This window comes from Agromyces albus, assembly GCF_004134825.1.
In the GTDB taxonomy this organism is placed as follows: domain Bacteria; phylum Actinomycetota; class Actinomycetes; order Actinomycetales; family Microbacteriaceae; genus Agromyces; species Agromyces albus.
Genome location: NZ_SDPN01000028.1, coordinates 1 through 50,416, shown reverse-complemented (window position 1 = coordinate 50,416; position 50,416 = coordinate 1). Strand labels below are relative to the sequence as shown.

51 protein-coding genes are annotated in these 50,416 nt (G+C 69.7%); 15 read left to right on the top strand and 36 right to left on the bottom strand.

All coding sequences use genetic code 11. The annotated features are described in order from the left end of the window. Positions 1–123: 123 nt before the first annotated feature. The 12 genes from murC to ESP51_RS14010 all read right to left on the bottom strand — a co-directional run bounded on the left by murC (position 124) and on the right by ESP51_RS14010 (position 14,149). Positions 124–1,524 (bottom strand): UDP-N-acetylmuramate--L-alanine ligase, encoded by a 1,401-nt coding sequence (gene murC, locus ESP51_RS14065; protein ID WP_129521526.1) that lies wholly within the window; start codon positions 1,522–1,524, stop codon positions 124–126. 91 nt (positions 1,525–1,615) lie between these two features. Next, positions 1,616–2,716 carry a UDP-N-acetylglucosamine--N-acetylmuramyl-(pentapeptide) pyrophosphoryl-undecaprenol N-acetylglucosamine transferase gene (locus ESP51_RS14060; RefSeq protein ID WP_129521525.1) on the bottom strand — a complete coding sequence of 367 codons (1,101 nt, stop codon included), beginning with the start codon at positions 2,714–2,716 and terminating at the stop codon, positions 1,616–1,618. After that, positions 2,713–3,963, bottom strand: a complete 1,251-nt coding sequence (gene ftsW, locus ESP51_RS14055) for a putative lipid II flippase FtsW (RefSeq protein WP_129521524.1) — start codon at positions 3,961–3,963, stop codon at positions 2,713–2,715. Before ftsW ends, ESP51_RS14060 begins: the two co-directional genes overlap by 4 nt. Next, positions 3,923–5,488 (bottom strand): UDP-N-acetylmuramoyl-L-alanine--D-glutamate ligase, encoded by a 1,566-nt coding sequence (gene murD, locus ESP51_RS14050; RefSeq protein WP_129521523.1) that lies wholly within the window; start codon positions 5,486–5,488, stop codon positions 3,923–3,925. The genes ftsW and murD overlap by 41 nt, the downstream gene beginning before the upstream one ends. Further along, the gene (gene mraY / locus ESP51_RS14045) at positions 5,473–6,570 is read right to left on the bottom strand and encodes a phospho-N-acetylmuramoyl-pentapeptide-transferase (protein ID WP_129521522.1); all 1,098 of its coding nucleotides are present in this window, start codon (positions 6,568–6,570) and stop codon (positions 5,473–5,475) included. Before mraY ends, murD begins: the two co-directional genes overlap by 16 nt. Further along, the gene (locus ESP51_RS14040) at positions 6,567–7,979 is read right to left on the bottom strand and encodes a UDP-N-acetylmuramoyl-tripeptide--D-alanyl-D-alanine ligase (protein ID WP_129521521.1); all 1,413 of its coding nucleotides are present in this window, start codon (positions 7,977–7,979) and stop codon (positions 6,567–6,569) included. The genes mraY and ESP51_RS14040 overlap by 4 nt, the downstream gene beginning before the upstream one ends. Further along, a complete protein-coding gene (locus tag ESP51_RS14035; RefSeq protein ID WP_129521520.1) occupies positions 7,976–9,523 on the bottom strand; it encodes a Mur ligase family protein in 1,548 nt (515 codons plus the stop codon). Before ESP51_RS14035 ends, ESP51_RS14040 begins: the two co-directional genes overlap by 4 nt. Positions 9,524–9,536: 13 nt before the next feature. Beyond that, entirely contained in the window at positions 9,537–11,336 is a 1,800-nt protein-coding gene (locus ESP51_RS14030; protein ID WP_129521519.1) for a peptidoglycan D,D-transpeptidase FtsI family protein, read from the bottom strand. Positions 11,337–11,386: 50 nt separating this feature from the next. Beyond that, complete coding sequence (ftsL, locus tag ESP51_RS14025) at positions 11,387–11,971, bottom strand: cell division protein FtsL (protein ID WP_129521518.1); 585 nt, start codon at positions 11,969–11,971, stop codon at positions 11,387–11,389. Then, the gene (gene rsmH / locus ESP51_RS14020) at positions 11,968–12,921 is read right to left on the bottom strand and encodes a 16S rRNA (cytosine(1402)-N(4))-methyltransferase RsmH (RefSeq protein WP_129521517.1); all 954 of its coding nucleotides are present in this window, start codon (positions 12,919–12,921) and stop codon (positions 11,968–11,970) included. Before rsmH ends, ftsL begins: the two co-directional genes overlap by 4 nt. A 103-nt stretch (positions 12,922–13,024) precedes the next feature. After that, on the bottom strand, positions 13,025–13,456 hold the full coding sequence (mraZ, locus tag ESP51_RS14015) for a division/cell wall cluster transcriptional repressor MraZ (protein WP_129521516.1): 432 nt from the start codon (positions 13,454–13,456) through the stop codon (positions 13,025–13,027). Between the two features lie 309 nt (positions 13,457–13,765). After that, complete coding sequence (locus ESP51_RS14010) at positions 13,766–14,149, bottom strand: DUF3040 domain-containing protein (RefSeq protein ID WP_129521515.1); 384 nt, start codon at positions 14,147–14,149, stop codon at positions 13,766–13,768. A 74-nt stretch (positions 14,150–14,223) separates the two neighbouring features. Here ESP51_RS14010 and ESP51_RS14005 point away from each other — a divergent pair, with 74 nt between their 5' ends. Beyond that, positions 14,224–15,336, top strand: a complete 1,113-nt coding sequence (locus tag ESP51_RS14005) for a polyprenyl synthetase family protein (RefSeq protein WP_129521514.1) — start codon at positions 14,224–14,226, stop codon at positions 15,334–15,336. 81 nt (positions 15,337–15,417) lie between these two features. Here the strand turns inward: ESP51_RS14005 and ESP51_RS14000 are convergent, their stop codons facing one another. Beyond that, on the bottom strand, positions 15,418–15,756 hold the full coding sequence (locus tag ESP51_RS14000) for an Rv2175c family DNA-binding protein (RefSeq protein ID WP_129521513.1): 339 nt from the start codon (positions 15,754–15,756) through the stop codon (positions 15,418–15,420). Positions 15,757–15,929: 173 nt separating this feature from the next. Between ESP51_RS14000 and ESP51_RS13995 the strand changes: the two genes are divergently transcribed. Next, positions 15,930–17,165, top strand: coding sequence for a muramidase family protein (locus tag ESP51_RS13995; RefSeq protein WP_129521512.1), 1,236 nt, complete (start codon positions 15,930–15,932; stop codon positions 17,163–17,165). Between the two features lie 145 nt (positions 17,166–17,310). Beyond that, positions 17,311–19,200 carry a Stk1 family PASTA domain-containing Ser/Thr kinase gene (gene pknB / locus ESP51_RS13990; RefSeq protein WP_422386853.1) on the top strand — a complete coding sequence of 630 codons (1,890 nt, stop codon included), beginning with the start codon at positions 17,311–17,313 and terminating at the stop codon, positions 19,198–19,200. Between the two features lie 133 nt (positions 19,201–19,333). Here pknB and ESP51_RS13985 read toward each other — a convergent pair whose 3' ends face one another. From ESP51_RS13985 to ESP51_RS13975, 3 genes are all read right to left on the bottom strand, one after another. Beyond that, positions 19,334–20,704, bottom strand: coding sequence for a class II 3-deoxy-7-phosphoheptulonate synthase (locus ESP51_RS13985; protein WP_241843174.1), 1,371 nt, complete (start codon positions 20,702–20,704; stop codon positions 19,334–19,336). A gap of 82 nt (positions 20,705–20,786) precedes the next feature. Beyond that, on the bottom strand, positions 20,787–21,476 hold the full coding sequence (locus ESP51_RS13980; RefSeq protein ID WP_129521509.1) for a lysophospholipid acyltransferase family protein: 690 nt from the start codon (positions 21,474–21,476) through the stop codon (positions 20,787–20,789). A gap of 51 nt (positions 21,477–21,527) precedes the next feature. Beyond that, a complete protein-coding gene (locus ESP51_RS13975) occupies positions 21,528–22,478 on the bottom strand; it encodes an ROK family glucokinase (protein WP_129521508.1) in 951 nt (316 codons plus the stop codon). Positions 22,479–22,630: 152 nt separating this feature from the next. On the opposite strand from ESP51_RS13975, the gene ESP51_RS13970 reads away from it, so the two are divergent. Further along, entirely contained in the window at positions 22,631–24,466 is a 1,836-nt protein-coding gene (locus ESP51_RS13970) for an AMP-dependent synthetase/ligase (RefSeq protein ID WP_129521507.1), read from the top strand. Positions 24,467–24,539: 73 nt separating this feature from the next. Here ESP51_RS13970 and def read toward each other — a convergent pair whose 3' ends face one another. From def to ESP51_RS13955, 3 genes are read right to left on the bottom strand one after another with little or no spacing between them, the layout of a single operon-like run. Beyond that, positions 24,540–25,031: a peptide deformylase gene (gene def, locus ESP51_RS13965; RefSeq protein WP_129521506.1), complete on the bottom strand. Its 492-nt coding sequence runs from the start codon at positions 25,029–25,031 to the stop codon at positions 24,540–24,542. Positions 25,032–25,042: 11 nt separating this feature from the next. Next, on the bottom strand, positions 25,043–26,431 hold the full coding sequence (locus ESP51_RS13960) for a MinD/ParA family ATP-binding protein (protein WP_241843173.1): 1,389 nt from the start codon (positions 26,429–26,431) through the stop codon (positions 25,043–25,045). A 38-nt stretch (positions 26,432–26,469) separates the two neighbouring features. After that, the gene (locus ESP51_RS13955; protein ID WP_129521505.1) at positions 26,470–29,874 is read right to left on the bottom strand and encodes a pyruvate carboxylase; all 3,405 of its coding nucleotides are present in this window, start codon (positions 29,872–29,874) and stop codon (positions 26,470–26,472) included. Positions 29,875–29,949: 75 nt separating this feature from the next. On the opposite strand from ESP51_RS13955, the gene ESP51_RS13950 reads away from it, so the two are divergent. After that, positions 29,950–30,783 (top strand): ParA family protein, encoded by an 834-nt coding sequence (locus ESP51_RS13950; RefSeq protein ID WP_129521504.1) that lies wholly within the window; start codon positions 29,950–29,952, stop codon positions 30,781–30,783. Between the two features lie 107 nt (positions 30,784–30,890). On the opposite strand, the gene ESP51_RS13945 is transcribed toward ESP51_RS13950, so the two are convergent. From ESP51_RS13945 to ESP51_RS13930, 4 genes are all read right to left on the bottom strand, one after another. Then, positions 30,891–31,442, bottom strand: a complete 552-nt coding sequence (locus tag ESP51_RS13945) for a MerR family transcriptional regulator (protein ID WP_129521503.1) — start codon at positions 31,440–31,442, stop codon at positions 30,891–30,893. Between the two features lie 112 nt (positions 31,443–31,554). Further along, positions 31,555–32,247 carry a transcriptional regulator FtsR gene (gene ftsR, locus ESP51_RS13940; RefSeq protein ID WP_129521502.1) on the bottom strand — a complete coding sequence of 231 codons (693 nt, stop codon included), beginning with the start codon at positions 32,245–32,247 and terminating at the stop codon, positions 31,555–31,557. Continuing rightward, positions 32,247–32,660, bottom strand: a complete 414-nt coding sequence (locus ESP51_RS13935) for an FHA domain-containing protein (RefSeq protein WP_206737316.1) — start codon at positions 32,658–32,660, stop codon at positions 32,247–32,249. Before ESP51_RS13935 ends, ftsR begins: the two co-directional genes overlap by 1 nt. A gap of 110 nt (positions 32,661–32,770) precedes the next feature. Continuing rightward, positions 32,771–33,394, bottom strand: coding sequence for a CDP-alcohol phosphatidyltransferase family protein (locus ESP51_RS13930; RefSeq protein WP_129521501.1), 624 nt, complete (start codon positions 33,392–33,394; stop codon positions 32,771–32,773). Between the two features lie 32 nt (positions 33,395–33,426). Here ESP51_RS13930 and ESP51_RS13925 point away from each other — a divergent pair, with 32 nt between their 5' ends. Beyond that, entirely contained in the window at positions 33,427–34,251 is an 825-nt protein-coding gene (locus tag ESP51_RS13925; RefSeq protein ID WP_129521500.1) for a DUF1295 domain-containing protein, read from the top strand. On the opposite strand, the gene ESP51_RS13920 is transcribed toward ESP51_RS13925, so the two are convergent. Then, on the bottom strand, positions 34,235–34,684 hold the full coding sequence (locus tag ESP51_RS13920; protein WP_129521499.1) for an NUDIX domain-containing protein: 450 nt from the start codon (positions 34,682–34,684) through the stop codon (positions 34,235–34,237). The genes ESP51_RS13925 and ESP51_RS13920 overlap by 17 nt on opposite strands. 67 nt (positions 34,685–34,751) lie before the next feature. Here ESP51_RS13920 and ESP51_RS13915 point away from each other — a divergent pair, with 67 nt between their 5' ends. Both ESP51_RS13915 and ESP51_RS13910 read left to right on the top strand, forming a co-directional pair. Next, positions 34,752–35,123, top strand: a complete 372-nt coding sequence (locus ESP51_RS13915; protein WP_129521498.1) for an RNA-binding S4 domain-containing protein — start codon at positions 34,752–34,754, stop codon at positions 35,121–35,123. A 48-nt stretch (positions 35,124–35,171) separates the two neighbouring features. After that, positions 35,172–35,465, top strand: coding sequence for a GNAT family N-acetyltransferase (locus tag ESP51_RS13910; protein ID WP_129521497.1), 294 nt, complete (start codon positions 35,172–35,174; stop codon positions 35,463–35,465). A 161-nt stretch (positions 35,466–35,626) separates the two neighbouring features. Here the strand turns inward: ESP51_RS13910 and ESP51_RS20655 are convergent, their stop codons facing one another. After that, entirely contained in the window at positions 35,627–35,767 is a 141-nt protein-coding gene (locus ESP51_RS20655; protein WP_164990524.1) for a hypothetical protein, read from the bottom strand. 135 nt (positions 35,768–35,902) lie between these two features. Continuing rightward, the gene (locus ESP51_RS13905; protein ID WP_241843172.1) at positions 35,903–36,751 is read right to left on the bottom strand and encodes an aggregation-promoting factor C-terminal-like domain-containing protein; all 849 of its coding nucleotides are present in this window, start codon (positions 36,749–36,751) and stop codon (positions 35,903–35,905) included. 153 nt (positions 36,752–36,904) lie between these two features. Between ESP51_RS13905 and ESP51_RS13900 the strand changes: the two genes are divergently transcribed. After that, complete coding sequence (locus ESP51_RS13900) at positions 36,905–37,327, top strand: YchJ family protein (RefSeq protein WP_129521496.1); 423 nt, start codon at positions 36,905–36,907, stop codon at positions 37,325–37,327. A gap of 3 nt (positions 37,328–37,330) precedes the next feature. On the opposite strand, the gene ESP51_RS13895 is transcribed toward ESP51_RS13900, so the two are convergent. Further along, positions 37,331–37,801 carry a VOC family protein gene (locus tag ESP51_RS13895; RefSeq protein ID WP_129521495.1) on the bottom strand — a complete coding sequence of 157 codons (471 nt, stop codon included), beginning with the start codon at positions 37,799–37,801 and terminating at the stop codon, positions 37,331–37,333. A gap of 90 nt (positions 37,802–37,891) precedes the next feature. On the opposite strand from ESP51_RS13895, the gene ESP51_RS13890 reads away from it, so the two are divergent. Continuing rightward, positions 37,892–38,344: a DUF6098 family protein gene (locus ESP51_RS13890; protein WP_129521494.1), complete on the top strand. Its 453-nt coding sequence runs from the start codon at positions 37,892–37,894 to the stop codon at positions 38,342–38,344. Positions 38,345–38,367: 23 nt separating this feature from the next. Here the strand turns inward: ESP51_RS13890 and ESP51_RS13885 are convergent, their stop codons facing one another. After that, positions 38,368–40,389 (bottom strand): alpha/beta fold hydrolase, encoded by a 2,022-nt coding sequence (locus tag ESP51_RS13885; RefSeq protein ID WP_129521493.1) that lies wholly within the window; start codon positions 40,387–40,389, stop codon positions 38,368–38,370. Positions 40,390–40,598: 209 nt separating this feature from the next. Here ESP51_RS13885 and ESP51_RS13880 point away from each other — a divergent pair, with 209 nt between their 5' ends. Next, a complete protein-coding gene (locus ESP51_RS13880) occupies positions 40,599–41,237 on the top strand; it encodes a GTP pyrophosphokinase (RefSeq protein ID WP_422386852.1) in 639 nt (212 codons plus the stop codon). Between the two features lie 22 nt (positions 41,238–41,259). Here ESP51_RS13880 and ESP51_RS13875 read toward each other — a convergent pair whose 3' ends face one another. Further along, a complete protein-coding gene (locus ESP51_RS13875) occupies positions 41,260–41,955 on the bottom strand; it encodes an ArsR/SmtB family transcription factor (RefSeq protein ID WP_129521492.1) in 696 nt (231 codons plus the stop codon). A gap of 65 nt (positions 41,956–42,020) precedes the next feature. Here ESP51_RS13875 and ESP51_RS13870 point away from each other — a divergent pair, with 65 nt between their 5' ends. Then, a complete protein-coding gene (locus tag ESP51_RS13870) occupies positions 42,021–42,908 on the top strand; it encodes a cytochrome P450 family protein (protein WP_129521491.1) in 888 nt (295 codons plus the stop codon). Beyond that, on the top strand, positions 42,892–43,680 hold the full coding sequence (locus ESP51_RS13865; protein WP_129521490.1) for an isocitrate lyase/PEP mutase family protein: 789 nt from the start codon (positions 42,892–42,894) through the stop codon (positions 43,678–43,680). The genes ESP51_RS13870 and ESP51_RS13865 overlap by 17 nt, the downstream gene beginning before the upstream one ends. Positions 43,681–43,688: 8 nt before the next feature. Here ESP51_RS13865 and ligD read toward each other — a convergent pair whose 3' ends face one another. The 4 genes from ligD to ESP51_RS13845 all read right to left on the bottom strand — a co-directional run bounded on the left by ligD (position 43,689) and on the right by ESP51_RS13845 (position 46,859). Next, positions 43,689–44,711 carry a non-homologous end-joining DNA ligase gene (ligD, locus tag ESP51_RS13860; RefSeq protein ID WP_129521489.1) on the bottom strand — a complete coding sequence of 341 codons (1,023 nt, stop codon included), beginning with the start codon at positions 44,709–44,711 and terminating at the stop codon, positions 43,689–43,691. Between the two features lie 63 nt (positions 44,712–44,774). Continuing rightward, positions 44,775–45,047, bottom strand: coding sequence for a DUF2277 domain-containing protein (locus ESP51_RS13855; RefSeq protein WP_129521488.1), 273 nt, complete (start codon positions 45,045–45,047; stop codon positions 44,775–44,777). A gap of 67 nt (positions 45,048–45,114) precedes the next feature. Beyond that, entirely contained in the window at positions 45,115–45,885 is a 771-nt protein-coding gene (locus ESP51_RS13850) for a lysophospholipid acyltransferase family protein (protein ID WP_129521487.1), read from the bottom strand. Beyond that, complete coding sequence (locus ESP51_RS13845) at positions 45,882–46,859, bottom strand: EamA family transporter (RefSeq protein ID WP_129521486.1); 978 nt, start codon at positions 46,857–46,859, stop codon at positions 45,882–45,884. Before ESP51_RS13845 ends, ESP51_RS13850 begins: the two co-directional genes overlap by 4 nt. Before the next feature lie 72 nt (positions 46,860–46,931). On the opposite strand from ESP51_RS13845, the gene ESP51_RS13840 reads away from it, so the two are divergent. Further along, on the top strand, positions 46,932–47,834 hold the full coding sequence (locus ESP51_RS13840; protein WP_129521485.1) for a LysR family transcriptional regulator: 903 nt from the start codon (positions 46,932–46,934) through the stop codon (positions 47,832–47,834). A 15-nt stretch (positions 47,835–47,849) separates the two neighbouring features. Here ESP51_RS13840 and ESP51_RS13835 read toward each other — a convergent pair whose 3' ends face one another. Next, positions 47,850–48,356: a nitroreductase family deazaflavin-dependent oxidoreductase gene (locus tag ESP51_RS13835; RefSeq protein WP_129521484.1), complete on the bottom strand. Its 507-nt coding sequence runs from the start codon at positions 48,354–48,356 to the stop codon at positions 47,850–47,852. Positions 48,357–48,501: 145 nt separating this feature from the next. Here ESP51_RS13835 and ESP51_RS13830 point away from each other — a divergent pair, with 145 nt between their 5' ends. Next, positions 48,502–48,753, top strand: a complete 252-nt coding sequence (locus ESP51_RS13830; RefSeq protein WP_129521483.1) for a hypothetical protein — start codon at positions 48,502–48,504, stop codon at positions 48,751–48,753. Positions 48,754–48,795: 42 nt separating this feature from the next. On the opposite strand, the gene ESP51_RS13825 is transcribed toward ESP51_RS13830, so the two are convergent. After that, positions 48,796–49,875 (bottom strand): YihY/virulence factor BrkB family protein, encoded by a 1,080-nt coding sequence (locus tag ESP51_RS13825; protein WP_129521482.1) that lies wholly within the window; start codon positions 49,873–49,875, stop codon positions 48,796–48,798. A gap of 127 nt (positions 49,876–50,002) precedes the next feature. After that, on the bottom strand, positions 50,003–50,416 hold a 414-nt coding region (locus tag ESP51_RS13820; protein ID WP_479683767.1), incomplete at its 5' end, for a lysozyme family protein.

Below are 50,416 nucleotides of genomic sequence, written 5' to 3'. Positions count from 1 at the left end.
GCCGTCGTCGCCGTTGCAGCCGATTCGCGCGCGGCCGGCGCCGCGTCGGCGGGCTTCGGCCGCCCGGCACGACGCTTGGCCGGCTGGTCGAACCCCTGCGGCCGCTTCACGCGCCGCGCACCCTCATCCGCGCTCCCGCTCGAGCGAGCCGAGCAGTTGCGGCACGATGCGATACACGTCGCCGCAGCCGAGGGTGATCACGAAGTCGCCCTCGCGCGCGATGCGGGCCGTGTAGTCGGCGGCCTCCTGCCAGTCGGGCACGAATGCGACGTGCGTCGGGTCGGTGAATCGCTCGCTCACGAGCGCGCCGGTGACGCCGGGCTCGGGGTCTTCACGCGCCCCGTAGACGTCGAGCACGACGGTCTCGTCGGCGAACCGCTCGAGCACCTCGGCGAACTCGTTCGCGAACAGCCTCGTGCGGCTGTAGAGGTGCGGCTGGTGCACCGCGATGATCCGCCCGGAACCCACGACGGTGCGCGCCGCCGAGAGGGCGGCGGCCACCTCGGTCGGGTGGTGCGCGTAGTCGTCGTAGACGCTCACGCCGCCGACGGTGCCGTGCAGTTCGAAGCGGCGGCCGGTGCCGGCGAACCGGGCGATGCCGTCGAGGGATGCCGCCGGGTCGAACCCGAGGCCCACGAGCACGGCGAACGCGCCGGCGGCGTTGATCGCGTTGTGCCGGCCTGGGATGCGGAGCGTGGCGCGGTGGTCGGCGCCCTGGTAGGAGACCGCGAACGAGACGGGACCGTCGGTCTCGATGGAGTGCACGCGCACCGCGGCATCCGCCGCCTCGCCGAAGGTGACCACCCGCTCATGCGAGAGCCGCTCGGAGACGCGCTTGGCGCCCGCGTCGTCGGACGAGATGACGACGAACTCACGGGCACGGTCGGCGAAATCGACGAACGCCTGCTCGAACGCCTCGAGCGACCCGTAGTGGTCGAGATGGTCGGCATCGACGTTCGTGATCAGGGCGACCGAGGTGTCGTAAAGCAGGAACGAGCCGTCGGACTCATCGGCCTCGACGACGAAGAGCTCCCCCTCGCCCGCCGACGAACTCACGCCGAGCTCCTCGATGACGCCGCCGTTCACGAAGCTCGGGTCGGCGCCGAGCTCGAGCAGGGCCGTGATGATCATGCCCGTCGAGGTGGTCTTGCCGTGAGCACCCGCGACCGAGACGAGTCGCTGGCCGGCGATCAGCCAGGCGAGCGCCTGCGAGCGGTGCAGCACCGGGAGCCGTCGCTCGAGTGCCAGCTGGTACTCGGGGTTGTTCTCCCACAACGCACCGGTCACGACGACGGCATCGGCATCGCCCAGGTTCGCGGCGTCGTGGCCGATCGCGATCTCGGCGCCGAGCTCGCGCAGGACCGCGATGTTGTCGGAGTCGCGCACGTCGGAGCCCGTGACGCGATGGCCCGCGCCGAGGAAGAGCCGTGCGATGCCGCTCATGCCCGATCCGCCGATGCCGACGAAGTGCACGGCGCCGAGCTCGGCGGGGATCTGGACGGTGAGGTCGGGCTTGATGGTCACGGGGTGCGGGTCTTCCTCGGTGTGGTCGATCTCGGTGTGGTCGATGAATCGTTCGGGCTGGAGCGGGGCCGCGGCATCCGCTCACTCAACGTTACGCGCCTCGCGCGGACTCGCCGGCTCCCCCGCCGAGCGCGGTGTCGACGAGCGCGACCATTCGATCGGTGCCGTCGCGATGGCCGACGGATGCCGCGGCCTCGGCCATCGCCGCGACGCGCGCCCGGTGGCCGAGGATCGGCGCGAGCTCGACGGTGACCCACTCGGGCACGAACGCCGCGTCGTCGACGAGGATGCCGCCGCCTGCTGCGACGACCTCGGCCGCATTGAATCGTTGCTCGCCGTTGCCGACGGGATAGGGCACGTAGACGGCCGGGATGCCGAGCGCCGCGAGTTCGCTCACGGTTGCGGCGCCGGCCCGGGAGACCGCGAAGTCGGCGAGGGCGAGAGCGAGATCCATGCGATCGGCGTATTCGACCATGCGATAGCCGGCCATCGCCGGGTCGGCGACCTCGGACGCCGCTCCCGTGATGTGCAGCACCTGCCACCCGGCATCCGTGATCGCCCGTGCGCTGTCGACGACCGTGCGATTGATGCGACGCGCGCCGAGCGAGCCGCCGGTCGCCAGCAGCATGGGGCGATCGGGATCGAGGCCGAAGAACGCCGCTGCCTCGGCCCGCAGCGCCGCGCGGTCGAGCGATTCGATCTCGGGGCGGAGCGGCATGCCGACGACCTGCGCGCGAGGGAGGGGCGTGCCGGCGAACGCGACGCCGACGGCGGCCGCCGATCGTGCGCCGAGGCGGTTGGCGAGACCGGGTCTCGCGTTCGCCTCATGGATCGCGACGGGCACGCCCTCGCGGCGTGCCGCGAGATACGCGGGCGTCGACACGTAGCCGCCGAAGCCGACGACGACGTCGACGCCGCGATCGGCGATGATGGCGCGCACGTCGTCGATCGAGCGTCGGAACAGGGCGGGGAACGCGAGCGCCGCGCGGTTCGGGCGCCGCGGGAAGGGCACCTTCGCGATCGTGAGCAGCTCGTAGCCGCGCGCCGGGACGAGCCTCGACTCGAGGCCCTCGGCGGTGCCGAGCACGAGCACGAGCGCCTCGGGGTCGCGTTCGCGCAAGCGACCGGCGACCGCGAGCAACGGGTTCACGTGACCGGCGGTGCCCCCGCCGGCCAACAGGTAGACGGTCATCGCAGCGGACTCCCCGCCGCGCGTGCCTTGCGGGCCTCGGCGCGCGCCGCCGCTCGAGCCGGCGCTTCGGGATCGCGCGCGACCGAGAGCACGACGCCGATCGCGAAGAGCGTCGTGAGCAGGGCGGTGCCGCCCGCCGAGACGAGCGGAAGGGGAACACCGAGAACGGGGAAGACGCCGAGCACGACACCGATATTGACACAGGCCTGACCGATGATCCACACGAGCACCGCCGCCGTCACTGCACGTGCGAACTGCGTGCGAGCCGCCCTGAGCACGCGCGCGAACGTGACGGCGAGCACGACGAAGAGGGCGATGACGACGATCGCGCCGATGAGGCCGAGCTCTTCGCCGATGATCGCGAAGATGAAGTCGTTGTCGGCGGCCGGCAGCCACGACCACTTCGCCGCCGAGTTCCCGAGCCCGACCCCGAACACCCCGCCGTTGGCGAGGGCGAACATCCCGTGCTGGATCTGGTAGCAGTCCTCCTGGTCGTACTGCGAGCAGTTCTCCTCGAGGAAGGCCGTGATGCGTCGCATCCGGCTGTCGCTCGAGACGGCGACGAGGACGAAGGCGATCGCACCGATGAAGACCGGCGGCAGCAGGAGGCGGAACCGGACGCCGATGAGGAAGAGCGCGCCGAGGAGCATCGCGCCCATGATCATGACGGTGCCGAGGTCGCCGCCGAGGAGCACGAGCCCGATCGAACCGCCGCCGACGAGCAGGATCGGCAGGATGCCCCGCCGGAACTCGCCGAGGTACGGTTCCTTCTTCGTCACGATGAGTCCGAGCCACATGACGAGGGCGACCTTGATGAGCTCCGACGGCTGGAACTGCACCGGTCCGATCGCGAGCCAGTTCGTGTTGCCGCCGACGGTGATGCCGAGCGGGGTCGCCACCACGAGGAGTTGCAGCACGCACGAGACGATGAGGGCGGGCCACGCCATGCGCATCCACAGCGTCTCGGGCATCCGGCTCGCGATGAGCATGATCGGAATCCCGAAGAGCGCGTAGAGACCCTGCCGGGTCGCCTGCACGAAGAACCCGCCGTCATCGAGGTGCGACTCGACCGACGACGAGGACAGCACCATGATGAGCCCGAACACGACGAGGAACAGCGTCGTGCCGAGCAGCAGGAAGTAGTCCTTCGACTCGACGCGGAACACGCGGCCGAGCCCGATGCGGGCAGCCCAGGCGCCCGTCTGCTCAGCCTTCGCTGGGCGGCTCTTGCGGGGCGGGGTCGCCATCCGCCTCACCCCCAAGCTGTGCGATGACCGCGTCGTGGAATCGCCGGCCGCGGTCGGCGTAGTCGGCGAACTGGTCCATGGATGCCGCGGCCGGCGCGAGGAGCACGGTGTCGCCCTCCCCCGCGACCGCCGCAGCGAGTGCGACCGCCTCGGGCATCACGTGTTCAGTGTCATCCGCTTCGACCTCGAACACGGGCAGTGCCGGCGCGTGTCGTGCGAATGCGGCGACGAGCTCGGTGCGATCGACGCCGATCACGATGGCGGCGCGAAGGCGCGGCGCGTGTGACGCCACGAGGGCGTCGGCGTCGACCCCCTTCAGGAGCCCGCCGACGATCCAGACGACCTGCCCGAACGCCCGCAGTGAGGCCTCGGCGGCGTGAGGGTTCGTGGCCTTCGAATCATCGATCCAGCGGATGCCGCCGGCCACCGCGACCGTCTCGATGCGGTGCGCGTCGAGATGGAATTCGCCGAGCGCGTCGTGGATGACCTCGACGGGAACACCGAAGGATCGCGCGAGCGCCGATGCCGCGAGGATGTTGGCCACCACGTGCGGTGCGGCGAGGCCGTGCCGCTCGAGCTCGCCGACCGTCACGATCTCGAGCGCGGAGGTCTGCCGCTCCTCGAGGAACGCACGGTCGCAGAGGATGCCCTCGACGACGCCGAAGTCGCTCGGCCCGGGGACGTCGAGCCCGAACCCGATCGCCCGGGCTCCTTCTTCGACGTCGGCATCGCGCACCATCTGCTCGGTCGCCTCGTCGCCGCGGTTGTAGACGCACGCGACCTTGGTGTTCGCGTAGACGGTGGCCTTCGCCGACCGGTACGCCTCGGCGGAGCCGTGCCAGTCGAGGTGGTCGTCGGCGACGTTCAGGCACACGCTCGCCGACGGGTGCAGGGCTCCAGGGCCGGTGGTCGGCAGGTGGTGGAGCTGGTAGCTCGAGAGCTCCACGACGAGCACGTCGAATCCGCCCGGGTCGCGCACGGCGTCGAGCACGGGCACGCCGATGTTCCCGCAGGGCGCCGCGCGCAGGCCGTTCGCCGCGAGGAAGGTCGCCGTGAGCTGCACCGTCGTGGTCTTGCCGTTCGTGCCGGTCACGAGGATCCACTCGGCGGCGTCGACCTTGTCGCGCACGCGCCAGGCGAGCTCGATGTCGCCCCAGACGGGCGTGCCGGTCTCCTGCGCCCATTCCAGCACGGGGTGGTCGGGGTGGAACCCGGGCGAGGCGACGATGAGCTCAGGGGCGAACTCCACGAGCCCGGCGGGCACCGAGTCGAGCGGATGCCGCAGCAGCTCGGCCCCGATGACCTCGAGGATGCGCGCCCGGTCGTCGTCGGCCTCGGGCGCGAGCACGAGCACCTTCGCGCCGAGCTCGGTGAGCGTGTCGGCGACGGCGAAGCCCGTGACGCCGAGTCCGAGCACCGCGACGCGGAGTCCGCTCCAGTCGGCGTGCCAGCTCGTGAGGGAGTCGAGGCGGGCGGTTGAGCCGTGCGGGCTCGCGGCGGCATCCGACGTCAACTCTGCAGCCATTCGAAGTAGAAGCTGCCGACGCCGGCGGCGACGAACAAGCCGCCGATGATCCAGAACCGGACGACGATCGTGACTTCGGCCCATCCCTTGAGCTCGAAGTGATGGTGGATCGGGCTCATCAGGAAGATGCGTTTGCCGCGGGTCAGCTTGAAGTAGGCACGCTGCACGATGACCGAGCCCGTCTCGATCACGAAGAGGCCGCCGATGAGGAGGAGCAACAGCTCGGTGTGGCTCACGATCGCGAGGGCCGCGAGGGCGCCGCCGAGCGCGAGCGAGCCCGTGTCGCCCATGTAGATGTGCGCCGGGTTGGTGTTCCACCACAGGAAGCCGATGAGGCCGCCGACGATCGCCGTCGCGACGATCGCGATGTCGAGCGGGTCGCGCACGTCGTAGCTGCGGTAGAAGTCGCTCGGATTGAGGTTCTCGCCGAAGCGCGACTGGTTGAACTGCCAGAAGCCGATGATGACGAACGAGCCGATCGCGAGGATCGAGGCGCCCGTGGCGAGCCCGTCGAGTCCGTCGGTGACGTTCACCGCGTTCGAGGTGCCGGCCGTGATGAGGCAGATCCAGAGCACGTAGAGGATCACGCCGCCGACGGTGCCGAAGACGATGAAGTCGAGGTCGAGGTCGCGGATGAACGAGATCTTCGTGTTGGCAGGGGTCACGCCCTGCGCGTTCGGGAACTGCAGCGCGAGCAGGGCGAACGTGGTCGCCACCGCGACCTGCCCGGCGACCTTCGCCCAACCACCGAGCCCGAGGCTCTGCTTCTTGCGGGTCTTCAGAAAGTCGTCGATGAAGCCGACGGCCCCGAGGCCCACCATCATGAGCAGCACGAGCAGCCCCGACTCGGTCGGCGGCTCGTTGCTCACCAGCAGGGTCGCGACGAAATAGCCGAAGAGGGTGCCGAGGATGAAGATGATGCCGCCCATCGTGGGCGTGCCGCGCTTGACGTGGTGGCTCTTCGGACCGTCGTCGCGGATGAACTGGCCCCACCCGAGCCGCGTGAACAGGCGGATGAACAACGGGGTCAGAAACAGCGTGAAGGAGAGCGACAGGGCTCCGGCAGTCAGCAGTGCTCTCACGAGAACCATTCTCCCAGTCGGTCGCCCAGGTGACGCAGGCCGGCCGAGTTCGACGATTTGACGAGCACCGTGTCACCGGGCTGGATAGAGGACACGAGGAGGTCGAACGCCTCATCGGCGGTCTCCACGTAGGCGGATTCGCCGTCCCACGAGCCTTCGTTGATGGCCGTGATGTGCAGGCGCCGGGCGCCCTTGCCGACGACGACCAGTTGCGACACGCCGAGTCGCACGGCGAGCAGCGCGATGCGGTCGTGCTCCTCGCCCGAGAACTCGCCGAGCTCGCTCATCTCGCCGAGCACGGCGATCGTGCGCCCGCCGGGGGCCTTGACCTGCGCCAGGGTCTTCAGCGCAGCGGCCATCGAGTCGGGGCTCGCGTTGTAGGCATCGTTGATGATCGTGACGTCGTCGCGGCCGCCCATGAGCTGCATGCGCCAGCGCTCGGCGAGGGAGACCGACTCGAGGGCCTCGACGATGGCCGGCAGCGCCACGCCGAGTTCGACGGATGCCGCGATCGCCGCGAGGGCGTTCATGACGTGGTGCTCGCCGAGCACGCCGAAGCGCACTCGTGCGTGCTCGCCGCCCCGCAGGACGACCGTGAACTCGGTGCCGCGGGAGTGCGCGACGACGTCGACGGCTCGTACGTCGGCCGATTCGCCGAGTCCGAACCACACGACTCGAGCGGCGGTGAGGTCGGCCATTGACACCACGCGCGGGTCGTCGGCGTTCAGCACCGCGACATCCGTGGCGAGCAATTCGGTGACCATCTCGGACTTCGCACGCACGGTCTGCTCGATGCCGCCGAACCCTCCTGCATGGGCGAGGCCCACCTTCAGGACGATGCCGATGTCGGGCTTGGCCAGACGGATGAGCCGGGCGATCTCGCCGACCGCGCTCGCGCCCATCTCGGCGACGAGGAATCGGGTCTCGTCGGTGAGCTCGAGCATCGTGATCGGCGCACCCACCTCGTTGTTGAACGATGCGCGCGCGGCGACCGTGGGACCCACTCGCTCGAGCACCGTGCGGAGGAGGTTCTTCGTGGTCGTCTTGCCGTTGGATCCGGTGACGCCGACGATGCGGAGCTGTCCGTGGGAGCGCACGCGACGTACGACCTCTGCGGCGATCGCGCCGAGCGCGTCGACCGAGTCGGCCACGACGAGCTGGGGCACCGGCACGTCGAGTGGTCGTTCGACGACGAGGAGGGCGGCGCCCTGTTCCGCGGCGGCGGGGGCGAAGCGGTGGCCGTCGTCGAACTCTCCGCGCTTGGCGACGAACACGCCGCCCGCCGAGACCTCGCGGGAGTCGGTCGTGACGGCGCCGGAGACGACCGTCTCGGGCGTCGCGTCGGTTCCCTCGAGGTGGAGCTCGCCGGGGGCGGCCACTGCGAGCTCTGCGAGCGTGAGCGCGATCATTCGAGCCACCCGGCGTCGCGCAACGCCTGCTTCGAGTCCTCGCGGGCCGAATACGGGATCTTCACGCCTCGCACCTCGTGGTAGTCCTCATGACCCGGCCCCGCATACAGGATCGCATCGCCCTCGCCTGCGAGGGCGAGCGCGGCGCGAAATGCAGCACGCGGGTCGGGAACCTCGTGGATCTCGCGCTCGGGCACCGCCTCGCGTGCGCCCGCGATGAGCGCCGCGCGGATGGCGGCCGGGTCTTCGAATCTGGGATGGAAGTCGGTGACGACGACCACGTCGGCGCCGCGGGCCGCGATCGCGCCCATCTCGGCGCGCTTCGTGGTGTCGCGGTCGCCGTCGGCGCCGAAGACCATCACGAGCTTGCCCGAGGTGAAGCGGCGGATGGCTCCGAGGGTCTGCAGGAACGCATCGGGGCTGTGCCCGTAGTCGATGTAGACGACGGGGCCGCGATCGCCCGAGATGCGCTCGGCGCGACCCGGGATGTAGGCGTCGACGCCGCCGTCGCGCTCGAGCACGTGCGCGATGCTCTCGAGGTCGATGCCCGATTCGACGAGCATGATGATCGCGAGCGCGGCGTTCGCCGCCATGTACCAGCCGAGCAGGGGCACGCTCGACTCGAGGTGGCGCCCCTCTGGGCCGTCGAGCACGAAGCTCGTGTGGGTGGCCGTCTCGTCGAGCACGGTGAGGCGCCAGTCGGCTTCGACGGCGTCGACGGCCGTGAGCGTCGTCACGGGGATACGAGACGCGCCGACGAGTCGCTGCCCCCACTCGGAGTCGACCGTGATCACGCCGCGACGTGCGCGCTCGGGCTGGAACAGCTCGCGTTTCGCGTCGAAGTACTCGTCAAGCGACGCGTAGTCGTCGAGGTGGTCGTGCGTGAGGTTCGTGAACCCGACGACGTCGAACACGAGCCCGTCGACCCGGTGCCGCGAGAGCGCCTGGGCCGACACCTCGATGCCGACCGCGCGCACATCGACCTCGCGCATGCGCGCGAGCAGCGCGTGCAGCTCGCTCGCCTCGGGCGTCGTGAGCGAGCTCGTGACGGCTTCGTCGCCGATGCGCCGTTCGGCCGTCGAGGTGAGACCGGCGACGATGCCGAGCTGGCGGAGGATGCCGTAGAGCAGGTAGACGACGCTCGTCTTGCCGTTCGTGCCGGTCACGGCGAACAGGGTCGCGGGATTCTCGGCCGTGCGGTGGATCCACGCCGCGACTTCGCCGAGCGCGGCTCGCGCGTCGGGGGTCACGAGGATCGGCAGCCCGGCTCCCGCGGCCCGTTCGGCGCCGGTCTCGTCGGTGAGCACGGCGACCGCTCCGGCATCGCGAGCGGCGGCCGTGAAGTCGGCTCCGTGCGCGTTCCGGCCGGGAACGCCGACGTAGAGGTCGCCGGGGCGCACCGTCTCCGACGAGAGTGCCGCGCCGGTGATCTCGAGACCGTCGACATCGCCGCGCACCTCGAGGCCGAACGCCTCGGCGAGGCCGTGGACGGATCGGGGGCTCGGATGCTGCGGCCGGAGGGCCGTGGGAGGCGATCCGGTCACGAACCCAACTTTCTCACCAGGTGGCTGGCAGCTCGGGCGCCGGGGCGCCGGATGGAACGGTCCGATACTTCTTCAGCACTTGGCTCATCACCTGCTGGAAGACGGGAGCGGAGGCGGCGGACGAATTCATCTTAACCGGATTCATGATGCTCACCGAAACGACGAACTCGGGGTCGTCGGCCGGGGCGAAGCCCGAGACCGACACCAGGTGGCCGGTCAGGTAGCCGCCTTCGCCATCGGCGACCTGCGCCGTGCCGGTCTTCGCCGCCACCCGGTAGCCGGGGATCTCCCACTCGTCGGCGAGCCACCCCTCGAGGTACACGCGCTCGAGCATCTGGCTCGTCTGGTCGGCGGCGCTTTCGGAGATGACCTGCGTTCCGGTGGACTCGGTCGCGGTGACGTCGCCGTTCTCGTCGCGACATCCGTCGACGAGGGTGACGGGCATGCGCACGCCGCCGTTCGCGATCGTCTGGTAGGCGCTCGCGATCTGCACCGCCGTCGTCGTGAGCCCCTGGCCGAACATCGTCGCGTACTTGGTCTGGCTGTCCCACCCGTCGGGGCCGCCGTGCAGGTCGCCGGGCTCCTCCCCCGGAAACCCGACCTCGGTGCGCTCGCCGAGCCCGAACGCGAGCATGTCGTCGTAACGCTCCTGGTCGGTCAGGCGCTCGCCGAACATCGACATGCCGGTGTTCGACGAGTCGACGAGCACGCCTGTCAGGGTGTACGGCGTTGGTCCGTGGAAGAAGCTGTCGTTGATGTTCGCGCCGTTCGGCGGCAGGTACCGGTAGTCCGCGAGGATCTCGCTGAGGGGGGTGGCCTTGCCCTTGTCGATGACGGATGCCGCGGTAAGCGCCTTGAACGTCGATCCGGGTTCGAACGGGGCGGTGAACGACCGTGATCCGCGGTCGCCCGCGGGCGTCGCAGCGGGGTCGTTCGGGTCGACCGTCGGCACGTCGCCGACGGCGAGGAGCCGGCCGGTCTTCGCCTCCATGACCGTGACCGTCGCCCAATCGGCCCCGGTCGCCTGCACTTGCGCCTCGGCCGCTCGCTGCACGAACCACTGCAGGTCGCTGTCGATCGTGAGCTCGAGGGTGCCGCCGTTGCGCGCCTCCTTGTGCACGACCTCGGTTCCGGGGATCGTCACCCAGTCGCGGAGGCTGTGCAGGTAGCTGACCTGCCCGTTCTCGCCGGCGAGGCATTCGTCTTCGGCGAGCTCGAGGCCCGCGACCGCATTGCCGTCGGGGTCGACGAATCCGATGAGATTGCCGGCCACGGCACCGTTGGGGTATCGACGGCTCGCGTGCTCGTAGGGTTCGACCCACGGGATGTCGAGTGCCTTCACCGCTTCATAGGTCGGAGTGTCGACGAGCTTGGCGACGTAGGCGAAGTCGGACTTCGGGTCGGCGGCGAGGTGGCTGTCGATGATGGCGAGCACCTCTTCGCCCGTGATGCCCACGGCAGCGCCGAGCTCTGCGGCGACCTGTTCGAGCGGGACCTTCTGGGTCGTCGTCTTCGCGGGATCAGCGGGGTCGGGGACCTCGCGGTCGACTGGTCCGGCGTTCTTCGGCGAGAGGGCGATGTCGTACCGGATGACGCTGTCGGCGAGCACCTTCCCGTTGGCGTCGACGATGTCGCCGCGCGCGCCGTAGGTGGTCACCGGTTGGGACCGGGCGTCTTCGGCCTGCACGTTGAGCTCGGCGGCGCGCACCACCTGGATGTCGACGAGCCGCACGACGAAGACGCCCACGAGCGCGACGAGGACGACCGCCGCGATCAGGATGCGACGCATCGGGTGCCGGCTGATGCGATTCATCCGTTCCCCGTCCCCGTTCTCGTCATCGTCGTGCTGCCCGCCGCGCGTGTTCAGTGCGTCGCGGGCGTCGGGAGTCCGTTGCCGGCCGGCGGTGCGGCCGCCTGGTTCGGCGTCGCGGGGTCGGCGGCATGCTCGGGCTTCGCCGCGTTCTCAGCATTGCCGCTCTGCTGCTCGGTCACGAGCGGCACGCCGTCGATGAGGGTGTTCGGCACGAGCGGAGCGGATGCCGCTGCGCCGCCGGTCGCGGCGGTCGGCTGCCCGAGCACCGCCCCGTCGGACAGTCGCAGGTACACCGGGCTCGAGTTCGGCACCATGCCGAGCGCCTCGGCGTTCATCGCGAGGAACTGCGGCGACTCGACTCGATCGAGGTCTTCGGTGAGCGTCTGCTGCTCGCGTGCGAGCTCGGCCTGGGCCACTTGGTACTTGTCGAGCTCGTAGGCGCCCTGCGTGACCGCGATGGAGAGCAGCAGCTGCGCGACGATGATGACCGCGACGCTGCCGAGGGCGATCACCGCATAGCCGAGCGTGGGCTTGGCGCGCGCGATCGCGCGTTCGGGAGCAGGACGGAGCCGCCGCTGGCGCTCCGTCTCGATGCGACGTGGGGCTGGTAGGGACTGGGCCGGCACAGCGCTCATGACGGCCTCCTCACTCGTTCGGCGGCGCGCAGTCGCACCGGCTTCGCACGCGGGTTCTCCGCTTGTTCTGACTCGCTCGCCTGTTCTGCTCCGCGTACGAGCAGCTTGAAGTTCGGTCGGTGTTCGGGCAGTTCCATGGGCAACCCGGCGGGTGCACTGGAGCTCGCCGCGGCCTGGAGTGCCCGCTTGACGATGCGGTCCTCGAGCGACTGGTAGGCGAGCACGACGATGCGACCGCCGACGGCGAGCGTGTCGAGAGCGGCCGGCATCGCAGCCTGCAGCACCGAGAGCTCTTCGTTCACCTCGATGCGCAGCGCCTGGAAGACCCGCTTGGCCGGATGCCCCTGCCGTTGCACCACGACGGGCGTCGCCGCCGTGATGATCTGGACGAGCTGGGCCGAACGGGTGATCGGAGCCTCCGCCCTCGCACGCACGATCGCTCGCGCATACCTCGCCGCGAGCTTCTCCTCGCCGTAGTCGAGAAAGATGCGCTTGAGCTCGTCTTCGCTCTCTTCGGCGATGACGTCGGCCGCGGTGCGCCCCTGCGTGAAGTCCATCCGCATGTCGAGCGGCGCGTCCTTCGAGTAGGCGAACCCGCGCTCGGCCCGATCGAGCTGCAGCGACGAGACGCCGAGGTCGAAGAGCACGCCCTGCACCTCACGGAATCCCTCGGATCGCACGGCGCGCGCGATGCCGTCGTAGACCGTGTGCACGAACCGCATGCGGTCGCCGAAGGCCGCGAGGCGCTCACGGGCGATCTCGAGGGCGTCGGGGTCGCGATCGAGCCCGATCACGGTGAGGTTCGGGAAGCGCTCGAGGAATGCGCGAGTGTGTCCGCCCATGCCGAGCGTGGCATCGACGAGCACCGCGCCCTCGCGATCGAGGGCGGGAGCGAGCAGCTCGACCGTGCGGTCGAGCATCACCGGGGTGTGAATACGTTCGAAGTCCATAGTTCCGCCTTGCCTTCGGGGCCTCGGGTTCCGATCCCCATCCGTTCGTCCTGGTGCGGGGAAGTGCATCAGGCGCGGCCGGCTGGGAGTCGGAGCCAGAGGATCAGAAGAGCCCGGGGATCACCTCCTCCGCCGTGTCTGCGAAGGCCGCCTCCTGCTCGGCGAGGTATTTCTGCCACGCCGTTGCATCCCAGATCTCCACCCGGCTGCCTGTGCCGATGACCGTGAGGTCTCGGTCGAGCCCCGCATAGCTGCGGAGCGTGGCGGGGATGGTGACGCGATGCTGTTTGTCGGGGGTCTCCGCTGACGCCCCGGAGAGGAAGACGCGCATGTAGTCGCGCGCCTGCTTGCTCGTCACCGGGGCTTGGCGGATCTTGTCGCTCATGCTCTCGAACTCCCGCACGCTGAACACGTAGATGCAGCGCTCCTGGCCTCGTGTGAGCACGAGGCCGTTCGACAACTCCTCACGGAACTTCGCCGGAAGAATGACTCGACCTTTCTCGTCGAGCTTTGGTTCGTAGCTTCCGAGGAACATCGCGTCACCCCCTTTCCTCCGGCCAGAATCCAGGTGACCCCACTTTACTCCACTCTCATCCACCAATCAACGACATTCACTCGTTTTCGGCGGTTGGGGCATGGGAGTTCCCTGTGAATACGCGGCTGTGAGCGGGTGGAGGGAAATGGAGCACGCTCGCTCCCCGACGGCGCGGCGGCTCGTCAGGCCAGGCGGATCAGCGCGCTGAGCCGCCCCAAAGGGTGGTCGCACGGCCCTCGGGCGGCATTCCGGGCATGAAAAAACGGGCCGATCCGAAGATCGACCCGTGAAGTGGTGGGAAGTGGAGGGTTACTCGCGACCCTCTTGACGACGATCCCAGCGGTCGTTCATGCGATCCATGAACCCGCCCCCCGACCGAGCGGTGCGCTTTGCGGTGGTCGGCTCCCCAGGGGCGGCCGACATGGGCCCGCGCTTCGAAGGGGTGATGGCGATGAGCACACCGCCGAACATCAGGGCGAAGCCGACGATGCCGACCACGAGATTCTGCAGTGCGACCCCTGCGATGAGCGCGGCGATGCCGGCGACGGCGAGGAGGATTCCGAGCACGATCGATCGGTAGTTGGGGCGGCGTCCACGAACTCCGCCGACTGCATGCACGAAGTCGGCGTCATTGCGATAGAGGTTCCGCTCCATCTCCTCGAGAAGACGTTGCTCCTGCTCTGAAAGCGGCATCTCATTCCCCTCAGGCTCGGGATCGACGCATCCGATTCCATTCTAGCGCCGCGCCGCCTCGCTAGGCTAGGCGGGTGGCTCACGGTTCCCGGCTGGTCGATCTGGTGCACGAACGCATCGAGGATTTCCTCGCCGAACGCTCTTCTATTCTCCGCTCCATCAGCAGCGACCTCGAACCGCTCGATGCGTTCTCAAGGCGCTTTCTCAGCGGAGGCAAGCGCTTCCGGGCGCTGTTCTGCTATTGGGGCTGGGAGGCGGTGCGCGCGCGCGGGTTCGACGCGTATGCGAGCGACGGTGAGAGCGACCGCTTTCCGGTCGTCTCCGCGGCATCCGCCCTCGAACTCTTCCACGCAGCCGCGCTCGTGCACGACGACATCATCGACAGTTCCGACACGCGGCGGGGGGCGCCATCGGCCCACCGGCTCTTCGAGCAATTGCACGACGACTCGGGCTGGGCGGGCAGCGCCCCCGGATTCGGCCGTGCGTCGGCGATCCTCCTCGGCGACCTGCTGTTGGGGTGGAGTGACGAACTGCTCGACGAGGGACTCTCCGCACTGCCCGACCGAGCCTCTGCTCGCGCGGCGCGCGCCGAGTTCGTTCGCATGCGCACCGAGGTGACGGCCGGGCAGTACCTCGACGTGCTCGAGGAGCGGGCGTGGCTGACGAAGCCCGACTCCGAGCAGCGATTGCGCGCCGAACGGGTCATCGTCTACAAGGCCGCGAAGTACAGCGTCGAGGCGCCGCTCACGATCGGCGGCGCGATCGCCGGGGCCACGAGCGCGCAACTCGAATCGCTCCGCGAGTTCGGCCTGCCGCTCGGCATCGCCTACCAGTTGCGCGACGACCTGCTCGGCGTGTTCGGCGACCCCGACGTCACAGGCAAGCCGAGCGGCGACGACCTGCGCGAGGGCAAGCGCACGGTGCTCATCGCGATCGCGCGCGAGCGCCTCGCGCCCGGCCAGCGCCGGCTGCTCGACGAGCTGCTCGGCGACCCCGAGCTCGACGCCGAGCAGGTGGGGATGCTCCAGAGCACGATCCGGCAGTGCGGAGCGGTCGACGAGATCGAGCGGATCATCGCCGAGCACGTGGCACGGGCGACCGCCGTGCTCGCCGAGGCGCCGCTGAGCCGCGACGCGCGAGCAGAGCTCGGCTCGCTCGCGAAGGCCGTCACCAGGCGGGCGCACTGACCAGGGTCTGAGCCGGCAGGCGCGGATGCCGCGAGCCGCGCCGCGAACGACGTGCGCCCGCTCAGGCGGACGTGTGCTTGCTCAGGCGAGCGCTTGTGCGATGCGGCGGACCTCGGCCTTCCGGCCGGCGCGGAGGGCGGTGATCGGCGTCGTGCCGAGGCTGTCTTCCTCGGACAGCAACCACTCGAGCGCCTCGTCGTCGCTGAATCCGGCGTCGGCGAGCACCATGGCGGTGCCGTGCAGCTCATGCAGCGGCTCGCCGTCGCGGAGGAACGACGCGGGCACCTTCAGCACGCCGTCGATGCGCGTGGCGAGCAGGTGTCGGTCGTCGATGAGCCTGCGGATACGGCTGGGGCTCTGCCCGAGCAATTCAACGAGGTCGGGAACAGTCAGCCATTCGGGCTGGGAGGCGTCGGTCACCCCTCAAGACTGCCATGATCGGCGGGACAGCCGGAAGCGGGACTCACGGAATTCGCCGCCGCCGGTGCGCGCGCGCGGAGTCGGCGGACGCGCGGCGAGGTGTTTGACTCCCCTATTTGCCTGTGCGACGGTTGGCGCGGGAGCCGGCATCGGACGCCGGCGAAGGGGGAACAATGCACCACCAGTCCGAGGCCGCCGCGGCCGATCCCGCGCCCACAACCGAAACAGTCGAGCCCGACAGAACTCGACGACGGCGCATCCGTCGCTTCCTCACCCTGCCACTGGCCGTCGTGAGCACCATCGCGGTGACACTCGGCATCGCCCAGCCCGCCGAGGCTGCTCCACAGCAGTCGAAGCGCCAGCCGAAAGCGAAGTCGACGACCGCAAAGCCCATGAGCGCGGCGGTGAGCGCCCCGGCATCCGTTCCGTCGGAGTACACCGTCGCCGACGGCGACACCGTGAGCAGCATCGCCGAGCGATTCGGTCTCGCCACGGCCGAGCTGCTCGCGCACAACGGGCTCGGCTGGTCGAGCCTCATCTTCCCCGGACAGCGTCTCGCGCTCCCCGGCGGCGGTGCGACCGCCGCTGCGCCGAGCCCCGAGGCGGAGATCGTGAAGCACGTGGTCGTCTCGGGCGACACGGTGAGCGGCATCGCGGCCGCCTACGGCCTCGACGTCGACCAGCTGCTCAGCGCGAACGGGCTCAGTCGCCAGAGCCTCATCTTCCCCGGGCAGGCGATCGTGCTGCCGCCGGTGAACGGCACCACGGTTGCTGCTGCGCCCGCCCAGGCGCCGGCGCCCTCGCCGCCCGAGACGGCGACGGAGGACACCCACGTCGTCGTCGACGGCGACACCCTCTGGGACATCGCGGCACGCAACGACGTCGGCGTGCAGGAGCTCATCGCCGCCAACGGCCTCGACGCCTCGGGGATCATCCAGCCCGGACAATCCCTGCGAATCCCCCGCCCCATCGCCGTGACGACCGTGGCCTCGGTAAGCGTCGCGCTCACCGACGAGATGCGGGCCAACGCCTCGATCATCATCCAAGTCGGTCGTGCGCTCGGCGTCCCCCACCAGGGCATCGTCGTCGCTCTCGCTGCAGCGGCGCAGGAATCGGGCCTGGCGAACGTGCAGCACGGCGACCTCGACTCCCTCGGCCTCTTCCAGCAGCGGCCGAGCCGGGGCTGGGGCACCGTCGAGGAGGTACTCGATCCCGTGCGCGCCACGACCGCCTTCTACGGCGGCCCGGCGAACCCGAACGCGGGCCGCACCCTCGGCCTGCTCGACATCGCAGGCTGGGAGTCGATGACCGTCACGCAAGCGGCACAGGCCGTGCAGCAGAGCGCGTTCCCCGACCACTACGCGAAGTGGGAGACATCAGCTCGGGCCTGGCTCTCCGAGCTGGGGTGACCGCGCGCACCGATTCGCGCGACGTCTCGGCGCAACACCCGCGTATCACGATGGGATTGCGATCCGCGCGTCCGCGGCGTTTGTTCAAGTTCAGGCATATGGGTGTTCGTAGACTCGAACGGTGACCACCGCGCCCGCAGATCCGATGATCGGCCGTCTTGTCGACGGCCGCTATCAGGTGCGCTCGCGAATCGCCCGCGGCGGCATGGCCACCGTGTACCTTGCGACCGACCTGCGCCTCGAGCGCCGTGTCGCGATCAAGGTGATGCACGGGCACCTCGCCGATGACAACTCGTTCAAGACGCGCTTCGTTCAAGAGGCCCGTTCGGCCGCTCGCCTGGCACACCCCAACGTCGTGAACGTGTTCGACCAGGGTCAGGACTCCGATATGGCGTATCTCGTCATGGAGTACCTCCCCGGCATCACGCTGCGCGAGCTGCTCAAGGACTACAAGACCCTCACTCCCGAGCAGACGGTCGACATCATGGACGCCGTGCTCGCGGGCCTTGCTGCGGCGCACAAGGCGGGCATCGTGCACCGCGACCTGAAGCCCGAGAACGTGCTGCTCGCCGACGACGGCCGCATCAAGCTCGGCGACTTCGGTCTCGCTCGGGCCACGAGCGCGAACACGGCCACGGGCCAGGCGCTGCTCGGCACCATCGCCTACCTCTCCCCCGAGCTCGTCACGCGTGGCGTCGCCGACGCGCGCAGCGACATCTACTCGGTCGGCATCATGATGTACGAGATGCTCACCGGCGCCCAGCCCTACGTGGGCGAGGCACCGATGGCGATCGCCTACCAGCACGCGAACGACTCCGTGCCCACGCCGAGTTCGAAGAATCCCAACGTGCCCGCCGAGCTCGACGAGCTCGTACTGTGGGCCACCGTCCGAGACCCCGAGGAACGCCCGCGCGACGCGCGCGAGATGCTCGATCGCCTTCGAGAGGTCGAGCCGGTGATCCGCGGTCCGCAATCGCCGCGCACCGAACAGGGCACGATGGTGCTGACGGATGCCGCGGTGCCGGCAGGTGCGGCCACGGCGGCGACGCAGGTGATCGGCCCGCGCGTCGCACCCACGGCGACGACGACGCTGGAGGCATCCGAGGGCGACGACACCACCGCACTCGCCAAGGGCGCAGAGCGCCGCAAGCGGCGCGGCTACTGGATCTTCGCCCTCGTACTGCTGCTCACGGGGCTCGCGGCGGGCACCGGCTGGTACTTCGGCGCCGGCCCGGGCGCGCTCGCGACCGTGCCCGAGACGGCGACGCTCCTTCCCGATCGGGCGACCGAGTTGCTCGAGGAGGCGGGGTTCGAGGTGAAGCTCGGCCAGCGCAACGATCCCGTCGTGCCGGTCGACAAGGTGTCGGGCACCGACCCAGAGGCCGGACGGCAGGTGCGGCGGGGCACCACCATCACGCTCTTCGTCTCGATCGGACCGCGCATGTTGAGCGTGCCGGCAGTGCTCGGGTTGCCCGAGGCCGACGCCCGCGCGCAACTGAAAGACTTCACGGTCGCCGAGCAGAACGCCGGGCAGTTCTCCTCCGACGTCGCCGCCGGCTCCGTCATCGCCGTCCTCGACGCCGATGGCGCGCCGGTCGGCGCGACCTACGCCGAGCTCCGCGACCTCACGCTCGTCGTCTCACTCGGCCCGGTGCCCGACGTCACCGGCCTCCCCGTCGGCGAAGCCGCGGCCGCGATCGAGCAGGCGAAGCTCGTTGTCGGTTACGCCGACGCCGAATTCAGCGACGACGTGCCGGCCGATCACGTGATCTCCGCGACTCCCGCGACCGATCCGGTTCGGCAAGGCGACACGATCGTGCTCACGCTCTCGAAGGGCCAAGACCTCGTCGAGGTGCCGAACGTGATCACCGGCCAGACGATCGCGCAGGCACGAGCGCAACTCGAAGCACTCGAGTTCGCGGTCACGTCGAACGTGCCCGCCTTCCTCGAGGGCGCCGTCATCGCCTCGGTGCAGAGCCCCGCCCCCGGTGAGATGCTCAAGCGCGGCTCCGAGGTCACCGTCAACTTCGGCTGAGCGGTCGCGGTTCCGCGCGATCGCCGCGGTCGCCGATGGTCGCCGATGGTCGCCTCGATCGGCTTGAGCGGAACGCGTCGCCCGGCCAGGCAGCAGCGCGGGGCATCCGTTGCCGGACGCCCCGCGTGCCTGGTCAGCGGGCCGAGAGCTCCTCGGCCACGAGGAACGCGAGCTCGAGCGACTGCATGTGGTTCAACCGCGGGTCGCAGAGCGACTCGTAGCGCGTCGCGAGCGTCTCTTCGTCGATGTGCTCGGAGCCTCCGAGGCACTCGGTGACGTCATCGCCGGTGAGCTCGACGTGGATGCCGCCGGGATGCGTGCCTGCGGCGCGGTGCGCCTCGAAGAAGCCCTTGACCTCGTCGACGACGTCGTCGAAGCGACGCGTCTTGTAGCCAGTGGGGGTCGTGATGCCGTTGCCGTGCATCGGATCGGTGACCCACAGCGGGTTCGCGTCGCTCGCCTTGATCGCCTCGAGGAGGGGCGGCAGGGCATCACGGATCCTGCCTGCGCCCATTCGCGTGATGAAGGTGAGCCGACCCGGCTCGCGGTGGGGGTCGAGCTTCTCGACGAGCTCGAGCATGACCTCGGGCGTCGTGGTCGGACCGAGCTTCACTCCGAGCGGGTTGCGCACGCGCGACAGGAAGTCGACGTGCGCGCCGTCGAGCTCACGAGTGCGCTCGCCGATCCAGATGAAGTGCGACGACGTGTCGTAGGGCGTGCCGGTGCGCGAGTCGATGCGCGTCATCGGCCGTTCGTAGTCCATGAGCAGGCCCTCGTGGCCCGTGTAGAACTCGGTGTGCTTGATCGCCTCGAAGTCGGCGCCACACGCCTCCATGAACTTGATCGCGCGATCGATCTCGCGAGCCATCGACTCGTAGCGGGCGTTCGCCGGGTTGGTGGCGAACCCCTGGTTCCACGAGTGCACCTGGCGGAGATCGGCGAACCCGCCCTGCGTGAACGCGCGAATGAGATTGAGCGTCGACGCCGCCGTGTGGTACCCCTTCACGAGACGTGCAGGGTCGGCTGCGCGCGACTCGGGCGTGAAGTCGTAGCCGTTGACGATGTCGCCGCGGTACGCGGGCAGGCTGACGTCGCCGCGCGTCTCGATGTCGCTCGAGCGCGGCTTGGCGAACTGGCCCGCCATGCGGCCCATCTTCACGACCGGCATCGAGGCGCCGTACGTGAGCACGACCGCCATCTGGAGCACGGTCTTCACACGATTGCGGATCTGGTCGGCCGTGGCGCCCGCGAAGGTCTCTGCGCAGTCGCCGCCCTGCAGGAGGAACGCCTCGCCGCGAGACGCGGCCGCGAGCCGGTCGCGCAGGATGTCGACCTCGCCCGCGAACACGAGCGGCGGCAGCGTTGCGAGCTCTGCGGATGCCGCGTGCGCCGCCTCGGGGTCGGGCCACGCCGGCTGCTGCTTGATCGGCAGCGTGCGCCAATAGTCGAGGCCGGCAATGACGGAGGGATCTGCATTGACGATCGGCTCGACGAGCTGTACCACGGGAGTGTCCTGGAGGGTTCGGGCGCACTGGGCGCCGGGAATGGATAACGGCGTCGCACGCTGCGACCGCCGCTCAACGAGCCTATCGCGATTGCGTGGCCCGCTGCTCCTTGACCGAACTCGCATACACGTCGACGTATTCCTGCCCGCTGAGTTCACGCAAGTCGTAGACGAGCTCATCGGTCACAGAGCGCAACACGAATCGGTCACCCTCGAGCCCCTCGAATCGGCTGAAATCGAGCGGCTCGCCGAACACCAGGCCGATGCGGCGCACCTTCGGCAACCGGGTGCCGATCGGCATGACGCGCTCGGTGCCGATCATGGCGACGGGGATGACCGGCACCCCGGCCTCGAGCACCATGCGGGCCACTCCGGTGCGCCCGCGGTAGAGGCGTGCGTCGGGGCTCCGGGTCCCCTCGGGATAGATCCCGAGGATGTGGCCCTCGCCGAGCACGCGAAGGCCGGTCTCGAGCGACGCCTCCGACGCCTTGCCACCCGAGCGGTCGATCGGCAGCTGTCCGGCGGCCTGGAAGAACACCCGCGTCGCCCAGCCCTTCAGCCCCTTGCCCGTGAAGTACTCGCTCTTGGCGAGGAAGATCACGGGGCGGTCGACGACGAGCGGCAGGAAGATCGAGTCGATGAACGAGAGGTGGTTGCTCGCGAGCACGACGGCGCCCTCTTTCGGCACGTGCTCGAGCCCCACGACCCAAGGGCGGAAGATCGACAGCAGGATCGGCCCGACCACGAGGTTCTTCATGATCCAGTAGAACACTGTGCTGCCCCTTCCCGGCCAGTGGTCACGCCCAGCCTATCGCCGGGCGATTCAGGCGTGTTCGGCGACCCACACCCGGGCGAGGTCGGCTGCGCCGACGACCCCGGCGTCGTTCTCGAGTTCTGCGATCACGAAGTCGGGTTCGGGGTGGTATCCACGCGCCGGCAGGTGCTCGAGGTACGCCTCGCGCACCGGACCGAGGAGGAGCTCGCCGGCGACGGCCACGCCTCCGCCGAACACGAATCGCTGCGGGTCGAGCACGGCCGACAGGCTCGCGGCCGCCTGGCCGAGCCAGTGACCCAGCTGGCGGAGCGCAGCGACGGCTCCCGGGTCCTCGACTTCGATGAGCGCGCCGACGGAACGGCCGTCGAGCGACCCGTGCTCGTCGCGCACGCGTGCGAGACCCTGCCCGATGCCCCCGGCGTCGGCGATCTCGTTGGCCATGCGGAGCAGCGCCCTTCCGGAGCCGTACTGCTCGAGGCATCCGCGCTGGCCGCAACCGCACGCGAGGCCGTCGGGCACGACCCGCAGGTGGCCGAGCTCGGCGCCCGCCCCGAAGCCACCACGGAACAAGCGGTCTCCGGCCACGATCGCGCCGCCCACGCCGGTGCCGATCGTGAGCATGGCCATGTCGCTCACCATGCGACCCGCGCCGAAGCGGAACTCGGCCCAGCCTGCGGCGTTCGCATCGTTGTCGACGACGACGGTCGTGCCGACTCGAGCCTCGAGCTTCTCGCGGAAGGGTTCGTTGCGCCAATTGATGTTGGGGGCGTAGTACACGGTGGACTGTGCGGCGTCGATGAAGCCCGCTGCGGCGACGCCCACGGCGGTGATCTCGTGTTCCGCGCTGAGCGAGCGGATCATCGCGACGACGGCGTCTTCGAGGCTGGCCGGGTCGCCTGCGGGAGTGGGCACGCGCTCGCTGCGCACCATCGCTCCGAGGTCGTCGACGACCGCACCGGCGATCTTCGTACCACCGATGTCGATTCCGATCGCGTGCACCGGCAACTGCCTTCCAGGAGAGGGGTGAAGTCGAGACGCGCCAGGCCCTGATGGCCGGGCGGGCAACGACTAGAGTGTAATGGACCCCAATGCCGAGGTTTGCGCAAGCACCCGCGCCGCGCGTGACCCTCCCCGGTGCCGAAGGAGCTACCGTGATCGAATTCGCTACCCCAGCCGTGGTGGCCCCTGACCCTGAGGCGAACACCACCGATCTCCTCGTCGATCGCGTAGCTGCGACTCCCGACTCCGTGCTGTTCTCGTTGCCCACCGCCGACGGCGGATGGTCGCCGGTGACGACTCGTGAGTTCTACGACCAGGTCATCGCCCTCGCGAAGGGCCTCGTCGCTGCCGGCATCCAGCCCGGCGACAAGATCGGCCTCATGTGCAAGACGCGCTACGAGTGGACCCTGATCGACTTCGCGACGTGGTTCGCCGGAGCGGTGCTCGTTCCGATCTACGAGACGAGCTCGCCTGCGCAGGTGCGCTGGAACCTCTCCGACTCCGGTGCCATCGCCGTCATCGTCGAGACGCCCGATCACTTCGCCCGCTTCGACGAGGTGCATCCCGAGCTCCCTGCCATACGCAGCGTGTGGCAGATCGACCTCGGCGACCTCGACAAGCTCACGGCCGCGGGCACCGAGGTGGCCGACGACGAGATCGAGCGCCGCCGCAATCTCGCGGTCGGCTCCGACATCGCTACGCTCATCTACACGTCCGGGTCCACCGGCAAGCCGAAGGGCTGCGTGCTCACCCACTCGAACTTCGTCGAGACCTCTCGAAACGCCGCCATCGCGCTGAAAGAGGTCGTGCTCGATCCGAACGGCGCCTCGACGCTGCTGTTCATCACGACCGCGCACATCTTCGCGAGGTTCATCGCCGTGCTGAGCGTGCACGCCGGCGTGCGCGTCGGCCACCAGCCCGACACGAAGCAGTTGCTGCCGTCGCTCGGCACCTTCAAGCCGACCTTCCTCCTCGCCGTGCCGCGAGTGTTCGAGAAGGTCTACAACGTCTCCGAGCAGAAGGCCGAGGCGGGCGGCAAGGGCAAGATCTTCCGCACCGCGGCCGACACCGCGGCCGCCTACTCGATGGCGAAGGCGGCCGGGAGCCATGTGCCGCTTGGACTCAAGCTGAAGTTCCGTGTCTTCGACAAGCTCGTGTACTCGAAGCTTCGAGCGGCGATGGGCGGCAACGTCAAGTACGCGGTGTCGGGGTCTGCGCCGCTCGGCCCACGTCTCGGGCACTTCTACCACTCGCTCGGCATCGTGATCCTCGAGGGCTACGGGCTCACCGAGACCACCGCCCCCGCCACCGTGAACCTCGCGAACAAGTCGAAAATCGGCACCGTCGGCCCGCCCCTTCCCGGCGTCGCGGTGCGCACCGCCGACGACGGCGAGATCGAGATCAAGGGCGTCAACGTCTTCAAGGAGTACTGGAAGAACCCCGAGGCGACCGCAGCGACGTTCGACGGCGACTGGCTCAAGACCGGCGACATCGGTTCCTTCGACAGCGACGGCTTCCTGACCATCACGGGTCGGAAGAAGGAGATCATCGTCACGGCGGGCGGCAAGAACGTGGCACCCGCGGCACTCGAGGATCCGATCCGGGCGAACCCGCTCGTCGGACAGGTCATCGCGGTGGGCGACAAGAAGCCCTTCATCTCCGCTCTCATCACACTCGACAACGAGATGCTGCCCGTCTGGCTCAACAACAACGGCGAAGACGCGGGAATGACGGTCGACGAGGCCATCACGAACCCCGCCGTCCTCGCCGAGGTGCAGCGTGCGATCGACGCCGCGAACGAGAACGTCTCGCGTGCGGAATCGATCCGCAAGTTCACGATCCTCCCGATCGAGCTCACCGAGGCGAGCGGTCACCTCACGCCGAAGATGAGCATCAAGCGCAACGTCATCCTCGAGGACTTCTCCCCGCAGATCGAGGCGATGTACTCGGGCGCGCCCGCGACCGAGGGCCACTCGATCGTGCAGTGAGCTGAACCGGGCAGCGGAACGGGCCCTCGCCGACCGGCGGGGGCCCGTGCTCGTTTCGCGGCGGGCTCAGCGCTCAGAACCAGTCGGACTCGCGAACCTGCTTCATCGCAAGGCGCCGCTGCGCCTTCTCGAGTCGATCGAGGTAGAGGATGCCATCGAGATGGTCGGTCTCATGCTGCAGCGCCTGGGCCATGAGGCCGGTTCCCTCGAGCTCGATCTCGTTGCCGTCGAGGTCGATGCCTCGAACACGTGCGAACGGATGTCTCGGTGTCGGGTGCCAGAGGCCGGGCACCGACAGGCATCCCTCCTCGACGAGTTCGGGCTCGCCCGAGACCTCGACGATGACGGGATTCAGGATGTAGCCGACCTCGCCCTCGATGTTGTAGCTGAACGCCCTGACGTTCACCCCGATCTGCGCCGCGGCGACGCCGGCCCGGCCGGGAATCCGCACACTGTCGAGGAGGTCGTCGACGAGCGCGCGCACGCCATCGTCGACCTGTTCGACGGGAGCTGAGATGGTTTTGAGGACGGGGTCGCCGAACAGGCGAATGGGACGTTCCGGCAATTGCGCTCCGATCAATGCCCGCGGTCGACGGGCAGGCCTTCCACCACGAGGGCGGCCAGTTCTCGCGCCGCGTGCTGCGTGACGGGGCGCAATTCATGCCAGTTCACGACCGAGCCGGCCGCGAGCTGCGGATCGTAGGGAATGCGCACGATCTCGCGCACGCGTGACTGGAAGTGCGCCTCGATCTCGTCGACCTTGACGAGGTGGGTGCCTTGCGTTGCAAGGTTGATCGCCACGATGGCGTTGCGCACGAGGTCGCCGTAGCCGTTGGCCTCGAGCCATGTGAGCGTCTCGGATGCGAGCCGCGCCTCGTCGACGCTGCCACCGGAGACGACGACGATGGAGTCGGCGCGCTGCAGCGTCGCGCTCATCACGGAGTGCACGATGCCAGTGCCGCAATCGGTGAGGACGATCGAGTAATACCGCGCCGCGAGGCCTGCCACGATGTTGTAGTCGTTGTCGTCGAACGCCTCGGACAACGTCGGATCGGTGTCGGACGCGAGGATGTCCAGCCGGGTCTCATCGCGCGAGACGAACGACGAGAAGTCGGTGTATCCGCCGATCGATGCGGCCTTCGTCACGACGTCGCGGACCGTCTCACGGGTCTGCCGGTCGACGCGTTCGGCCAGCGTGCCTCGATCGGGGTTCGCGTCGATCGCGATCACGCGGTCGTCGCGCGCATCGGCGAGAGCCATGCCGAGCAGTGCCGTGATGGTCGTCTTGCCGACGCCGCCCTTGCGGGTGAGCACCGGCACGAAGCGGGCGCCGCCCTCGAAGCGCTTCTGGATGCGCTGGCTCATGGCCTTGTGCGCGCGCACCTTCGCCGAGTCGCCGAGGTTGATGAGGTGGAGCGACGCCTCGTAGAGGAAGCGGTTCATGCCACCGTGCGGAGCCGGGCGGGTCGTGCGGTTGAGGTCGATGAGCCGATCGGCGGTCAACGACTCGGGGCGTTCGGGCACCTCGGAGGGCTCGCCCTCGTCACCCGGCAGGTCGACCACCGCGACGTGGGTGCCGGCGGCGGTCGCCCGCTCGCTTGGCGTGCGTGCAGAATCCGAGGCGAGCAGGGCGCTGTAGGGCGAGGGCTCGCGGCGGTAGCCGCTGCGCGCGCCTGAGCCGTGCAGTGCGGGGGTGACCACCTCGATCGACCTGGTGCTCGGGGCGCCTCCCGCCACGGCTCCGGGGTTGACCGTGACATCGTCGATCGCCACGGCGACCTCGTCTTCGGGCATCTCGTGCACGGGCGCCGGCGGCAGGTCGACCCGGAGGTCGACGCTCTCGGACAGTGCGTCTGCCCTGCGCGAGCGGTTCGACCGCGGCAGATCTCCGTGCTCGACGGCCGTCGTGCGGGTCGCGCCCACACGTCGGGTCGCCGGCTTGTGATCGTTTTCGTTCTCAGCCACCGATACCCCTCCTCATCAGCGCCAAATTCAAGCACAGCCTAGCGCGGACGCACGACGACGAGGAGATCACCCGCCTCGACCTGCTGCGTCTTGGGGATCGCGACCCGCTCGATGACTCCCGCGATGGGCGAGGTGATGGCCGCCTCCATCTTCATCGCCTCGATCGAGGCGACGCTCTGCCCGGCTGCGATCTCGGCACCGACCTCGGCCTGCAGGGTCACCACGCCGGAGAACGGCGCGGCGATCTGGCCCGGCTGCGAGGCATCCGCCTTCTCGGCCGCTCGCGTCTCGACCACGATGCTGCGATCGCGTACGAAGACGGGGCGCAACTGGCCGTTCAGGATGGTCATCACGGTGCGCATGCCCTTGTCGTCGGCCTCGCCGATCGCCTCGAGGCCGGCGTACAGTCGCACTCCCTTGTCGATCTCGACGACGTGCTCGGCGCCCTGCCTGAGCCCGTAGAGGTAGTCGGCGGTGTCGACCGACGAGAGATCCCCGAAGAGCTCGCGGATCTGCTCGAACTGGCGCGTGGGCGCCGGGAAGAGCAGCGCATTCAGCATCGAGCGGCGCGTGATGCTGTCTGCCTCCAGCGCCTCCCGCTGCTCATCGGTGAGCTCCGTGACGCCGATGCGCACGTCTTTGCCGGCGAGCACCTTGGTGCGGAAGGGTTCAGGCCAGCCGCCCGGCAGGTCGCCGAGCTCCCCGGCCATGAATCCGACCACCGAGTCGGGCACGTCGTACTTCTCGGGGTTCGCCGCGAAGTCGGCGGGGTCGGCCTTCACCGCCGCGAGGTGCAGGGCCAGGTCGCCGACGACCTTCGACGACGGTGTCACCTTCGGCACGCGGCCGAGAATCGTATTCGCCGCGGCGTACATGTCTTCGATGAGCTCGAAATCGTCGGCAAGGCCGAGTGCGATCGCCTGCTGGCGCAGGTTGGAGAGCTGCCCACCGGGGATCTCGTGGTGGTAGACGCGACCGGTGGGACCGGGCAGGCCCGACTCGAAGGGCCGGTAGACGCGGCGGACCGCCTCCCAGTACGGCTCGAGGTCGGCTACCGCCTGCAGCGAGATGCCGGTGTCGCGCTCGGTGTGGGCGAGCGCGGCGACGAGCGCCGACGCAGAGGGCTGGCTCGTGGTGCCGGCCATCGGCGCGCTCGCAACGTCGACCGCGTCGACCCCGGCACGACTGGCCGCGAGCAGGGTCGCCAGCTGCCCGCCTGCGGTGTCGTGCGTGTGGAGGTGCACCGGCAGGTCGAAGCGTCCGCGCAGGGCCGTGACGAGCCGCTCAGCCGCCGTGGGGCGGAGCAGGCCTGCCATGTCCTTGATCGCGATGATGTGCGCTCCTGCGTTGACCATCTCGTCGGCAAGGCCGAGGTAGTAGTCGAGCGTGTACAGGTCTTCGGCGGGATCGAGCAGGTCGCCCGTGTAGCAGAGTGAGACCTCGGCGATCGCGTGCCCGGTCGCCAGCACCGCATCGATCGCCGGACGCATCTGCGAGACGTCGTTGAGCGCGTCGAAGATCCGGAAGATGTCGACCCCGGTCGCAGCGGCCTCGCGCACGAACGCGTCGGTCACCTCGGTCGGGTACGGCGTGTAGCCGACGGTGTTGCGTCCGCGAAGCAGCATCTGGATGTTGATGTTGGGCAGTGCCTCGCGGAGCGCAGCGAGGCGCTCCCAGGGGTCTTCGCCGAGGAAGCGGAGCGCGACGTCGTACGTGGCCCCGCCCCACGCCTCGACCGAGAGGAGCTCGGGCGTCATCCGTGCGACGTACGGCGCCACGGCGACGAGATCCCTCGTGCGCACGCGAGTGGCGAGCAGCGACTGGTGGGCGTCGCGGAAGGTCGTCTCGGTCACGGCGAGCGGAACCTGCTCGCGGAGTGCCTTGGCGAATCCCACGGGGCCCAGCTCGAGCAGCCGCTGCCGGGAGCCGTCGGGCGCGGGCGTCGACACGTCGATCGCCGGGAGCTTCTCGACGGGGTGCACGCTCGTGGGCGCAGGTCCGTTCGGCTGGTTCACCGTGACATCCGCGAGCCAGTTCAGGATCTTCGTGCCGCGGTCCTTCGAGACGCGACCGCGCAGGAGGCCGGGGCGCTCATCGATGAACGACGTGCTCAGGTCGCCGGCGACGAACGAGGGATCTTCGAGCACGGCCTGGAGGAAGGAGATGTTCGTCGAGACGCCGCGGATGCGGAACTCGGCAAGAGCGCGCTTCGCACGGGCAACGGCGGCGGGGTAGTCGCGCCCGCGGCACGTGAGCTTCGCGAGCATCGAGTCGAAGTGGGGGCTGATCTGAGCGCCGGGGTTCACCGTGCCGCCGTCGAGCCGGATGCCGGCACCGCCCGGCGACCGGTACGTCGTGATCCTTCCCGTGTCGGGGCGGAACCCGGCCGTCGGGTCTTCGGTCGTGATACGGCACTGCAGGGCGGCGCCGCGGAGCCGGATCGAGTCCTGCAGGAGGCCGAGCTCGGCGAGGGACTCCCCTGCCGCGATGCGGATCTGCGAGACGACGAGGTCGACGTCGGTGACCTCCTCGGTCACGGTGTGCTCGACCTGGATCCGCGGATTCATCTCGATGAAGACGTGCTGCCCAGCGCGCTCCCCCGCCGTGTCGAGGAGGAACTCGACGGTGCCGGCGTTGACGTATCCGATCGACCGGGCGAAGGCGACCGCGTCCTTGTAGAGCGCCTGCCGAACGTCGTCGGAGAGGTTCGGCGCCGGAGCGATCTCGATGACCTTCTGGTGGCGGCGCTGCACCGAGCAGTCGCGCTCGAAGAGGTGCACGGTCTCGCCCGAGGCATCCGCGAGCACCTGGACCTCGATGTGACGCGGCCGGATGACGGCCTGCTCGAGGAACATCGTCGGATCGCCGAAGGCGCTGTCGGCCTCGCGCATGGCCTCTTCGAGGGAGCCGCGCAGCTCATCCTTCGAGTTGACGCGGCGCATGCCGCGGCCGCCGCCGCCCGCGACCGCCTTGGCGAAGATCGGGAAGCCGATCTCCTCGGCCTGGGCCACGAGGGTCTCGATGTCGCGCGACGGCGGCGTGGACTTCAGCACCGGCACGCCGGCCGCGATCGCGTGCTCCTTCGCCGTGACCTTGTTGCCCGCCATCTCGAGCACGCGCTTCGGCGGGCCGATGAACGTGATGCCCGCCTCGTCGGCTGCCCGCGCGAGCTCGGGATTCTCGGAGAGGAACCCGTAACCGGGGTAGATCGCGTCGGCGCCCGACTCCTTCGCCACACGGATGATCTCGGACACGTCGAGGTAGGCCCGCACCGGATGTCCGGGCTCGCCGATCTGGTACGCCTCATCCGCCTTCAGGCGATGCAGTGAATTGCGATCCTCGAAGGGATACACCGCGACGGTCTTCGCGCCGAGCTCGACGGCTGCACGAAACGCGCGAATGGCGATCTCACCGCGATTGGCAACCAGGATCTTCGTGAACATGCAGGCCTTTCAGACGGTTTTCCGCACAGCGAACGTTTAGGTATCGACTGAGTAGTAAAGGTAACGTATCTGTTCGTGCACGTACTCAGCGTCAGTTCCTTGAAGGGCGGTGTCGGCAAGACGACCGTCACCCTCGGACTGGCGTCGGCAGCGTTCGCGCGCGGCGTCCGGACCCTCATCGTCGACCTCGATCCGCAGTCCGACGTCTCGACCGGCATGGACATCCAGGTCGCCGGTCATCTGAACGTCGCCGACGTGCTGGCCTCGCCCAAGGAGAAGATCGTGCGCTCGGCGATCGCGCCGAGCGGCTGGGCGCGATCGAACCCACAGTCGACGATCGACGTGATGATCGGAAGTCCGTCAGCCATCAACTTCGATGGGCCGCATCCGTCGATCCGCGACATCTGGAAGCTCGAGGAGGCCCTCGCCAACGTCGAGGCCGACTACGAGCTGGTGCTCATCGACTGCGCCCCGTCGCTCAACGCGCTGACGCGCACCGCCTGGGCGGCGAGCGACCGCGTGGCCGTCGTCACCGAACCGGGACTGTTCTCGGTCGCGGCAGCAGACCGCGCACTTCGCGCGATCGAGGAGATCCGGCGCGGACTCTCCCCCAGGCTCCAGCCGCTCGGCATCATCGTGAACCGGGCCCGCGTGCAATCGCTCGAGCACCAGTTCCGCATCAAGGAGCTGCGCGACATGTTCGGCCCGCTCGTGCTCTCTCCGCAGCTGCCCGAGCGCACCTCGCTGCAGCAGGCGCAGGGCGCTGCGAAGCCGCTGCACATGTGGCCCGGCGAGAGCGCCGAGGAGATGTCGGCCAACTTCGACCAGCTGCTCGACCGTGTGCTGCGCACGGCCCGCATCGGCGAGTACGCGGGCACCCCGCTCGAGATCGACTCCACCGTCATCTGACGTCACATCGGTCGGCAGCACGGCCGCATAGGGCGCGCTGGGGCTGCCTCGCGTGCGCGCTGCGACGGTAACCGGCGACCGCGCCGCTCAGGAGCCGCGAACGGTCGTCAGGAGATCTTGCGCGACTGCACGCCGCGACGCACGGCGAGCTCGTCCATCGGATCGGCATGCGTGTCGAGCTCGACGAGCGTCGACTCGACCTCGCGGAGCACCTTGCCGACCGCGATGCCGAAGACCCCTTGACCACGGTTGACGAGATCGATGACCTCGTCGTCTGACGTGCACAGGTAGACGCTCGCGCCGTCGCTCATGAGCGTGGTCTGTGCGAGGTCGTCGATGCCGGACTCACGCAGTTGCGTGACCGCGGTGCGGATCTGCTGCAGCGAGATGCCGGTGTCGAGGAGCCGTTTCACGAGCTTCAGCACGAGGATGTCGCGGAAGCCGTAGAGGCGTTGCGATCCCGACCCGGCTGCGCCGCGAACGGTCGGTTCGACGAGCTGAGTGCGGGCCCAGTAATCGAGCTGGCGGTAGCTGATGCCTGCGGCTCGAGCGGCGACCGCACCGCGATAGCCCGCGGCGTCGTCGTGCTCGGGCATGCCGTCGGTAAAGAGCAGGCCGAGGTCGTACCGCGAGCGTGCCGTCTGGTCGAGCTCACTCATCCGATCGCCCCTCGCTCTCACGCCTCGCACCCCATCGGCGCGAGTTCCACGCTACCCACGTGAGGGGGGTCTGCCAAACACATCGGGCCGAACGTCACGGCGTGTCGCACGATCACCGAGCGAGGCGGCTGAATGCGCTGCGCAGCACACTCGCGTGCACGGCGTCGAGGTGCCCGGCGAGCTCGAGCCCGCGCTCGGCGGCGCGTGCCTTGCCGGCCGCGTCCGATCGCCGCGATGGGGCGATGGCGTGCTCGATGAGCGCCGCCTCACGCTCGGCGGCGGCACGCATGCCGCGCAGGTGACGGGGCTCGATGCCGACGCTGCGCAGGGCGACGAGCGCCCGAAGGGTGGCGAGCGCCTCGTCGCCATAGAGGTCGGCGGCGGGCAGCAGCGAAGCGGAGACGGCGTCGTCGAGCAGCGAAGCCGTCGCGCCGGCCTGTGCGATGAGCTCGTCACGGCGAAGCCGGCGGGCACCGGCGAGGAACGCCGCCGCGCTCGTGGCACCCGGCAGCGCCGGGGTCTCGCCCGCGTCGATCGCTTCGAGATGGGTGCGGATCACCTTGAGCGGCAGGTATTGGTCGCGCTGCATCGAGAGCACGACCGTGATGCGCTCCACGTCGGCGTTGGAGAACTTGCGATACCCCGACGCCGTGCGCGCCGGTGAGACGAGCCGCTGCTCCTCGAGGAACCGCAGCTTCGACGGGGTCAGCTCGGGAAACTCGGGCTGAAGCCTCGCGAGAACCTGACCGATGCCGAGCAGTGGGGCCTGGCCGCTCGCGTGGGTGGACGCAGCGGTGCCCGCCACTAGGAACTCGCCAGCGGCGCCAGATCGCGTCGGGATGCGTAGAAGGTGAGACGGAACTTGCCGATCTGCACCTCGGCGCCATCGCTCAGCAGCGCCGTCTCGATGCGCACGCCGTCGAAGTAGGTGCCGTTGAGCGAACTCAGGTCTTTCACCTCGAATGCGGTGCCATGGCGGAGGAACTCCGCGTGCTTGCGCGAGACGGTGACGTCGTCAAGGAAGATGTCGGCGTTGGGGTGACGCCCGACCGTCGTGACGTCGGTGTCGAGCAGGAACCGCGCTCCGCTGTTGGGACCGCGACGCACGATCAGGAGCGCCGAACCGGACGGCAACGCCGCGATCGCCTCCTGCTCTTCGGCTGTGGTGTCGGCGTCGACAGCGCTGAGCTGTGCCGCCGCCTCACGACTGAAGCCGATCGTGCTGTCGTTCGTATTGCCGACGTGCGCATGAGACGTGGTCGCCGTCGAAGGTTCACCGTCGGCCTCGTTCGTACCGCCAGCCCGAGTGATATCAGAATCCGCCACGGCTAACCTCCCTGTTCAAGCGTATCTGATCGCGGGTCGTCTTCCACACGCGGGATGCGGATGACGCGTGCGGTCTCGATCGCGTAGATGATGCCGGCCCACCAGTAGAGGAAGGCCCCCCAGAGCGTGATCGCCCATCCGATGGGTTCACTGACCGGCGCCACGGCGGGGAAGGCGAACCCGAGCATGATGACGGGCAATCCGAAGAAGAGCGCGAACGTCGCGACCTTGCCGAGCTGGTGCACGGGCAGCGGGCCGTAGCCGTGGTTCGCGAGCACGACGCCGAGCACGAGCAGAAACACGTCGCGGGCCACGATCAGCACGACGATCCACCAGGGCACGAGGTCGCGAGCGGCGAGGCCGATGAGCGCCGCGAAGATGTAGAGGCGGTCGGCCGCGGGATCGAGGAGCTGCCCGAGCCGGGTCACCTGCCCGAGCCGCCGGGCGAGGTATCCGTCGAGCAGGTCGGTGAAGCTCGCCACCACGAGCACGACGAGCGCGACGATGTCGTCGCCACGCACGATGAAGACGAGGAATACGGGAACGAGTGCCAGCCGGAGCATGCTGAGGAGGTTCGGGATCGTCCATATACGAGACCCCACCGCCCCCGCGCTCTCCCCAGCCACGGCTCGATCCTATCGACCCATAGAATGCGGCCATGGGTCCACTCGTCGTGTGTCTCGCCATCTGCGCCACGATCACCCTTTCGACGTGGCTCGCCTCGGTATTCACCCGCGAGTACTCCTGGGTCGACCGCATCTGGTCGATCGCGCCCGTCGTCTACGTGTGGGTCTTCGCCGCGTCGGCCGGGTTCGACGCGCGACTCGTGCTCATGTCGGTGCTCGTCACGCTGTGGGGCATCCGGCTCACCTTCAACTTCGCACGCAAGGGCGGGTATCGGCCGGGCGGCGAGGACTACCGGTGGGCGGTCCTTCGCGGCCGGATGTCACGGCGGCAGTTCGCCCTCTTCAACCTGTTGTTCATCTCGATCTACCAGAACGCGCTCATCCTCGCGTTCTGCCTGCCGGCGCTCACCGTGTTCGAGGCCGACGGCACCCCGCTCGACGGCTGGGACCTCGTGCTCGCCATCGTCTTCCTGGCGTTCCTCGCGGGCGAGGCGACCGCCGACCGGCAGCAGTGGCTGTTCCACCGCTGGAAGGCCCGTGAGGTCGCGGCCGGTCGTGCGCCGGAGCCGCGCTTCCTGCAGTCCGGGCTCTTCCGCGTGTCGCGGCATCCGAACTTCTTCTTCGAACAGGCGCAGTGGTGGGTGTTCTACGGATTCGCCGTCGCCGCGACGGGCGTCTGGTTGCACTGGACGATCGCCGGCGCGGTGCTGCTCACCGCCCTGTTCATCGGCTCGACGCGGTTCACCGAGAGCATCACGCGCTCGCGCTATCCCGAGTACGACGCCTACCGGGCGCGCACCTCGGCCATCGTGCCGTGGTTCCCGCGTTCGCCTCCGCCCCTCAGAGCCGCGCCCTGAGCCCCGGCCAGGCCTCGGCGAATCGCGGATGCAGCGGCAGCTCGATGATGCGATCGACGGCGATCCAGCGCAGCTCGATGCTCTCGGGGTCGCTCACCACCGGCTCGAACCGCTCGATCGCATCGGCGACGACCGTCGTGTACGACCAGTAGCCGAGGTCGAGCACTGCGCTGAATCGCACCGAGAGGAGCGCCGGCGGCACGCCGGCCTCCTCGCCGGCCTCACGCAGGGCAGCGTCGATGGCGCTCTCGTGTTCGTGGCGCGCGCCGCCGGGCATTCCCCAGGTGCCGCCGAAGTGGCTCCATTCGGCTCGATGCTGCAGGAGCACCTCGAATCGGGGACTCACGGCGAGCAGGCCTGCCGCACCGTACCTGCCCCAGTAGCGAGCGCCGTCAGGCCCCTCGACCCACGCATCGCCGCTCGTTCCGCTCATGCATCCAGCATGACGCACCGACGCCAGGGAAGGTTCGCGCGGCCGAGCCCGGCCGTAGGCTTGGGTCATGGTCGGCGACTCCCCCGTGCGCGTCGACGCATGGCTCTGGGCCGTGCGTCAGTTCAAGACGCGCTCCGCGGCCACGTCGGCATGCCGTGCCGGCCACGTTCGCGTCAACGGAGAGCGTGCGAAGGCGGCGCAACCGGTGCGTCCGGGTGACGACGTGCGCGTGCGCATCGAGGGCTTCGATCGGATCCTGATCGTGCGCCAGACCCTCGTCAAGCGAGTCTCGGCGGCCGTCGCGGCCACCGCACTCGAAGATCGCACGCCACCGCCGCCGCCGCGCGGGACCGTTGCGCTCGCGCCCGTGCGGGACCGCGGCGCAGGGCGGCCGACGAAACGGGAGCGACGCGACCTCGAGCGCCTTCGCGGTCGCTGATCGGTGCGCCGAGGGCAGCGGGTCCGCGGCCGGGCGTAGCCTGTTGGGGTGCAGAAGGAACTCACCCACGAACCGGATGCCCGCCGCTACGTTCTGCGCGTCGACGGCGACCTGGCGAGCGTGCTCGACTACCGCGTGCTCGGCGATTCCATCGCGTTCACGCGCACCTTCACGAATCCGCCGTATCGCGGCAGCGGACTCGCGGGCGAGCTCGTGCGGTTCGCGGTCGACGACGTCGACGCGACATCCGACCGCCGCATCGTGCCGAGCTGCTGGTACGTCGGCGAGTGGTTCGACCGTCATCCCGATCGCGCGGGGCTGCTCGACCCGCGAGCCGTCTGACCCGAGCGTCGGACTCAGAGCGAGGCATGGCGCCTCCCGGGGTCGGACGGCGACGCAGCCGCGCCGAGGCGCTGCTCGCGTCATCCGCCCGTCCAGTCAATCGCACCCGGTCGGCGAGGAGAACCCTCGGCCGATACGGCTGCGGAGCGACCCGGGAATGCCTACCGCTTGCGGTGCGTGGCTTCGCTCACGTCGTTGCCGGCGCGGTTCTCGACCTTGGCCTTCTTGTCGGCACGCTTCTCTTTGAGGGTCTTGCTTGCTGCCGTCTTGGAGGACGACTTCTTCGGCGACTTATCTGACACGGTGACGCCCTTTGATCGGGGGCTCGAACGGCCCCTTGGGTGCAACACTACGCGTGCTGGAAGCGCTGCCGGCACTCCGCGGGCCGATTCCCAGCCGCGCCTCCCCCGAAGGTCGGCGGGCCGGGGCGGGGCGGATCAGTACCAGTTGACCGATTGCGAGTGCGACCATGCGCTGCACGGCGTGCCGTAGCCCCGCGCGATGTAGTCGAGTCCCCACGTGACCTGCGTCGTCGCGTTCGTCTCCCAGTCGGCGCCAGCGGTGGCCATCTTGCTCCCGGGCAGCGACTGCGGGATGCCGGTCGCGCCGCTCGAGGCGTTGTAGGCGGTGTACGACCAGCCCGATTCCTTCTGCCAGAGCTGGTCGAGGCACTGGAACTGGGCGTCGCCCCAGCCGTACTTCGCCGCTGCGAGCGAGCGGGCGGTGGCGCGGGCGCCGTCGGGCGTGTTCCCGGCCGCGAGGGCCTGGGCTGCGGCGGCGGCCTCTTCGGCTCGTACCCGGTCGTACTCGGCTGCCGCGGCGGCCGCCTTCTCGATCTCGGCCCGAGTCTGGGCAGTGAGGTCGACGAGCGAGTCGATCGGCAGCGTCTGGAAGTCGCCGAGAGAGGCGACGGATGCCGCAAGCCCCGACGAGTCGACCTTCCCGTCGACGGCGGCGAGCGTGGCGTTCGCGACGGTGAGCGTATCGGCCGCCGTGTCGATCGCGCGGGCTTCGGCGATCGTGCTGTACACGCCGAGCTGCTCGTGGTCGAGCCCGGTGGACTCGGTCAAAGCGGTAGTGGCGTCGATGCGTGCTTGCGTCGCGACGGCCGACTGCACCGTGAATCCGGTGCCGGCGACGAGGCCGACGGCGGCGATCGCACCGGCGACGATGAGGCGCTTGCGGCCGGTTCGGCGACGGCGGAGGCCGCGCCTCGTGGCGATCTCGGCGGTGCTGTTCTCGATGGACTCTGCAGTGGCGGGTGTCGTGGGGGTATCGATAGGCATGAGTTTCTGGGCTGCTCGGATCAGTGTCGGGTCGGGGGGTCGGCCCCGGGCCGGGGCACAAGTCAGACACTCTGCCGTGCGAATCTGTACAGATCCTCAGTTATTCCTGTGCAGACCATGATGGTCGGCTCGCGGCGGCGGGATACTGGACGGATGCCGCCAGCGCCCGATGCCTTCCCCGCGATCGATCCCGGAGCCCGGTGCCCGTGCCTCAGCGGATCCGTGTTCGCCGAGTGCTGCGGGCCGTTCCTCGCGGGTGCAGCGGATGCTCCGACCGCGCCGCAGCTCATGCGATCGCGTTACACGGCCTTCGTCGCCGGTGACGATCGATATCTCCTCGCGACGTGGCATCCGTCGACGCGACCCGAGCGGCTCGAGCTCGATCCGACGATGCGCTGGTACCGCCTCGATCTCGAGCGGGTGGAGCGCGGAGGACCGCTCGACCCCACCGGTGTGGTGGAGTTCACCGCACGCTACCGCGTCGGCGGCGAGCGATCCGAGCGCGGCGAGCAGCACGAGGTGAGCAGATTCGTGCGTGAGCACGGACGCTGGTTCTACGTCGACGCGATCGGCTGAGGGTCAGGCGCCGGAGCGCTCCTCCTCGGTGGCGAACCCGGCGCGGGCGGCGCGCTCCTCGGAGCCGAGCAGTTCCTCGAAGAGCGTGATCTGCAGGTCGGCCGGCGCGTCGAGCCTGGAGTTCAACGACTGCCACGGGGTGACCACCGGCTCGGCCACGACGCGAGCACCGGCGGCCTCGAGGCGACGAGTCGTGCCCTCGCTGTCGGTCACCTCGAACGCGAGCCGGATGTGGGGGCTCGGGGCGCCGCCGGCCTCGATCTCGTCGATCGCGCGCTTGTGCGCGGGGTTCGCGATCTCGAGCGTCGCGCGGCCCGCATCGAGGATGACCACGCGATCGTCGCCTCCCTCGGCGAAGGCGAGGAACTCGGGCATGCCGAGGGTGTCGCGATAGAAGGCGACGGCGGCGTCGAAATCGGTCGCCTCGACGACGACGCGGAGTTGCAGGACCGGTGGGATTGCGGCATCCGTCATGCTCGGATCCTTTCAGACACGCACGACATCCGCACGACGCGAACCTGTCAAGGCGTCGCCGGTGCACCGGGAGGGCGTTAGCATCCCGGCATGGGAGACGACCGTGGCCGGTCGCGGGAAGTGCCCGAACTCACCGAACTCGCCGAACTCGAGGCGCTCGTGCGGGAGCGGCCCGGGTTGCACGTGCGTTACTCGGAGGGATTCGAGCACGACGCATCCGCTCGCAGCATCGACACCGAGAGCGGCCTCGAACTGCCGGGGCTCTCGGTGAATCCGCTCGACCCCGAACCGTGGTGGACGCGCCCCACGACGGACTGGATCGCGCGGCAGCTCTGCCAGTACAAGCACTTGCGCGAGCGCAACCCCGATCGGATGGCCTGGGTGCTGCGCGGGCACGCCGTCGGGCGGGGTCCCGATTCCGAGCCGCTCTTGCGTGACGTCGACCCCGTCGCGCGACTCTCCGACGCGCTGCTCGACGAGGCGGAGCGCCGGTACGAGGAGCGGTTCGACGCCGGGCGCGGTCCCGAGGGCTACGAGGGCTGACGCGGGCGCGGTCGCCGGCGGGCTCAGTCGACGCCGAGCACTTCGGCGAAGAACGCGCTGAGGTGCCCGGCGAGCAGCTCGGGCTCCTCGTGTGCCATGAAGTGCCCGCCTCGGGTCGCCGGATGCCACGCGCGCACGTCGGCGCACGACCGCTCCGCCACGCTTCGGGGCATGTCGCGGATCACCTCCTCTGCGCTCAGCGTGAAGCCCGCGGGCACCGTGATGCGCGGCCGCGGGCGGTTCGCCGGGTAGTCGACGTACTGGCGGAACGACGTGCCGATCGACCCCGTCGTCCAGTAGAGGGTGGCGAGGGTGAGGAGCGTCTCGCGATCGAACCGGCGCTCGAGCTCGCCGTGCGCGTCGCTCCAGTCGCGCAGCTTGTCGATGATCCAGGCGAGCAACCCCGCCGGCGAATCGGCGAGCGCTGCGGCGATCGTGTCGGGACGAGTGCTCATGATGGCGCTGTAGCCGCCGTCTCGTTCGTCGAACTCCTGCTCGAGGGCGAGCATGTGCCTCTCGGGTTCGCTCAGCGGCTCGTCGAAGACCGCCGGGAACGGCGGGTGGATCATGTAGAGCCCCATCACCTGGCGGGGATGCTTCGCCGCGATCCAGGCCGCGACGGTGCCGCCGATGTCGCCGCCGAACACGCCGTACCTCCGGTGGCCGAGATGTCCGACCATGAGCTCGTGCAGGAGATCGGCCATCGCCTCGCGGGTGAGCGGCTCGTCGGGCAGTTCTGAATAGAGGAAGCCCGGGAGCGAGGGGATGACGAGCTCGAAGCGGATGCCGCGCACCTCGCCCTCCCACCCGAGGGCGGTCACGAGCGGCAGCATCTCGAGGAAGCTCGAGGGCCACCCGTGCATGAGCAGCAGCGGTACGACGGTGCCGCCGGCGGGACCCGCGGTCGCGCGCACGAAGTGCACCCGCGTGCCGTCGACGTCGGCGATCCGGTGATCGAGCCGGTTCAACCGCAACTCGACACCGCGCCAGTCGAATCCGTCAGCCCACTCGGCGACGAGGCCGGCCAGGTACGCCGGGTCCACGCCGGACCCCCAGTGCGTGCCGCTGCTCGCCGTCGTGAACCTCGTGCGGCGCAGTCGGTCGCGCAGCTCGCGGAGCTCGGCTTCCGGCACACGGATCGTGAACGGCGCGGGCTCGGCGACCGGGCCCCTCGAGGCCTCAGTCGTGGACGCCGTCGCGCCCTTGCCGGCGAGGTGATCGAGTTGCGCGTAGGCGCGATCGATGGCACCGACGAGATAGTCGACCGGAACCGGCCAGTCGTCGTGGCTCGCGAGTGCGTCCGATGCGCTGAGGCCGAGCTCGTGCGCTGCCACGAAACGCCCGGCCACCTCGTGGAGGTCGGCTGACTGACGGGCGACGAACTCTGGCCCCACGACCCGGCCGTGCCCGGGCACGACGACGTCGCCCGGTTGCATCTCCGCGACGAGCTCGTCGAGCACATCGGGCCACCCGAACGGGAAGCTCCCTGAGCCGTACATCGGCGGTCCGGACTCCTCGACGAGGTCACCGACGATCCACACCCGCGCATCGGGCACCAGCAGCACGAGGTCGGTGTCGGTGTGCGCGGGCGGCTGCGGACGGAGCAGCACGACGCGACCGCCGAGGTCGAGCGTCACCGGGCGGTCGATCGGATGCGTCGGCGGCGTGAGCCTCACGTCGCTCCAGTGCCGGTCGGGTTCACGAGCGGGGTCGGCACGCCACGCGGCGAGCCGCGGAGCCTCGTGCTCGGCGAAATGGCGCTCGATGTTCGCATGGCCGTAGATGGCGGCATCCGTCTCGGACCCGGGCCCGAACGCCTGGTTGCCGAACGTGTGGTCGTAATGGGCATGCGTGTTCACGAGCCAGCGAACGGGCTTGTCGAATCGTTCGCGGATGTCGCCGAGCAACGCCTCTGCTTCGGCCGGCTCTGCACGCGAGTCCACGACGAGCAGTCGCGCGGCGCCCTCGACGACGACGATCGAGACGTCGAGCGGATCGTAGCGACGCTGGTGCACGCCCGGCGCGACCGTGATCCATGGATCCATTCCTCGACCCTAGCGACCACGACGGCGGATGCGCGTGCACCTGCGGTTCATGGCAGAGTCAGGGCGAATCCAGAGCTTCGCACCGTAGCGTGACCTCCGTGACTCCGCTCGACGGCACCCCGCCCATCCGCCGGCCTGACGTTCCGCCCATGCTGACCGCTCGCGCGCAACGCACGCTCGAGACGATCGACGGCCAGACCCTCGACGAGATGCGCGCCCTCCGCGACGAGACCGAGCGGTTCATGCTGCGCTACAAGTTCGGCATGGACGAGGTGATCACGAAGCTCTCCATCCTGCGCGAGGAGTTCAGCCACACGCACGACTACAACCCGATCGAGCACATCTCGAGCCGCCTGAAGAGCCTCGACAGCGTGATCGAGAAGATGCGGCGCAAGGGCGTCGAACCGACGTTCGAGACGATCCGCGCGACGATCACCGACATCGCCGGCGTGCGCGTGACCTGCAGCTTCGTCTCCGACGCGTATCGCATCTTCGAGCTGCTGACGGTGCAGCGCGACGTCCGCGTGCTGAAGGTGAAGGACTACATCGCGGAGCCGAAGACCAACGGCTACCAGAGCCTGCACGTGATCGTGGAGGTGCCGGTGTTCCTGTCGACGGGGGCGCATCCCGTCGCCGTGGAAGTGCAGATCCGCACGATCGCGATGGACTTCTGGGCGAGCCTCGAGCACAAGATCTACTACAAGTACGACCGCCAGGTGCCGCAAGAGCTGCTCGATGGACTGACGGATGCCGCGCACACCGCCGCAGAGCTCGATGCGCGCATGGAGCGACTGCACCGCGAGCTGCACGGCTCACCCCGCCGGCCACGAGGCGACATCGCCGTGTGATCGCGCGTCACCGCCGAATCGTTCAGCCGAGCGCCGCGAACGCCTCCCGCCCCGCTGCGGTCACCCGGAGCGAGCGGTCGCCCGGTACGCGGGCGACCCAGCCGTCGGCGAGCAGCACCGCGAGCAGGTGTGAGCCGAGGCGCCCGGCGATGTGCGGGCGCCGCTCGGTCCAGTCGAGGCATCCGCGCACCTCTGGGCGCCGGGAACGGACGCCGGTCGTGCCGACGTCGCCGACCTCGCCGAGCCGGAGCCGCACTCCGAGCGGGCCGTCGGTGGCGTGCAGCCGGCCGGGCTCCCCCGCGTCGAGGGGCGAGATCGCGCCCTCGGCGACGAGCGCGTCGGCGAGGTCGAGTGCGATCCGCCCGGCGAGGTGGTCGTAGCACGATCGCGCCTCGGCGAGCCTGCGCGCCGTCGCGGACTGCGAGTACGACGTGACGGCGCGCCGCGGAGCGATGAGCTGCAGCGCCTCGACGGCGCCGGCCACTTCCGGACCGGCGAGCGCGAAATAGCGGTGCCGGCCGATCCGGCGATCGGTGACGAGACCGCCGGCGACGAGCTGGGCGAGGTGGGCGCTCGCCGTCGGCGGCTTCACGCGAGCGATCGCGGCGAGCTCGCTCGCGGGCAGCGCGCGGCCGTCGAGGAGCGCGACGAGCATGGCAGCCCGAGCAGGCTCCCCCATCAGGCGAGCGGGTTCTGCGAGATCGGCGTCACCGTGCATACCGTCACGATACGGCGACGACACTTCGCCCGGCAGCGAATCGTGCGCGGCGTAGCGTCGAAACCATGACCGAGATCATCGACCGGGCCGACGTCGCCCTCATCCTCGCCGATCCGCGTTTCCTGGTTCCCGAGGCGGATGCCGCGGCGTCGACGCCGTTCGAACGATTCCGGGCCGACGTCTCACGGTTCTCGAACGGCGCCACGCATGACGCTCGCCGGCGACGCCTCGAGTCGATGCTCGCCGGCATCGAACTCGCGGCGCTCGCCCGCACGGCCGCATCGCTGACACGCTCGGCCCTCGAGGCGGAACCGGCGTCGCCCGTCGCGACGATCGCCCGGCACGTCCCGGTGACCGCTCTCGGCCGCCAGCTCGGATTCCGACATGCCGAGTCGCTCCCACCGCTCGTCGCCGCGATCGCCGACGCCTACGCGAGCGGACGGGCCACGGATGCCGCAGCCGCCGACGCAGCCACGGTACGCCTGCTCGACGCAGCGCCCGGCGCCGACGCATCAGACGACGCCCTGCTCGTGCAGTTGCTCGTGCAGGCCCACGCGGCCACGGGCGCACTCGTCGAGCGCGCGATGCAGCGGCTCGCGGCATCCGGCCCGGTGTCGCCGTCGACGCACGAGGTGCTCACCGCGACGCTGCGCGACGACTCGCCCGTGGCGATGACGCGCCGCGTCGCAACTGGCCAGCCGGAGCATGCTTCGACGCCCGACGTCGAGCCTGGCGCGCTGCTCGTGCTGCGTCTCGACGGACCCGACCGCGATGCCGCGGGCGACCGGCCGCCGCGAACGCTCGCCTTCGGCGCCGGCCATCGCGGTTGTCCCGCGCCACATCACGCACTCGCGATCGCCGTCGCGATCGTCGAGGAGCTGCGCCGCGCCGAGGCCCGCGCCCGAATCGACCGCACGACGCACAAGGAGACCATCGATGTTGACGCCCGCTGAGTTCGAACGCCTGCACCGGCCCGGCGACCCGCTCCTGCTGCCCAACGCATGGGACCTCGCCTCGGCACGATGGCTGCACGCCGCCGGCCACCCCGTGGTGGGCACCACGAGTCTCGGCGTCGCCGTGGCTGCAGGCAAGCCCGACGGCTCGGGAGAGACCGCCGCCGAGACGCTCGACCTCGCGCGCCGCATCACCACCGACGGCATCCCGGTGACGGTGGACCTCGAAGCCGGGTTCTCCGACGATCCGGCGGAGGTCGGCGCCTTCGCGGCGCGGCTCGCACAGCTCGGCGTCGTCGGCGTGAACATCGAGGACTCCGACGCGGCCGGCCGGCTCGTCGACGTCGAGCTCGCGTCGGCGAAGGTCGCGGCGATCGCCGCGGCGGCGCCCGAGCTCTACCTGAACGCCCGCACCGACCCGTTCTGGATCGAGGGTGCCACGGATGACGCGGCGCGGCGACGCGAGGCGATCGCACGTGCCGAACGGTATCTCGCGGCCGGGGCATCCGGCATCTTCGTCCCCGGCGCCTTGCCGGCGGAGACCATCGCCGCGCTCGTGCGCGACATCTCCGCCCCGCTCAACCTGCTCGCGCAGGCCGGCCTCACCGTGCCGGAGCTCGCGAGCCTCGGCGTCGCGCGAGTGAGCACCGGATCGCTGCTCTTCCGCATCGCACTCGGCGCGATCGGCTCGGCCGCGCAGGAGCTGCGGGCCGGCACGTTCACCGCACCGTCGGGCACGCCGAGCTATGAGGAGGTCGCCTCGCTCAGCTGAGCGCGCGTTCAGACGTCGTGCCGCGCACGACTCGGCTGCACGCGCGGCGGCTCCCCCGGCATCTTCGGGAAGTCGGGCGGGAAGGGCAGCTCACCGAGTCCGTCGTCGAGGTCGCGTTGCCACCACTCGAGGAGCACGCCGATGGGAGCGGTGTGCTCCTGCATCCCGGCCCATGGGTCGCCGGTCTTCTGCAGGCGCTCGGGCACGGTCCTGATCGTGAGCAGCTTCGGGTCGGTCGACTCGAGCTCATCCCACTCGACCGGACACGAGACGGCGGCGTGCGGCAGGGCGCGGGGGCTGTAGGCGCCCGCCATGGTCCGGTCGCGGTTGGCCTGGTTGTAGTCGATGAAGATGCGGTCGCCTCGCAGTTCCTTCCACCACGCGGTGGTGAGCTGCTCGGGCATGCGCCGTTCGAGTTCCCGCGCGAGCGCGATCACGGCGTGGCGCACGTCGAGGAACTCGTACTCGGGCTCGATCGGCGCGAAGACGTGGATGCCCCGATTGCCCGAGGTCTTCACGAAGCCCGTGAGGCCGACCTCCGCAAGCAGGTCGCGGAGCGCGAGCGCCGCTGGAACCGCCTCGGCGAAGCTCGTGCCGGGTTGCGGGTCGAGGTCGATGCGCAACTGGTCGGGGAAGTCCGACGTCTCGGCGCGGGACGCCCACGGGTGGAAGACGATCGTGTTCATCTGGGCGCCCCACACGGCGACCGCCGGTTCGTCGATGACGAGCTGCGGATGCCGCCGGCCGCTCGGGTAGGTCACGGGCACCGATCGCACCCATTCGGGCGCACCCTTGGGCGGGTTCTTCGAGAAGAACTGGTCGCCGTCGATGTCACCTGAGAATCGTTGCAGCGAGACCGGACGATCGCCGTTCGCCTCGACGAATGCGTCGCCGACCGCCACGAAGTACTCCGCGAGCTCGAGCTTCGTGATGCCGAGCTCGGGCCAGAGCACGCGCGTCGGACTCGAGATCCGCACCTCGCGATCGCCCTGCGGACCTGGAACACTGATCGTCACCGCATCGCCGGCCATGCCAAGACGGTACTCCGATCGCCGCCGCCGTGCCCGGCGCCACGACGGAGTGCTCCCGGAGGATCAGACGCTGACGTAGCGACGGGCCGCGCGCGCCCTGGCCTTCTCGGCCTCGATCTCGCGATTCTTCGGCGGCGCATTGGTGACGAGGTGGTCGAGCAGATGCCGCGTGATGTGCGCGATCTCCTCGACGGCCTCATCGAAGGCCGCTGCGTTCGCGCGCGACGGCTTCGTCGTTCCGGCCACCTTGCGCACGAATTGCAGCGCTGCCGCGTGCACCTCGTCGTTGGTCGCTGCGGGCTCGAAGTTGTGGAGGGGGTGGATGTTCCTGCACATGACCCGAGCCTAACCCCGCACCCCTGACATCGCCTCGGGTTCGGCGGCATTCAGGAGCTCGGATGCCTCACTCGGAGCGATCGCGATCGCGCTCCCGCTCGCGCGCTGCATCCGCCTCGGCTGCCTCCTCGGGCGTCGGCGCGGTGCCGCCCAGGTGGCGAGGCTGCCACCAATGGCCTGCGCCGTCGACGGGATACTCGGCCTGGAGCCGGTCGACGAGCCCCTGCAGCGTCGAGCGCAACCGCGCGGTGACGTCGTGCGGGTCTTCATCGACGCCGACCGCGATCGGCTGGCCGAACGCGAAGCTGACGGGCACCCCGAAGCGCTCGAAGAACCGGATGCGGTGACGCTTCGTGAGCAGGCGCTGGCCGCCCCACACCGCGACCGGGATGATCGGCACGCCGGCTTCGGCGGCGAGGCGCGCCGCGCCGGTCTTCAGCTCGCGCACGGTGAACGACGAGCTCACGCCCGCCTCGGGGAAGACACCGAGCAGTTCACCGCGCCTCAAGGCGTCGACGGCGTCCGAATACGCCGCGGCGCCGGCCTTCATGTCGACGGCGATGTGGCGCATGCCGCGCAGCAGCCAACCGACGACGGGCTTGTCGAACGCGCCCTGCTTGGCCATGAACCGGATGCGGCGACGGTTCGAGAGCCACGTGGCCCACTCGACGAGGGCGAACTCGAGATAGCCGAAGTGTGTCATCGCGAGCACGGCGCCGCCCGTGGCCGGCACGTGCTCTGCGCCCGTCACGGTGCGCTTCAGGCCCCAGAATCCGAAGAGTCCCCGCCCGGCGGCGATGGCCGTGCTGTAGATGGGTTCGCTCGGGCGTCGCGTCATGGGTCGAGCGTACGGGCGGGCGCTGGGGGGCGGCTGTATCCCGATACCTCGCCATCCGCACCTCCGGGCCGCCCCGCAGCGGAACAGGCAGGTCGAAGGGATGCGTCCCGCCGCCGGCGGAACAACCCGATCGCCACTCCGCCGACCAGCAACGCGCTGCCCGCGAGCTCGAGGACGTTCGGTACCTCGCCGAGCACGACGGCCGCGGCGGCGAGGCCGATCGGCGGGACGAGCAGCGCGAAGGGAGCGACGACCGCCGCCGGATGCCGTCCGAGCAGCGACGTCCAGATCGAGTAGCCGACGAGCGAGGCGAGTCCTGCGGTGTACGCGACACTCACGACGGTCTCCCACCCGATCGTGGCGAACGCCTCGCCGACCGCTGCAGGCCCGTCGAGCAGGAGGCTGAGCGCGAGCACCGGGAGTGGCACGACGAGAGCCGACCACACCACGATTCCGAAGCCGTTCGTGCCATGTGCCGACCGTGACACGACATTGCCGATCCCCCAGCTGAGCCCGGCGGCCACGCAGATGAGGAGCGGCACGATCGCTCCGAAGTCGGCCGCACCCTCGATGCGGCCGACCGCGACGATGCCGAGCCCGACCACGCCGATGAGCGCGCCCACGAGCTGCATCCGCGTGGGCCGCTCCTTCAGCACCAGCAGCCCGATGACGAGCGTGAAGATCATCTGGCACTGCAATACGACGGCAGCGAGCCCTGCGGGCAGGCCGAGGTGCATCGCGGTGAACAGGAGCCCGAACTGACCCGCGCTCATGAACAGGCCGATTCCCACAAGGCTGCGCCACGAGACCGCCGGCTTCGGCACGAAGAGCACGAGCGGCACGGCGACGAGCATGAATCGCAGGGCCACGAGCACGAGCGGCAGGGTGTCGCGGAGGCCGAGCTCGATGGCGAGGAAGTTCACGCCCCAGATGAGCGCGACGAGCAGACCGAGGGCGGCGTGTTTCAGAGGCATACGTCGAGCCTCGCAGTCCTCTTCATGCAGCACCAGTTCCGATTACTGCGTTCGACAACGTACGATTGCTACATGATCGACCTGCAGGGGCTTCGCGCGCTCGTGGCCGTCGCGGGGTCGGGGTCCGTCGTCGCCGCTGCCGGCCGGCTCGGGTACACCCCATCGGCCGTGTCGCAGCAGGTCAAGAAGCTCGAACGCGAACTCGCAGCACCGCTCCTCGAGCGACGCGGGCGGGGGGTGCTGCTCACCGAACGGGGTCGTGCGCTCGTGAGCGAGGGGCGCGAGCTCCTCGAGACGCTCGAGCGACTCGAGTCCGTCGCCGCAGGCGGCGCGCCGCGCGCACCGCTTCGCATCGCCTCGTTCTCGACCGCGACGCGCGGACTCGTCGGGCCATTGCTCCGCGAGTTGCGGGGCACGGATGGCGCGACCCTCGCCACGGTCACGAGCGTCGACCCCGTCGACGCAATGGAGATGGTGGCGACGGGAGCCGCCGATCTCGCGGTCGTGCACAACTGGAACTCCGTGCCGTTGAGCGCACCGGCGCATGTCGTGACCGAGCACCTCTGCTTCGACGAGGCCGACATCGTGCTCGCGACGGGGCATCCGCTCGCCGACCGGCTCGAGCTCGACCGCGCCGCGCTCGTCGACGAGCCGTGGGCGAGCACCCCGAAGGGCGCCATCTGCCACGAGGCGCTCATGCGCATCTTCGCCGACCTCGGCACGGTGCCCCGCGTCGTCGCCGAAGATCCCGACTTCTCCTCGCTCGTCGAGCTCGCCCGGCAGGGCGTCGCGATCGCGCTCGTGCCGCGACTCGGCCGGCCACCACTGCCGAGCGGCGTGGTCGCGCGTCCGCTCGCCGACCACAGCCAGGTGCGAGAGGTGCGGGTGGCGTATCGGCGCACGATGGCGGAGAGCCCCGGCATCCGTCGCGCGGTTGGATTGCTCACCGAGGCGGGCGCGCTCGTCGAACCGTGACGACGGCGCTCGAGGTCACATCGAGGTGTCGTGCGTGCTCGCAACCGGCTGGAGCCGGAACAACCGCACGGTTCGCCCCGAGGTCCGCTCGTACGCGCGGTATCCCGGCCACTGCCCCTCGATGCGGGCCCACGCCGCTTCGCGCTCGTCGCCATCGATGAGGCTCGCGCGCACCGGCATCCGTCGTCCGCGAACCGTGATCGACGCGTCGGGGTGCGCGAGCAGGTTGTAGGTCCACGCAGGATGCCGCTGCTGCGCGAAGCTCGTGCCGGCGACGATCGCCCGCCCGTGGCCGTCGGGCGTGTACATGAGCGGGGTGTCGCGAAGGGCGGTCGTCTTCGCGCCGGTCGAATGGAGCACGAGCGACGGAACGAGCAGGGCGCTCAGTTGCACCCGACCGCCGGTGAGCCGGTCGAGGCACCGTTCGATCGGCGGCAGGAGGACCGGTGCGATCGCGCGGAACGCGCGAGTACGCGTGATTGGCGAGATGAACGAACGAACGATGAGCTGCACGGTCGGCATGTGCCCATTCTGCTGGGCACCGGGTTCGGCTGCTACGCCTGACCGTGACCCGAGTCAATCCCCTACAGCTGCCCGGCGGGCGACCGTATCGTGAGCCTTGGCCGCCGCACCCGCGGAGCTCGGCCGTGTTCCGATCGGAGGAGCCATGACTGATCCCCTGGACCCGCGACGGCATGTCGAGGGCGAGTACACCGACTCCGAGCTGCCGCTGAGCGCCGAACTCCCCATCGAGGACTACGAAGAGGTCGAGGACCTCGCCGGCGAGCCCGATGCCGCTGATCTCGACGACGACGTCGAGATCGACGAGGTCTACGAGCTCGACGACGCCGACGTCGACGTGGTCGGGATCGACGACCCCGACCGGGTCATCCCGCCGGACAGGGACACTCCGCTCTGAGCATCGTGTGGGGGCTCGCCGGGTCGGATCGAACCCGGCGAGTCATTCGCGCGGCCGCACCGGTGCGGCCGCGCCCGACTGCTCGCGCTCGACGGCCTCGCGCGCCGCGATGACGGCGGCCGCGGCATCCGCTGCCCGGCGTTCGGCACGCTGCAGCTGTCGCGCCGCGAACGTGGGCGCCCCGAATCGTGCGTGCACCCGGTCGTGCTCCTCATCGACGCCCGTGACGATGTACGCGCCGGCGATGAGGATGACCTGGCTCGAGAAGTTGATCCACAGCAGCAGGGCGATGAGCGAGCCGAACGACGCGAGCAGAGGGTTCGCGGTGGCACCGCGCACGAACAGGCTCGACAGCAATTGCAGCACGGTGAGGCCGACTCCGCCGATGATCGCACCGGTCCAGAGCGAGCGCGCGCTCGGCCGCATGCCCGACAGGAGGCGGAACATGACCGCGATGACGATCGTGTCGATCGCGAAGATCACGACGATGGAGATCGTTCGGGTACTCGCCTCGAAGAGCGCATCGCCCGCCGAGATGCCGATCCAGTCGAAGACGGCGCCGAGCGCCGCCGTGCTGAAGTACGTGACCGCGGCCGCGGCGGCGAGCGCGACGCCGAATCCGATCGCGAGCAGCAGGTCGCGCACGAGCAGCCAGAGGAAGAACGTCGTGTCGTCGGGCTGGTGACCGAGGTCGCGGAACGCCTTGCGCAGCGAGCCGACGGCGCCGATCGCGGCGCCGATGGTACCGATCAGCGCGATCGTGCCCGCGATGCTGAGGGTGATGGGCTGCACGAGATCGTCGGGGTCGATGAGGCCGTCGGCCCCGACCAGGCCGGGGATCGCGGCGCCGATCGTCTCGACGAGCGCCTGCATCGCCGTCTCGTTGCCCGAGAGCCAGATCCCCCCGATCGCGAAGCCGAGGAACAGGCCGGCGAACACGGAGAAGAGCGTGCGGTAGGTGACGCTGTCGGCGAGCATCGGCCCCTGACGCTCGACATAGAGCAGGAGTGCGCGGGCGGGCTTCTTCGCGAGCACCCAGGCGATGGCGCGTTTGGCCCAGGCGCTCACACGCGCGACCGGCGAGCCGGGTCGCCGGTCGGTCTCGTCGCCGTGCGCGTTCATTCGGTCAGGCTATCGAGCAGCGGATGCCGCCCGCAGGAGCTTGACACGTGCGGCGTCCCCGGCATGGACGTCAGAACGGCGGTGCCGATGGGGAATCACCCATCAGCACCGCCGTCTCACCTGCGACTCAGTACCAGCCCACGGACTCCGAGTGGTCCCAGGCCCCGCACGGCGTGCCGTAGCGACCCGCGATGTAGCCGAGACCCCACGTGATCTGCGTGGTGGCGCTCGTGGCCCAGTCTGCGCCGGCCGTGCTCATCTTGCTCCCGGGCAGCGCCTGCGGGATGCCGTAGGCACCGCTCGAGCTGTTCTCGGCGTACACGTTCCAGCCGGACTCGCGGCTCCAGAGGCTCACGAGGCAGCCGAACTGGTCGTCGCCCCAGCCGTAGGACGACGCCATGAGACTGCGGGCGATCGCCTGTGCTTCCGTCGGGTTCGACGGCGCCGACGGACGTGAGGGCGCGGCGGCGGCCGCTTGCTCGGCCTGTGCAGCGGCTTCGGCGGCGGCCTTCGCTGCGGCCGCGGCCGCGGCGGCCTGCTC

What these genes read in the sequence shown, in the direction of transcription:
- ESP51_RS13880 (WP_422386852.1), top strand. Translation starts at nt 40,599, where the DNA reads ATGCGCGCCCTCCGCGACGAGACCGAGCGGTTCATGCTGCGCTACAAG.
- rsmH (WP_129521517.1), bottom strand. Translation starts at nt 12,921, where the DNA reads ATGGACTTCGAACGTATTCACACCCCGGTGATGCTCGACCGCACGGTC.
- ESP51_RS14040 (WP_129521521.1), bottom strand. Translation starts at nt 7,979, where the DNA reads ATGATCGCGCTCACGCTCGCAGAGCTCGCAGTGGCCGCCCCCGGCGAG.
- ESP51_RS14010 (WP_129521515.1), bottom strand. Translation starts at nt 14,149, where the DNA reads ATGCCGCTTTCAGAGCAGGAGCAACGTCTTCTCGAGGAGATGGAGCGG.
- ESP51_RS13945 (WP_129521503.1), bottom strand. Translation starts at nt 31,442, where the DNA reads ATGAGTGAGCTCGACCAGACGGCACGCTCGCGGTACGACCTCGGCCTG.
- ESP51_RS13995 (WP_129521512.1), top strand. Translation starts at nt 15,930, where the DNA reads ATGCACCACCAGTCCGAGGCCGCCGCGGCCGATCCCGCGCCCACAACC.
- ESP51_RS14060 (WP_129521525.1), bottom strand. Translation starts at nt 2,716, where the DNA reads ATGACCGTCTACCTGTTGGCCGGCGGGGGCACCGCCGGTCACGTGAAC.
- ESP51_RS13895 (WP_129521495.1), bottom strand. Translation starts at nt 37,801, where the DNA reads ATGACGGATGCCGCAATCCCACCGGTCCTGCAACTCCGCGTCGTCGTC.
- murD (WP_129521523.1), bottom strand. Translation starts at nt 5,488, where the DNA reads ATGGCTGCAGAGTTGACGTCGGATGCCGCCGCGAGCCCGCACGGCTCA.
- ESP51_RS13870 (WP_129521491.1), top strand. Translation starts at nt 42,021, where the DNA reads ATGACCGAGATCATCGACCGGGCCGACGTCGCCCTCATCCTCGCCGAT.
- ESP51_RS13835 (WP_129521484.1), bottom strand. Translation starts at nt 48,356, where the DNA reads ATGCCGACCGTGCAGCTCATCGTTCGTTCGTTCATCTCGCCAATCACG.
- ESP51_RS13915 (WP_129521498.1), top strand. Translation starts at nt 34,752, where the DNA reads ATGGTCGGCGACTCCCCCGTGCGCGTCGACGCATGGCTCTGGGCCGTG.
- mraZ (WP_129521516.1), bottom strand. Translation starts at nt 13,456, where the DNA reads ATGTTCCTCGGAAGCTACGAACCAAAGCTCGACGAGAAAGGTCGAGTC.
- ESP51_RS13900 (WP_129521496.1), top strand. Translation starts at nt 36,905, where the DNA reads ATGCCGCCAGCGCCCGATGCCTTCCCCGCGATCGATCCCGGAGCCCGG.
- ftsL (WP_129521518.1), bottom strand. Translation starts at nt 11,971, where the DNA reads ATGAGCGCTGTGCCGGCCCAGTCCCTACCAGCCCCACGTCGCATCGAG.
- ESP51_RS13905 (WP_241843172.1), bottom strand. Translation starts at nt 36,751, where the DNA reads ATGCCTATCGATACCCCCACGACACCCGCCACTGCAGAGTCCATCGAG.
- ESP51_RS13885 (WP_129521493.1), bottom strand. Translation starts at nt 40,389, where the DNA reads ATGGATCCATGGATCACGGTCGCGCCGGGCGTGCACCAGCGTCGCTAC.
- ESP51_RS14030 (WP_129521519.1), bottom strand. Translation starts at nt 11,336, where the DNA reads ATGAATCGCATCAGCCGGCACCCGATGCGTCGCATCCTGATCGCGGCG.
- ESP51_RS13845 (WP_129521486.1), bottom strand. Translation starts at nt 46,859, where the DNA reads ATGCCTCTGAAACACGCCGCCCTCGGTCTGCTCGTCGCGCTCATCTGG.
- pknB (WP_422386853.1), top strand. Translation starts at nt 17,311, where the DNA reads ATGATCGGCCGTCTTGTCGACGGCCGCTATCAGGTGCGCTCGCGAATC.
- ESP51_RS13865 (WP_129521490.1), top strand. Translation starts at nt 42,892, where the DNA reads ATGTTGACGCCCGCTGAGTTCGAACGCCTGCACCGGCCCGGCGACCCG.
- ESP51_RS13855 (WP_129521488.1), bottom strand. Translation starts at nt 45,047, where the DNA reads ATGTGCAGGAACATCCACCCCCTCCACAACTTCGAGCCCGCAGCGACC.
- ESP51_RS13955 (WP_129521505.1), bottom strand. Translation starts at nt 29,874, where the DNA reads ATGTTCACGAAGATCCTGGTTGCCAATCGCGGTGAGATCGCCATTCGC.
- ESP51_RS13925 (WP_129521500.1), top strand. Translation starts at nt 33,427, where the DNA reads ATGGGTCCACTCGTCGTGTGTCTCGCCATCTGCGCCACGATCACCCTT.
- ftsW (WP_129521524.1), bottom strand. Translation starts at nt 3,963, where the DNA reads ATGGCGACCCCGCCCCGCAAGAGCCGCCCAGCGAAGGCTGAGCAGACG.
- ligD (WP_129521489.1), bottom strand. Translation starts at nt 44,711, where the DNA reads ATGGCCGGCGATGCGGTGACGATCAGTGTTCCAGGTCCGCAGGGCGAT.
- ESP51_RS13920 (WP_129521499.1), bottom strand. Translation starts at nt 34,684, where the DNA reads ATGAGCGGAACGAGCGGCGATGCGTGGGTCGAGGGGCCTGACGGCGCT.
- ESP51_RS13875 (WP_129521492.1), bottom strand. Translation starts at nt 41,955, where the DNA reads ATGCACGGTGACGCCGATCTCGCAGAACCCGCTCGCCTGATGGGGGAG.
- ESP51_RS13850 (WP_129521487.1), bottom strand. Translation starts at nt 45,885, where the DNA reads ATGACGCGACGCCCGAGCGAACCCATCTACAGCACGGCCATCGCCGCC.
- ESP51_RS13825 (WP_129521482.1), bottom strand. Translation starts at nt 49,875, where the DNA reads ATGAACGCGCACGGCGACGAGACCGACCGGCGACCCGGCTCGCCGGTC.
- ESP51_RS13830 (WP_129521483.1), top strand. Translation starts at nt 48,502, where the DNA reads ATGACTGATCCCCTGGACCCGCGACGGCATGTCGAGGGCGAGTACACC.
- ESP51_RS13840 (WP_129521485.1), top strand. Translation starts at nt 46,932, where the DNA reads ATGATCGACCTGCAGGGGCTTCGCGCGCTCGTGGCCGTCGCGGGGTCG.
- ESP51_RS13890 (WP_129521494.1), top strand. Translation starts at nt 37,892, where the DNA reads ATGGGAGACGACCGTGGCCGGTCGCGGGAAGTGCCCGAACTCACCGAA.